Origin of the sequence: Methylorubrum salsuginis (assembly GCF_900114375.1) — a bacterium.
Lineage (GTDB): Bacteria > Pseudomonadota > Alphaproteobacteria > Rhizobiales > Beijerinckiaceae > Methylobacterium > Methylobacterium salsuginis.
Window position 1 is genome coordinate 1 of the sequence record NZ_FOSV01000002.1, and the last position, 56525, is coordinate 56525.

Here is a 56525-nt window from a genome sequence, read left to right on the forward strand (position 1 = left end):
GCTGGCAGGAGGAGCGTGCAGTCGAGTGGCACTACATCGCTCCCGGCAAGCCGCAACAGAATGGTTTTGTCGAAAGCTTGAATGGGCGTTTGCGCGACGAGTGCTTGAACGAGCATCTCTTCCGGAGCCTGCCGGCGGCCCGGACCATCATCGAGGCGTGGCGGGTCGACTATAATACCTGCCGCCCTCACACGAGCCTCGGCGGGCTCACCCCGAACGCGTTTGCAAACCGGTCCAACCAGAACCAGAACCAGAACCAGAACGGACTCTGGTTATGAGCGGGGGCAAACAGGGGGCAAGGTCAGGCCCTTTCTCGATGAAAGCCGCGAGTGCCTGCCGCTGGGCCGCGTCGAGCTTGAACCACGGCCCAGGCTTCTTGCGCTCGATCAGGCCGTCCGGCCCGGCCGTGTCGAAGGGCAGCACCCAATCGCGCACCGTCTGCAGGCCGACCGCGCCGATCCGCGCAGCCTAGCTGCGGCTCTCACCCTCGTAGATCGCGGCCAGGGCAAGCAGCAGGCGGCTTTGACCGGCATCGCGGCTCGTCCGCGCCCGACGCCGCAACGCGTCCGCATCGAAATCCTCGCGCAGGTCCACGGCCTCCGACATGGCAAACCTCTTGGCTCGCCACCTCGAATCACGCCTGCCGTTCACGCGTAAACCCAACAGTCCTCACCCGTACCGATTGGTATACCGCGACTCGGAAGGAATCCGTTTTTAGGTTTGCGAGCGTGGGTTTTGCGTGATTTCTTTCGGGGATGGCAGGGGTGATTCCGTCCCCCGCGGACCGGCCGCATTTCCTGGCGCTGATGCGGCGCCAGCTCAACAGTGCCGTGCATCGTCGGTTGAACGTGCTTTTGTTGCTCGACGACGGCTGGACGCCGGCCCGGATCGCCGCTGCGCTGTATTTCGACGAAAGCACGGTGGCTGAACACCGCACCCTCTACTCTGAGCGCGGCCGGGCCGGCGTCGAGAGCTTGGCCTACCCGGATATGAGCGCACGCTTGCCTCAGCCTGACTTCCTTAATTCCTCACTACGGCCTAGCGAAGGCGCTCTGCCAGGCCGTCAACCGAAAGCCGTTCTACTGGATCGTGCGCGTCGACAGGGCCGGCGCCACCGCGCCGTCGAGGCGCAGGCGGGCGTCGAGGATCGGGGTGTCGGCGACCTCCTGCTCCTGCGATTGGCCGGCGAGTTCGGCGATGGCCTGGTACTGGCTCATGCGCTGGTCGATCATGCCGTCGAGCCGCTCGTGGACCTCGGCCACCGTCAGGCTCCGGCGCTTGCCGCCGGCCTTGGCCGTGAAGATCGAGCGGTTGGCCCGCGCGGCGCGGCCGAACACCTTCTGGGCGACCTTGTCCGGATCCTCGGCGCTGAGCGACAGGAACTTGCCGGCGCTCGCCGTGCCGAGGAAATGGGCGAGGTAGAGCTCGGTGGTCTTGAGCGCCCGGCCGATCCGGGCCTCGATGCGGGCGCGGTCGCGCTTGATCAGCTCGCCCGCCATCAGCCCGGAGACGTAAGGGTCGTTGCGCAGGGCCAGCACCCGCTTGCGCGTTCCGGCATCGGCGATGGTGATGCCGCCGCCATGGCCCTTCACGGCCGCCGCCTCGGCCGCGAGCCCGTACCGGGCGCCGTAGGTGCGGATCATCTCCAGCCACGTCCCGGTGACGAACTGGAACAACCCCTGGGCCGAGGAGGCGGACGACTTCACCTCGGTGTCGAAGCTCGATTCCTTGTCGGCGAGCGCCATCATGTAGACGGGATCGACGCCGGTCGTCTCGGAGGCCCGCAGGATCGTCGCCACCAGGTCGCGCGGCACGCTCATGTCGCCGAAGCGCAGCACGTCCTCGTCGCCCTCGCGGGTGCCGGTCATGGCCCCCTGGCTGCGGGCGACCGGGGCGGAGACGGTGTCGTCCTGGCCGACAAGGGCGGAGCCGCCCCATTCGGGCTCGGCGTCCGCCGGACGCAGGTCGGCGCGGACCAGGGCCGGGATCGCGGTGGCGATCGCGGATTCGCGGGCCTCCGCCGCGCGCGGGGCGGAGAGCAGGACGAGGCCGGCGAGCATCGCGGCGGCGACGCCGCAAGAGGAGAGGCGGGCGGCGGAACCCGCCCGAGAGGTGGCGCGGCGCTGGAACGCGCCGGCATCGGCGAGCGACCCGCAAGGCACGAGTCGGCTCACGTCGTCGGCGCGGTGCGCCGGCTCCGGGTTAACCCCCATCGGTCTTCCTTGTTGGTGCCTCGGCGTCTTGTCGGCCGGGCTTCTTTTGACCGGCGAGTGTTTCGCCGCCGGGTGTGACCACAATGGGACCACCCCGTGATCCAAACGTGGTCGCGTTAACGGGGCGTTAAGCCACTGTGTTTACTTTATTTTAGCGATTTCGCCCGGCGCCTGCGACATCGCCCTGCGTCAAACAAGGCAGGCACATCCCCGGAACGGGCCAGCTAGGCCACAGTTGTCATGGGCCGCGCGGCGACCAGTTAGGGCTCATCCTAAGGCGCCTGCGCCGCCACAGCAGAAAGTCGGGTTCATGGGCATTCAGACCGGTCGACGCGTCGGAGTGGCGTTCGTCGGCATGGGCGGTGCGGTCGCCACGACCGCCATCGCCGGCATCGAGACCATCAAGTCCGGCTCGAACCGTCTGGACGGCCTGCCGCTCGCAGGCGTGCCCGTGCCGGGCATGGCCGACTACAAGGATCTCGTCTTCGGCGGCTGGGACCTGAACGGCGACGACCTCGCCTCCGCCGCCACCGGCCACGGCGTGCTGTCGCGCGACGACATCGAGAGCGGCGCCCAGGCGCTCAAGGGCATCACCCCCTGGCCCGCCGTCGGTTCGGCCAAGTTCTGCAAGAACATCGACGGCGCCAACCGCATCGTCGCCAAGGATCACCGCGAGGCCGTCTCGGTCATCGCCAACGACCTCAACCGCTTCCGCAAGGAGAGCAACCTCGACGACGTCGTCGTGGTGAACCTCGCCTCGACCGAGCGCTGGCCTGATCTGTCCCAGGCTGTGCTGAACTCGGCGGAGGCCTTCGAGAAGGGCCTGGATTCGAGCGACGAGTCGATCTCGCCCGCGATGCTTTACGCTTATGCGGCGATCAAGAGCGGCGTGCCCTACGCCAACTTCACCCCCTCCGTCGCCGCCGATGTGCCGGCGCTCCTCGAACTCGCCAGCGAGCTGAACGTCCCGGTCGCCGGCAAGGACGGCAAGACCGGCCAGACCATGATGAAGACGGTGCTGGCCCCGGCCCTCAAGGCCCGCTCGCTCCATGTCGACGGCTGGTTCTCGACCAACATCCTCGGCAACCGCGACGGTCTGGCGCTCAACGACAAGGACTCGCTCCAGTCGAAGCTCAACACCAAGGGCACGGTGCTCGACTCGATCCTCGGCTATCCGGTCGAGGACCATCTGGTCCACATCCACTATTACCGCCCGCGCGGCGACGACAAGGAAGCCTGGGACAACATCGACGTCACCGGCTTCATGGGCCAGCGGATGCAGATCAAGGTCAACTTCCTCTGCAAGGACTCGATCCTCGCCGCCCCGCTCGTGATCGAGATCGCCCGCGTGCTGGATCTGGCCAAGACCCGCGGCGACGGCGGCGTACAGGAGCAGCTCTCGACCTTCTTCAAGGCGCCGATGGTCAAGAACGGCCACGGCCCGGAGCACGATTTCGGCAAGCAGCAGCGGATGCTGTTCGACTGGCTGGGTGTGCACTGAGGACACCCCGCCCGTGGCGGCTTTCTCCGAGACCGGTCCCGTGGCGCCCCTGGCTCTGCGGGACCTCCTGGTCGAACTCGGCGACCTGAAGCGCGTGCGCTCGGCTGGCTGCGACGGCTCCATTGCCGAGCGGCTGTTCGCGCAGGGCTGGTCGGCCCTCGTCGGCGGCACTCGGCCGGAGACGGTCGCCCTCGACATCACCGCCAAGGCGCTCGCCGCCGCACGGCTCTGCGATCTCGACGCGGCGTTCCTCGCCGCCGTCGGCCTCGGCGAGGCTCAAGCCTCGGCCATCCTCGTGGCGGGGCTCGATGCGGTCGCCGGTGAGGTCGATCCGGCCTTGCGCGAGCGGCTGCGGGAAGCCCTGCGCCATCCGCCCGAGCTTCAGGCCGGCCCCGTGCCCGGCTTCGTCGGCGCGCTGGCGCAGCAGCCGCGGGCGGGCGTGACCTGTCCGGGCAAGCCGCGCATTCTCTTGGAGCCGCCGGAGAACCATGCCGAGCACTGTCTCGTCGTGGCGGTCTACGGCGTGCTGCTGAGCCCGTTCTACCGGGCCGACCCGACCACCGTGTTCCTCGCCGGACTCGCGCATCATTTTCACAACGCCGCGATGCCGGATGCCGGCTTCACCGGCGAGATGCTGCTCGGCGACCATCTCTGGCCGATCGTCGCGCGCTGCTCCGAATGGGCGCTCGAGGAACTGGATCAGCCGCTGCGCGAGACCGTGCGGAGCGCCCGCGCGGTGCTCCCCGACGACGCGACCGCGGAGGGCCGCGCCTTCCACGCCGCCGACTCGATCGACCGCGTCCTGCAGATCGCCCAGCACCTGCGGGCGGCCTCGCTGACCATGGACACGGTGCTCGGCGAGATGGAACTGGTCCATGCCGGGCCGGTGAAGGCTTTCCAGGATCGCGTGCTGACCGATATGCGGATTCCGTGACGCAACGCGCCCCCCGGCCGACGAAGCCATGATCCCCTTCGATCTGCTCTCCCCCGAGACCGGCCACCGGCTGAAGCCCGACGGCGCGCATGCCCTGCGCGATGTCGAGACCGGTCAGCGTTGGCCGGTGATCGACGGCATCCCCTATCTGCGCACCGGCCGCGAGCGGCTGGTCGGGATCGTGCTCGAAGCCCTCGATTCCGACCGCGCCGACGAGGCGCTGATCCTGCTGCTGGCCGATCAGGACGATTGGTGGACCGGCCCGCCCGCCGACCCGGACGACTTGCGCCGGCTGGTCGCCGAGCGCGAAACGCTGACTCTGCGCCGAGCCGTCGAGCTCCTCGGCTGGGGGCGCGTCGGCGACTACTTCGTCAACCGCTGGTCGGACCCGACCTATCTGGCGGGCCTCAGCCTGCTGGAGGCCCACTGGAACGCGCCGGCCTGCGCCTTCGAGCTCGCCTGCGGCATCGGCCATTACCTGCGCGAATTGCAGCGCCGCGGCGTCAAGGTGGCCGGCGGCGACGTGGTGTTCGCCAAGCTCTGGGTCGCCCGCCACTGGGTCGTCGGCGCCGGTGCCCAGTTCGTCTGCTTCGATGCGTCCTCGCCCTATTGGCCGATCGCCGACGCGCCGGTCGATCTCGTGATCTGCAACGACGCCTTCTACTTTCTCGACGACAAGCCCGGCGTGCTGGCCTGCCTGCGCAAGACCGCGGGCGAGGACGGCTGGCTCGCCATCAGCCACATCCACAACAGCGGCCGCCCCGGCTTCTCCGCCGGCAAGGCGATCTCGTCCGCCGAGATCGAGGAGCTGTTCCCCGATGCGCTGGTCTACGACGATGCCGAGCTGACCCGCGCGCTCGTCGAGGCCCGCGCGCCGCAGCCCCAGGAGCCCGGCCATCTCAAGACCTGCGAGGCCTTCTCCGTGGTGGCCGGCCCCGGCATGCGCCCGGCCCCGCGCGCGGTGATCGACGGCATCACCCTGCCGCCGGCCGACGCGCAACTCCATCTCAACCCGCTCTACGCAGCCCAAGACGAGGGCTTCGCCATCCGCTGGCCGTCCGAGCGCTACGAGGCCGAATACGCGACCCAAGCCACCTACCCGCTGCATTCGCAGGGCCCGGAGGCGATTGCCTGGGAGGGCAAGCCCGACGCGCCCGAGGTCGAGCGGGTGCGGCGGCGCGAATATGTCGATCTGCCGGAGCGCTGGTGATGAAACCGGTCGGGTGGGGCATCGTCGGCTATGGCTGGGTCGCCCGCGACTACATGGCGCCGGGCATCCGCGCGGCGGGTCACCGCCTCGTCGCGGTGGCCGATCCGGGCGCGGCGTCCCGCGCGGCGGCCGAAGCGGAAGGCGCGCGCGCCCACGCCGATCTCGCCGGCCTGATCGCCGAGCCGGAGGTCGAGGCGGTCTACGTCGCGACGCCGAACCATCTCCACCGCGGCGCCGTCGAGGCGCTCTGCGCCGCCGGCAAGGCGGTGCTCTGCGAGAAGCCGATGGCGGCCACCCTCGGCGACGCCGAGGCGATGGCGGCCGCCGTGCGCCAGTCCGGCGCCTTCTACGGCACCGCCTTCGACCAGCGCCATCACCCCGGCCACGCGGCTTTGCGCGCGGCGATCCGCGACGGCCGCATCGGCACCGTGACGGCGATCCGCATCGTCTACGCCTGCTGGCTCGACCGGGCCTGGACCTCGTTTCAGGGACAGCCGAACTGGCGCATCGACCCGGCCCAGGCCGGCGGCGGCGCCCTGATGGATCTGGCCCCCCACGGCCTCGATCTCGTCGACTTCCTCCTCGGCGAGCCCCTCGTCGAGATCGCCGCCATGACCCAGGCCCGCGCCCAGGACTACGCCGTCGATGACGGCGCCCTGCTGATCGGACGCACCGAGGGCGGGGCGCTGGCCCAGCTCAACGTTGCCTACAATTGCCCCGACGCCCTGCCGCGCCGTCGCCTCGAAGTGGTCGGCACGGGCGGCCTGCTGACGGCCATCGACACGATGGGCCAGACCGCGGGCGGCTCGGTGACCTTCACCGACGGCGCGACGGGCAAGAGCGAGCCGATCCCCTTCGACAGGCAAGCTTCGCCCTTCCTCGAACAAGTGCGCGCCTTCGGGCATGCCTTGCGCGAGCCGGCCCTGCGGGCCGCCTGGGACGCCGAGCGCGACCTTCACACCATGCGCCTGATCGCCCGCGCCTACGCGGCGGCCGGCACGCCCGCGGGCCGCGACGCGGCCTGAGGTTCCAGAGCATCGTCCCGAAAGGTGGCCTCCGGCTTTCGGAAAAAGACGATGCGGCACAAAAACATAGAGCATCGTCCCGAATCCGGGACGATGCTCTAGGATCGGAACGGACATGACCGAGACCCTCGACCGGGACGACCGCGCCCGCCACGCGACGCTCGCGGCACCCCGCGCCTATCGCCGCGGCGCCCCGCGCGTCATCGAGGGCCTGCCCGAGCGGCTGCCCGAGCCCGTCCGGGCCTATCTCGACGTGCTGCCCGAGGGTCGCGTCGTCGGCTTCAACCTCGCGGGGCTCGACCGCACCGGCATCCCGGTCTGGTTCGTGGCGCTCTTCCTCGACGATCCGTTCTATGTCGGCGCGATGCCGTCCGGCATCGGCTACGGCGCCACCGACGACGAGGCGCTGATCGGTGCGGTGGCCGAGATCGCCGAGAACCTGATGCCCTCGGTCGCCCTGCTGCCGCGCCTTCGCGCCCGCGGCGGCGACAACGAGGATCAGCGCTCCTACCACGACCTCGTGCGCGTCTACGGCGCGGGCGCGGTAGTCGATCCGCTGACGCTCGGCCTCCCCGCCGGCTCGCCGGTGGATCGCGATACGCCGCTCGACTGGACCCGCGCGGTGCGGGCGCGAACCGGCGAATCTGTCTGGGCGCCGCTCGATGTCGCCGCGACCGACTATTTCGAGCTGCGCCAGGGCTACCAGCCCTTCACCAACCTCATCACCAACGGACTCGGCGCCGGCCCGGACGTCGAGTTCGCGCTGGGCCACGGCCTGCTCGAAATGCTCCAGCGCGACGGCAACGGCCTGCTGTTCCGGGCGCTCGACCAGGGCGTGATGCTCGATCTCGACGGGATCGGCCCCGAGACCCGCGCCATGCTCGACCGGCTGGAAAGCCTCGGCATCCGCGCGCTGCCGAAATTCGCCACCGACCAGTTCGGCATGACCAACCTCTACGTCGTCGGCTACGACGAGGACCCGGCCCGCACGCCCGCTCCCATCGCGCTCTCGGCCTGCGGCGAGGCTTGCGACCCCGACCGCGAGCGCGCCCTGCGCAAGGCTCTCTTGGAGTTTCAGGCCGCGCGCGTGCGAAAGACCTTCGGCCACGGCCCGCTGGCGCTCGCCGACACCGTGGCGCCTCCGGGCTATGTCGAGGCCTTCATCCAGAAGGCGCTGCCGAGCCTCGATCTGGAGGAGAGCCGCGCGCTTCAGGCCATGCTCGCCTGGATCGACATGAAGCCCGCCGAACTCCGCAGGGTCTTGAGCGAAACCGTCTATTCCCAGCGCAGCACCAAGGCGTTTTCCGAGTTGCCGACGACCCCCGCGCCGGACGGCCATGCACGCGGAAAAATCGCCCGTGAGCGGCTGGAGGAGGCCGGGTTCGACGTGCTCTACGTCGATTGCTCGCCGCCCGGCGGCGGCATCGGCGTCGTCAAGGCGATCGTGCCGGGGCTCGAAGTCGAGACCATGAGCTATTACCGCATCGGCGAGCGCAACACGAAGAAGCTGATCGACCGCGACCACCCGCTGATCCGCTTCGGCACCCCCACCGACACGCTGTTGCCCGTGCGCCTGCCCCCGGAGGCCATCGAGCGCTTCGGCGGCCAGCCGCTCTTCGACACGGCGCTGGCCGAAACAATCGTCGGCTCGCATTACCCGCTCTACCGCGAGCCGGAATCGCACCACGCCCCGTTCCGCTACGAGCGCCAGGGCCGCCGCGCCGAAAGGAAGCCGGCATGACTTTGCGCTTCGCCTACAACACCAACGGCACCGCCAACCACCGCATCGAGGATGCGATCCGCCTCATCAAGGATGCCGGCTACGACGGCGTCGCGCTCACCCTCGACATCCACCATCTCGACCCCTTCGCCGACAATTGGGTGGTCGAGGCCGACCGCATCGCCAGCCTCCTCGCCCGGCTCGAACTCGGCTCGGTGATCGAGACCGGCGCCCGCTTCCTGCTCGACCCCACCGCCAAGCACGAGCCGACGCTGGTGACCGCCGACGCCGCGGGCCGCGCCCGGCGGGTCGGCTTCCTCAAGCGGGCGATCGAGATCGGCAAGATCCTCAATTCCGAGGCCGTTTCGTTCTGGGCCGGCGTGCCGAAGCCCGGCGTCGATCACGGCGAGGCCCGCGGCTGGCTGATCGAGGGCCTGAAAGAGGTCGCCGAATTCGCCGCCGAGAAGGGCGTCGTCGCCGCGCTCGAACCCGAGCCCGGCATGCTGATCGAGACGCTGGACGATTTCGCCGGCCTCGACATCCCCGGCTTGCATCTCGCCCTCGATACCGGCCACTGCCTCGTCACGCAGGAGCGCGACCCGGCTGCCGCGGTGAAGGAATTCGCCCCGCGGATCGGCACGGTGGCGATCGAGGACATGAAGCGGGGCGAGCACATCCATCTACCCTTCGGCGAGGGCGACATGGACGTGGCCTCCGTGCTCGACGCCCTCGACGCAATCGACTTCCAAAAGCTCGTCTGCGTGGAGCTGTCGCGCGACTCGCACCGGGCCGACGTGATGGTGGGCCAAGCCCTCGACTACCTGCGCACCTGCCGCCGCCCCGGCCCCGGCCTGCCCCGGCCGGACGAGACGCCCCGCGAGACCCCCGTTCCGGGACTGCCCCATTCATGAGAATCTGCTTCGTCAGCCGCCGCTACTTCCCGGCGATCTCCGGCATGAGCGTCTACGCCCAGAACCTCCTGCGCGAGGTCGCGGGGGCAGGCCACGACGTCACGATGATCTCGCAGTATCGCGGTGATGAATTCGGCACGCGGGTCTATGGCGGCGGCCCGCCGCCCGCGGTGCCGGGCGTCCACGTCATCGGACTCGAGCAGCGCGGCGAGCAGGAAAACGGCGATTTCGAGCGCGACATCGAGGAGATGATCGCCACCATCGAGGCCGAGCACGCGAAGAAGCCGTTCGACGTGCTGCACGCGCAGTACGGCTACCCGACTGGCTGGGCCGTGCTGGTCGCCGGCAAGCGCCTCGGCCTGCCGACGGTGGTGTCGATCCAGGGCGGCGACGGCCACTGGGTCGGCTCCTGCTGCGAGACCCACCGCGTCGCGATGGTCGAGGTGCTGGCCCACGCCAACGCCCTGCTGATCGGCGGCGAGTCCTTCGTGAAAGAGGTCTGCGACCGGCTGGGCTCCGATCCCGCCCGCTTCACCATCGTGCCGGGCGCCGTCGACACCGCCCGCTTCACGCCGGGCGCGCGGTTCGAGGCCGAGCGCGAGGACGAGGAGCCGGTGCGCCTGCTCTATCACGGCCGCGTCGACCGCCGGAAAGGCGTGCTCGACTTCCTCGACGCCCTTGAGCGGCTCTGGGAGGCCGGTCAGCCGTTCGACGCCACCATCTCCGGCATCGGCCCGGACGTGGACGCCGCCCGCGAACGCGCCGAGGCCATCGGCTTCACCTCGCATCAGGTCCGCTTCACCGGCTACGCCGACTACGACACCGTGCCGGACCTCTACCGGCAGGCCGACGTGTTCGTCTCGCCGACCTACGCGGAGGGCTTCTCCAACACGATTCTCGAAGCGATGGCCTCGGGCCTCGCCGTGGTCTCGACCCATTCGGTCGGCGTCTCGGACTGCCTGCGCGACGGCGAGAACGGCCTCCTCGTGAATCCCGGCGACGTGCCGGCGCTCGCCAAGGCGCTCGGCCGCATGGTGGAAGACGACGACCTGCGGGGCCGCCTCGCCCGCGACGGGCTGGAAGAGTGCCGCCGGGTCTATTCGTGGACGGCCGTGGGGCGCCAGATCATGGATGTGTACGCGCAGGTCGCCGGGCAGAAGCCGCACACCGGCTTTGCGGACGCACTGCCCACCGATCCGTCCTGCCGCTTCCGCGCCGAGCCGCACTTGCTCTGATGCCCGTCGCCCTCGCCATCTCGCCCCATCTCGACGACGCCGCCTTCTCCGCGGGCGGCACGCTGGCGCGGCTGGCGGCCGGCGGTTGGCAGGTCGTGATGGCGACGGTGTTCACCGCCTCCGTCGCCGACCCGCAGGGCTTCGCGCTCGCCTGCCAGCTCGACAAGGGGCTCGGGGCGGAGGTCGATTACATGGCCCTGCGCCGGGCCGAAGACGATGCCGCGGCCCAGGCGCTCGGCATCGAGTCTCCGGTCCATCTCCCGTTCCGCGAGGCGCCGCATCGCGGCTACGCGTCGGCCCCCGAACTGTTTTCGGAGTTGCGCCCCGACGACAAGGTCGGCCTCAACCTCGCCGACGCCTTCGAGCGGCTGATGACCGACACGCGGCCCGACCTGATCCTCGCGCCCCAAGCCGTCGGCGGCCATGTCGATCACGTTCAGGTCGTGCGTGCCTTCCGCGGCGCCCAGCCGCCGCTGCCGGTGCTGTGGTGGCGTGACTTTCCCTACACCGTGCGCGACGCCGCGCCGAAAGAGCCGCTGCGGCACCTGTTCGAGCCTTATGCCGAGCGGGCGGTCCGCCTCGGCGTCGAGGCCGAGCGGCGCAAGGCCGAGGCCTGTGCGGCCTATGCCTCGCAGATCGGGTTCCAGTTCGGCGGGGCGGAGGGGTTGAAGGCGCGGCTCGCCGCGGAGGAGGGGATCGAGCGGTTTCGGGTGCAGGGGCGGCTACCCGACGGAATTTTGGACTGATCCGGTTTGGCTCACGATGGGTTCTCCGGTTCGCGAAGCCTCTGCCGAGGAGTCTTCGACGGATCGAGCGCTTGTCCCCTCCCCACAAGGGGGAGGAGAGCGCCTGATCTGGCGACCGTGAGAGTGTGAGCACACGGCGCGGTGTGCGGGCCAGGGTCTGGACGGGCGATCAGTGGGGCACCGGACCGTGTACGACCCACCCACCACCCCCAAAACCCTCGCCGACCCGGCCATCCTCGAAGCCCGCCGTGCTCTGCTCGGCGCCCCTCACATCGCTCCCCTACGAACCCTCGCCCAACACATCGCCGCCGAGCGCGGCGCCCCCGTGCCCGATCCCGACCCGCTCGACGGCGGCGTGGCGGCGCGCCTCCTGCTTCTGCTCGAAACCCCCGGCCCGTCGATCAGCCGCACCGGCTTCGTCTCTCGCGACAACGCCACCGGCACGGCGGCCAACCTGTTCCGCTTCCTCGCCGAGGCGGGTCTCGCGCGGGGCGACACGCTGATCTGGAACGCGATCCCCTGGGTGATCCACGCGCCGGGCGCCCGCAACCGCACCCCGCGCCGTGCCGAGGCCACCGCCGCCGCGCCCTACTTCGCCCCGCTGCTCGCGCTGCTGCCGCGCCTTGCCGTCGTCGTGCCGGCCGGGCGCTTCGCCGCGCAGGCCGCTGCACCCCTGGCCGAACTGCGGCCCGATCTGCCGGTGATCCCGGTGCCGCATCCGAGCCCGACCTATGTCTGCACGGCGCCCGCGGTGCGCGAGCGCATCCTGGCGGGCTTTCGCGAAGCGGCGGCCCGGCTCGCCGCCGACGGATGACATCGCCGTCTCAGTCGCCATCGGCGCGCAGGGCGGCTGTGCATCGTCGGCGCGCTCGCTGGCCTTTGGCCGCCATTGACCCTAAATGCGCCGGGGCGGGCATGCAGGGCACCCGCTCGGGTCGCGACGCGCGCCGACGGCGCGAGGCGGGCGATCAGCGGAGGCGTGCGCCGATCTCAGATGACTTTTGCCGGAAAGCATAAGCCGGCGGCGCAGGCCGAATCGGCCGAGGCCGCCTCGGACGGCGAGGCCGCCACGCCGAAGGTGAAGCGCGGCCCCTACGCTTGGTTCGGCACGCTGGCGAGCGTCGTCCTCATCCTCGCCTCGCTGTTCGTGCTGTGGAAGCTCTCGGAAGAGATCACCTGGGCCGAGCTGCACAAGGCCTTCACCGAGGTCACCAACCGCCAGCTCGCCGAAGCCTTCGGCGCGGTCGCGATCAGCTACCTGTTCCTCACCTGCTACGATGCGCTGGCGCTTCGCCAGCTCCGGCTCAAGGTGCCCTACCGCATCACCGCGCTCGCCTCGTTCACGAGCTACGCGGTGAGTTTCACCCTCGGCTTCCCGCTCATCACCGCGGCGACGATCCGCTACTGGATCTACTCGAAGCGCGGTCTCTCGGCCGCCAAGATCGCGGCGCTCACGGTGATCGCGGGTTTCACCTTCTGGCTCGGCATGGGGGTGGTGCTGGGCCTCAGCCTCATCATCGAGGCCGGGCAGCTCGCGAGCCTCACGTTCCAGAGCATCGGCGTGAACACGACGGTGCGGCTCAACCAGATCCTCGGCTTCGGCGCGCTGGGCTCGGTGCTCGGCTACATCGCCTGGGTCTCGGTAAAGCGGCGCTACATCACCGTGCGGCAGTGGCAGTTGGAGCTTCCCGGCGCCACCGTCTCGTTCAGCCAGATGCTGGTCGGCATCGGCGATGTCTGCGCCGCGGCGGCCGTCCTCTACGTGCTCATGCCCGAGGGCATGACGCTCGGCTTCACCACTTTCCTGGCGATCTACGTGCTCGCCGCGATGCTCGGCATCGCCTCGAACGCGCCGGGCGGCCTCGGGGTGTTCGAGGCCACGATCCTGATCGCCCTGTCCTACCTGCCCCGCGACGAGGTGCTGGGGTCGCTGCTGCTGTTCCGGGTCTGCTACTACCTCGTGCCCTTCGTCCTGGCGCTGCTGATGCTCGGCACCTACGAAGGCCTGTCGCGGCTGCGGCGGCGCCGGGCGGCGAACGACCCGTGACGGAACCCTGACCTTGGTCTCGGAGCAGCCGGCCTGGATCGGCGCCGCGGTCGCGGTCGCCGTCATCCTCGGCATCGAGGCGTCGGCCGGCCATGTCGACACCGCCCTGATCGTCGCGGCGGTCCTCGCCCTGGTGGTCGGCGGCCTGCTCGGCCGCGCCCGGCGCCCTGTGGTGGCGCCCACCCGCGAGCCCGGCCTGCCCGCCCGCCATGCGGTGGCCGAGGCTTTGCTCGCCAACATTCCCGATCCGGTCATCCTGGTCGATCGCCGCATCGTGGTGATGGAGGCCAACCCCGCCGCCCGCCGCCTGCTGCCGGGGCTGAAGCTGCGCCACCCGCTCTCGTTCTTCCTGCGCGCGCCCGACATCCTCGACGGCATCGAGGAGGTGTTGCGCACCGGCACGAGCCTGACCGTCGATTACGTCGCCCGCCTGCCGACCGAACGCGCCTTCGCGGTGCAGATCGGCGCGCTGCCGATGCCCGACGTTCCGGGCGGGGGCGAGCCCAACATCGTGCTGTTCCTGCGCGACCTCACCGAGGCGCGCCGCCTGGAGACCATGCGGGTCGATTTCGTGGCCAATGCCAGCCACGAACTGCGCACGCCGCTCTCGGCGCTGCTGGGCTTCATCGAAACGCTCCAGGGCCCGGCCCGCGACGATGCCCGCGCCCGCGAGCAGTTCCTCGGCATCATGCGCACCCAGGCGCAGCGGATGACGCGGCTCATCGACGACCTGCTCTCGCTCTCGCGCATCGAGCTGCGCGAGCACGTGGCGCCGACGCAGCCCCTCGACCTGGCCCGGATCGCCCGCCAGCTCGTGGACATGCAGGCCCCGCTCGCCCGCGAGCGCGGCATCAGCCTCACCTTGGAGACGCCCGATGCGCCGATGCCGGTCCTGGGCGAGCGCGACGAGCTGCTGCGGGTGATCGAGAACCTCGTCGAGAACGCCATGAAGTACGGCGGCAGCGGCGGGATCGTCACCGTTTCGCTCCACCGCCTCACCGGTACCGACGGGCGCCCCGACCGGATCGAGCTGCGGGTCACCGATGCCGGCCCCGGCATCGCCCCCGAGCACATCCCGCGCCTGACCGAGCGCTTCTACCGCGTCGATGTCGCCTCCAGCCGCCATCAGGGCGGCACCGGGCTCGGTCTCGCCATCGTCAAGCACACCCTCAACCGCCACCGTGGCCGGCTGACCATCGAGAGCGAACTCGGTGCCGGGACGACGATGCGCGTGACGCTGCCGGAATACCGGGCGGAGGCCGGGGGAGCGCCGCCGGAAGCCGGATGATCCGCGCGGCTCGCTTCGCGCCCGCGCGGGCGTGTAGGCGTGTAGGCGTGATGCATCGACGCGGCCGTTGCCGCGGCGTTCGACGGGGAATGGAGCCGATGCGCCTCGGATCGGCCGGACTTGCGATGCTGCTGTCGTCGGCGACGACCGCGCTGGGATGCGGCGGTTTCCCGTTTCCGGAACGCGGCTCCGTCGTGACGTGGCCCGACCGCTTTCTCGTGGCGAAGGTGAAGGTACTGCGCGTCCGAAGGATCGCCGCGTTCGAGCGGTATGCGCGACTGCGGCCGCTGCGGCCGCTGCGGCCGATCCGCGGCGAACTTCCGCGCGCGTTCGGTGTCCTTTACGAGACGAGCAGCTGCGGAGCGCATGTCACCCAAGGTGAGGCCGGCGTTCGAGGGTTCACCGCGCTGAAGCCCGAGCGCTGGACGAAAGACTATCGTTTCGCGACGGGCTCATCTGTCGGCACTTGAACGCAGACGGTGTTCGTCGACGGCATCTGGACGCTGAGCGACGCGTAGCGTTCCCGCGCCGGCCCGGTCGCGAGCGGCCCCGGGCTCACGCCGCGGACACGCTGCGGCGCCCGGCCCGCTTGGCGTCGTAGAGCGCCATATCGGCCACGTGGACGAAATCCTCGAAATTCATGTTCGGCCGGTGCTGAGCGACACCGCAGGACATCGCGAGCGGCAGGGGGATGCCGTCGTCGCGCATCATCGGCGTGCGGCGCAGGGCCTCCTGCAGGCGTGCTGCGACCGCCTCGGCCTTCGCGAATTCGGTTCCGGGCAGCAGAACGAGGAACTCGTCCCCGCCCACGCGTCCGATCGCGTCCTGCTCGCGGAGGCCGGTCTGCAGCACCGAAACCAGATGGATCAGGGCCCGGTCCCCGGTCCGGTGTCCGTGGCGGTCGTTGACCTGCTTGAACAGGTCGAGGTCGAGGGCGATCAGGCTCAGGGGCGCGCCGGTCGGATCCTGCATCGCGGTCGCGGCCGTGGCACCGAACGCCGCGCGGTTGAGGACGCCGGTCAGGGCATCGGTGGATGCCAGCCGGGCGAGTTCGGCGCGCTGGGCCCGCAAGTCTTCCGCATTGCGCGACAGCGAGGTGAAGCGCGCCCCCCGCGCCGAGAGGGCCGCCGCCACGGGCAGGCAGGTCAGCAGCAGCGCGGCTAGGAAGAACTGGAACAGGACGGCCTGCTCCCGCGGGTCCGATGCCACCATGGCGATCGGTCCATGACCGTCCATGGTCGCGACGGCTCCGATCGCGGCGATGATCAGCACGGCGGGCGTCGTCCCGAGCCGTCCGAGCCGGAAGCTCACCAGCATCACCGGGCCGAACAGCACGAACAGCATCGGCCGCGCGGCGAGGTAGAACACCCCGTAGGCGACGACCGCATTCAGGAGCAGGAGCCCCGCCGCCTCCGCGTGCTGCCGCCAATCCTTGCCGGAGAAGCACCGGAAGTACTCACCCCGCAGCAGGGCCAGGAAGAAGGGCGTGAGGATCAGCAGGCCGAGGCCGTCGCTGAAGAGCCACGTCGTGAAGGAGGTCTGGAAATCCTGTCCGTAGACCAGCCAGGCGGTGGCGGCGCCGCCGACGCCGCTGAGCCCCGGGGCGACGAGGCCGCAGACCACCATGAACCGGCCGACGACGGAAGGCGCGCTCAGGAGCCCGCCCTCCCCGAGGGACGGCCGGAGCAGGCGGGCCGCGACGCCGATCTCGACGAGGTTGCAGAGCCCGTAGAGCGGGAGGCCGGCGCTCGGCCCCCGCATCGCCACGTTCGCGGCGAGGTTGGCCAGGAAGCCGGCGACGAATACGCCCGTCCCGGTGCCGGGACGGCGATCCAGCAGGGCGGCGAGGAGGATGGCGTTGGCCGGCCACACCGCCGCGATGTCGCGTCCGTCGCTCGTCAGGTAAATCGTGCCCGCGGCGAGGGCGAAGGAGAGGAGGCCGACGACGCATTCTGCCGATCTTGCCGTCATGGATCGTCCCATGGGCCCCGACGTGTTCTTGCTCGTATGGGCGGGCTGTCGCGAGCCGTATCCAATGGCGTTTCGGTTAAAATCATCATAACGTAATGAAAGATCAAGCGAAACGCTGAGTATTTTATGATTTGTTCTGTGATTATGCCGTAAGGCTTAAGTCGATCGTGTGCAATTTCTGATGATTGGCGGTGATGCTGTTCGCCAAGGCGGCAAGGCCGTCCGTCACGGGACCGCGCCGTGCCGTCCCAGCGGTCGGCACCGAGGCTTTCCGGCACCCTGTCCGCCGAGGCACCGACGGGAGCGAGGGCGGCTTCGGAGTCGGGAACGGGCCGTCCGGCTCCGGGTTGGCCTGAACGAGGGCGGGCGTCTCCCGACGCCGGCCGACAGCGCAGGATCCTCTCGTGAGCGATCATTCCGACGCGATGCAGGCCTGCCTCGATGCCTGCCTTCACTGCTACCGCACCTGCCTCGGCATGCTCTCCGGACACTGCCTGGAGACCGGCGGACGCCATGTCGAGCCCGAGCATGTCCGGTTGATGCTGGCCTGCGCCGAGGCCTGCCGGGCGAGTGCGCAGATGATGCTGATCGGCAGCCCGGTCCATCGTCACCAATGCGGCGCCTGCGCCGAGATCTGCGCCGCCTGCGCCCGTTCCTGCGAGGCCGTCGGCGGGATGGAATCCTGCGTCGCCGCCTGCCGCGCCTGCGAGCGGGAGTGCCGGGCGATGGCGGCCTGATCCGTCGTCGGCCCGCCGGCCTTGACCTTCCCATCATGGGAAGCCCCATCTGAGCCGCATGGAAGCGATTGCGGACCGTCCCGTCTCCCCCTCCCGCGCGGATCAGCCGCCCCGGCTGAGCCTCCCCGTCGAGGGCATGAGCTGCGCCTCGTGCGTCGGCCGCGTCGAGCGGGCGCTCGCCGCCCTGCCGGGCGCCCGCGACGTCTCGGTCAATCTCGCGACCGGCCGGGCGAGCTGGGCGGGCGCCCGGCCCGCCGAGGCGGTGCGGGCGATCCGCGAGGCCGGCTACGAGGTGCCCGAGACCGTCACCGCCGTCACGGTCGAGGGCATGAGCTGCGCCTCCTGCTCGGGCCGGGTCGAGCGCGCCTTGCTCGCACTTCCCGGCGCGGTCGCGGCGAGCGTCAACTTCGCCACCGGCCGGGCCGAACTGCGCCACGCCGACGGGGCCGTCTCGCTCGACGCGGTCGAGGCCGCCATCCGCGAGGCCGGCTACGAGCCGGTGACGCCGGAGCGCGCCGCGGATACGAGCCGCGCCGACCGTCAGGCGCGGGACGAGGCGGCCCTGCGGCGTGACCTCGCCGTCGCAGCCTCGCTCGCGGCGCCCGTCGTCGTGCTCGACATGGGCGGCCATGTCTTCCCTGGCTTCCACCATGCCCTCGCCGGCTGGCTCGGGGCCGGCACCGTGCCGTGGATCGAGGCGCTGCTCGCGACCCTCGTGATCGCAGGCCCCGGCCGGCGCTTTTTCCGCGTCGGCGTGCCCAACCTGCTGCGCGGCCATCCCGACATGAACGCCCTCGTCGCCCTCGGGGCGGGCGCGGCCTATCTCTATTCCCTCGTCTCTGTCGCGGCGCCGCAATGGCTCCCGGCGGGGGCGGCGCATCTCTACTTCGAGGCCAGCGTCCTCATCGTCACCCTGATCCTGCTCGGCCGGACGCTCGAAGCCCGCGCCCGCGGCCGGGCCGGGGCGGCGATCGCCCGGCTGATCGACCTCTCGCCCCCCACCGCCCGCCGCCTCGACGGCGAGGCCGAGCGCGAGGTGCCGGTGGAGCGCCTGCGCGTCGGCGACCGGGTGCGGGTGCGCCCCGGCGAGCGCGTGCCGGTCGACGGCACGGTGGCGGCGGGTGAATCCTACGTCGACGAGAGCATGATCTCCGGCGAGCCGGTGCCGGTGCGCAAGGGAGAGGGCGCCGCGGTCGTCGGCGGCACGCTCAACACCACCGGCGGCTTCGATCTCATCGTCACCCGCACCGGCTCCGACACGGTGCTGGCCCGCATCGTCCGCATGGTCGAGGAGGCGCAAGGGGGCAAGCTGCCGGTCCAGGCGCTGGTGGATCGCATCACCCTGTGGTTCGTGCCTGCCGTGATGGGCATCGCCGCGCTGACCTTCCTGGGCTGGCTCGCGCTCGGCCCGGCGCCGGCCCTCGGCCACGCCATCGTGGCGGCGATTGCCGTGCTCATCATCGCCTGTCCCTGCGCCATGGGGCTCGCCACGCCGGTCTCGATCATGGTCGGGACGGGCCGCGCCGCCGAGCGCGGCGTGCTCTTCCGCCAGGGCGCGGCCCTTCAGGCCCTCCAAGAGGCCCGCGTGATCGCCCTCGACAAGACCGGCACGCTCACCGAGGGCCGCCCCCGCCTCGTCGATTTTCTGCCGGCTCCGGGCTTCTCGCGCGACGAAGCGCTGGCCCTGGCCGGCGCGGTCGAGGCCCGCTCGGAGCATCCGATCGCCCGCGCGGTCACCGAGGCCGCACGCGCCGAGACCGGCGCCCTGCCGGAGGTGTCCGCCTTCGAGGCCATGCCCGGTCACGGCGTCACCGCGCGGGTCGGGGGCAGGGCGGCCGCGCTCGGCAGCCGCCGCCAGATGGAGCGCCTCGGCGTCGATGTCGCCCCGCTGGCCGCGGAGGCCGAACGCTTAGCCGGGGAGGGGAAGAGTCCGGTCTACCTCGCCCTCGACGGCCGGCTCGGCGCCCTCCTGGCGGTGGCCGATCCGATCAAGCCCGAGGCGCGCGAGGCGGTCGCCGCGCTGCGGGCCCGCGGCCTCACCGTGGCGATGCTGACCGGAGATGCCGACGCGACGGCGCAGGTCGTGGCCCGCTCGCTCGGCATCGAAGAGGTCCGCGCCGAACTCCTGCCCGAGGGCAAGGTCGAGGCGCTGGGGAGTCTGCGCGCCGCGCACGGCCCGGTCGCCTTCGTCGGCGACGGCATCAACGACGCGCCCGCCCTCGCGCAAGCCGATGTCGGGATCGCCATCGGCACCGGCACGGATGTGGCGGTGGAGAGCGCCGACGTGGTGCTGATGTCGGGCGCGCTCACCGGCCTGGTCGAGGCGGTGGCGCTCTCGCGCGCCACGATGGCCAACATCCGCCAGAATCTGTTCTGGGCCTTCGCCTACAACGCCGCCCTGATCCCGGTGGCGGCGGGCGCGCTCGCCGTCGTCGGTGGGCCGCAACTCTCGCCGGTCCTGGCGGCGGGGGCGATGGCGCTCTCCAGCGTCTTCGTCGTCGGCAACGCCCTGCGCCTGCGCCGCGCCGGAGGGACACGATGAGCGTCACCATCGGCGAGGCGGCCCGCGCCAGCGGCGTCTCGGCCAAGATGATCCGCTATTACGAGGAGACCGGCCTGCTCGGGCCCGCCGAGCGCACGGCGTCGGGCTACCGGGTCTACGGCGCGGCCGATCTCCACGCGCTCCGCTTCGTCCGCCGCGCCCGCGATCTGGGCTTCTCCATGGCCGAGATCGCCGATCTCTTGGCGCTCTGGCGCGACCGCGAGCGGGCGAGCGCTTCGGTGAAGGGGCTGGCGCTGGCCCATGTCGGCGACCTGCGCCGCCGCATCCGCGAACTGGAGGCCATGGCCCGCACCCTGGAGAATCTGGCCGAGCGGTGCTGCGGTGATGGGCGCCCGGATTGCCCGATCCTCGACGATCTCGCCGGGAAGGGGTGAGCGCAACGGGCGATCACCCACTCCGAAGCCCCGCCCCAAAAACAAGCTTCGCCGTTGACCCGGCCTTGGCCTTCTGCTTGCTGGGGACGATCCGGGACGTTCGGACGTCGCTCCGCAAGGGTTGGGATCCATGCCCGTCATCGACCGCATCGCCGGTTTCGCCGACGAGATCGCCGCTTGGCGGCACGATCTCCACGCGCATCCCGAGCTGCAATACGACGTGCACCGCACCGCCGGCTTCGTCGCCGACAAGCTGCGGGAATTCGGCTGCGACGAGGTCGCCACCGGCATCGGCCGCACCGGCGTCGTCGGCGTGATCCGGGGCCGGGGCCACGCCTCGAACCGAGCCATCGGCCTGCGCGCCGACATGGACGCGCTGCCGATCCAGGAGACCCGCGACCTGCCCTACCGCTCGACCGTGCCGGGCAAGATGCACGCCTGCGGACATGACGGGCACACCGCCATGCTGCTCGGCGCCGCCAAATACCTCGCCGAGACGCGCGACTTCGACGGGCGCGCCGTGCTGATCTTCCAGCCCGCCGAGGAGGGCGGCGGCGGCGGCGAGGCGATGGTGAAGGACGGGATGATGGAGCGCTTCGGCGTCGAGGCGGTCTACGGCCTGCACAACATTCCCGACCAGCCCCTCGGCACCTTCGCGATCCGGCCCGGCCCGATCATGGCCTCGACCGACCGCTTCACCATCCTGATCGAGGGCAAGGGCGGGCATGCGGCCCTGCCGCACGCGGCGGTGGATTCCGTGCTGGTGGCGAGCCACGTCGTGGTCGCCCTGCAATCGATCGTGTCGCGCAACGTGAAGGCGCTCGATTCCGCGGTGGTCTCGGTCTGCGCCGTCGAGGCGGGCCACGCCTTCAACGTGCTGCCGCAGCGGGCCGAGCTGCGCGGCACCGTGCGGGCGTTGACGCCCAAGGTGCGCGACCTCGTGCTGCGCCGGATCGAGGCGATCGTGACCGGTGTCGCCGGCGCCTTCGGGGCGGTCGCGACGGTCGATTTCGCCAGCGGCTACCCGGCCACCGAGAACCACCCGGCCGAGACCGACTTCATGGCCGACATCGCCGAGCAGGTGGTGGGGGCCGGTCACGTCGAGCGCGACGTGGCGCCGATGATGGCGGCGGAGGATTTCTCCTACATGCTGGCCCACCGGCCCGGCGCCTACATCTTCATGGGCAACGGGCCGTCCGCCGGTCTCCACCACCCGGACTACGACTTCAACGACGCGGCGATCCCCTACGGCGCCTCGCTCTGGGCCCGGATCATCGAGACGGGATTGCCGAAGGGGGCGTGAGGCCGGTTCGGGTCGATCGCCTCGGCGGAGCGCGCATCCCCTCGCCCCGCGTGCGGGGCGAGGGGGCCCGGCTGAGCCCGGAATGTCCTTCTCGAAACGAAAACGGGCCCCGCAGGGCCCGCATCGTCCGTAGTTTCGTCGAAACCCTTACCGGTAGGGGTTCATGCCGGTGCGGGAGACGTAGGAGGTCGGGTCGATCCCGTCGATGAACGAGAAATCGACGTTGCGGATCGCGGTCGAGCGGGCGCCGATGAACGGGCCGTTGGTGATCGGATCGGGCAGGATGCCGCCGCCGAAGCGGTCGTTGCGGCCGTAGACCGGGTTGAGCTGGTTCGAGGCGGCGATGAAGGCCGGGTTGGTGGCCGGGTTCGAGACCGAGCCGTTGCCCGGCTCCACCACGTTGCCGGCATCGAGCCAGGAGCGGGGACGGATGCGGATCGGCAGAGGCTGGCTCACGCGCACGTAACCGGGATTGCCGTAGGGACCCTGCGCCTCGGCCGCCGTCCCGAAGCCGATTGCCGTGAGGGTCATGGCGCCCAGGAGGGCGATCTTGGTCGAGCGCATGGCACACCTTGTTGATTGCGAGGGGACCGTATCGGGGCCTTCGTTAAGAATCCCGCCTGTTGCAGAGTAGACGTTCAGGCGTGGCCGTTGTTCCCCGATTGTGGCGGGGAGCCCATCATTTCCGCCGCCGTTTTGCCGCAATGTGTCTCACGGCACCCGCTCCCGCGGCCGGTCCGGCCATCGCGGCCATGGCGATCGATCCGGTGTGGTCGCCGGGCGCCCCGGCGACCGCTTCGGGCGCGCAGGCATCCGTCCCGCCCTTGCCCGTTTCGCCCTTGCCCGTTTCGCCTGCGCCGAGTGCCGCCGCGACCCGGCCCGAGAGGGTGATCCGCTCGATGGCGCAGGCCAGGGCCCGCTTCTCCGGCGCCTGGCCGAGGATGCCGCAGAGCCAGCCGTCGAGGCGCAGCGTGTTGAGGTCGAGGCTGCGGAAGCCCGTGCAGGTGCGGGCGCCGTCGCCGCTCAGCACCGTCTCGACCGTCTCGAAGCTGCCGTAGCGCGTCGCCACCACGCCGCGTTCGCCGGTGCGGGTGACGGACAGGCCCCGCCCGTCGGCGGCCCGGCGCACCAGGGTGACGAACAGGCTCGGGGCCGGCTCGGCGCGGGCGGTGCCGGGGTCGGTCGCGGTGACGAGGAGCCAGGGCGCCTCGATGGCGTCGAAGCTGCCCTGGCTCACGCTGTCCTCGCGCTGGCCGCGGGTGGGGTCCCAGCGGCTCGGCTCGGCCTGCGGGGGCGGGGCGGCCGGATCGGAGGCGGTGGCGATCAGGGTCAGGAGGGGCTCGGCCGAGGCGACCGCGCGCGGGGCCACGACCTCGCTGCGCGGCGGGTCGGTCCAGTCCCGCGGCTCCGGGGCGGTCATCCGGTCGCGGGCGGCGAGCGACAGGCCGCTGATGAGGGCGGCGCAGGCGGTGAGCTTCGCAGCGAGCCGGGCCCGGCGCAGCGGCCGGGGCCGGGCGAGGCCGCGCAGGTCCTGTCCGTCCGGGCTGTCGTCGCGCGCATCCGCGACGAAGGGTTCGTCGAGGCTGGGGGGCATGGCACGTCCTCGCGGCGGGAAGGGGATTGATCCCCACCTTGCCCGGCGCCCCGCACCACCCGGTTGCCGCGCCGGCGCCGTCCTCGTGATTCTCCACCCAAGGTGAATCGGCCGTTTCAACGGGGGCGCTTCGTCACCGCGCCTCACGCCGCCCCCGGCGCACCCCTTGACAGCCCGACGCGACGGTCCTCTTGCTCCGCACGCCGGAAAACCCACCTCGCTGCTTCGGGGCGGGCTCTTCCGCCTATGGATTCCCCGACGGCACGGCGTGGACGCCGCCCGAACGGGGAGCGGGCCGGTCTTTCCTCGATAAAGAGATCACGTCCGCGCAGCGGAGTTGGACAAATGGGTTACAAGGTCGCCGTCGTCGGAGCCACGGGCAATGTGGGCCGCGAGATGCTCGACATCCTGGCCGAGCGCGCCTTCCCGGCCGACGAGGTCGTGGCGCTCGCCTCGCGTCGCAGCCAGGGCCAGGAGGTCTCCTTCGGCGACAAGATTCTCAAGGTCAAAGTCCTCGACACCTACGACTTCTCCGACACGGACATCTGCCTGATGTCGGCGGGCGGCGAGGCCTCGAAGGAGTGGTCGCCCCGTATCGGGCAGGCCGGCTGCGTGGTCATCGATAACTCGTCGGCGTTCCGCTACGACGCCGACGTGCCGCTGATCGTGCCGGAAGTGAATGCCGACGCGGTCGAGGGTTTTACCAAGCGCAACATCATCGCCAACCCGAACTGCTCGACGGCGCAGCTCGTCGTGGCCCTGAAGCCCCTCCACGAGGCGGCGACGATCAAGCGCGTCGTGGTCTCGACCTACCAATCCGTCTCCGGCGCCGGCAAGGACGCCATGGACGAGCTGTTCAGCCAGACCCGCGCGGTCTTCACCGCCGGTGAGGTCGTCACGAAGAAGTTCACCAAGCGGATCGCCTTCAACGTCATCCCGCACATCGATGTGTTCATGGAGGACGGCTACACGAAGGAAGAGTGGAAGATGGTCGCCGAGACCAAGAAGATGCTCGATCCCAAGATCAAGCTCACGGCGACCGCGGTGCGGGTGCCGGTGTTCATCGGCCACGCCGAGGCCGTGAACGTCGAGTTCGAGCGCCCGCTCTCCCCCGAGCAGGCGACCGAAATTCTTCGCAATGCGCCGGGCGTCCTGGTGATCGATAAGCGCGAGAACGGCGGCTACATGACCCCGCACGAGGCCGCGGGCGAGGACGCCACCTACATCTCCCGCATCCGCGAGGACGCCACGGTCGAGAACGGCCTGAACTTCTGGTGCGTCTCGGACAACCTGCGCAAGGGCGCGGCGCTGAACGCCGTGCAGATCGCCGAGGTGCTGGTGAACCGCAAGCTGCTGAGCAAGGCGCGCCCGGCGGCCTGACGCTCACGACACCATCATCGACGTCGCGAAGCGCCGCCCCTCGGGGCGGCGTTTTCGTTTGGGTGGTGCCGGGCAGGCGACTGCCTTCTTTGGGACGAAAGTCCTGTAAAATGACTTAAGTCATAGAATGCATATCTTCCTGTTCCGGAGGCAGGAGGATCGAGGCATGAACCATCGCGGGAACCGTCGCGCCGAGGTCGCGGCCATTCGGGGTCTGCTGGCAGGGGCGGCGCTCGATCTTGAGGCGGTCCGGCTCGAACGGACCCTACGGCGCAAATTCTCCGAGGATCAGCCGCGGGCGCCCGCAGGCACAGTATGGAGCACCAGGATCGGTTCGATTGGATTTGCTGGAAAGAAGTGTACCGCAGACGGTATGCATCTATGATTACAAGACCGGCAACGCCAAGCTCACGCGGGAGCGTGCCCGTACCCTCGCAACCATGGCGAATACCTCTTTTCCCGGTACGATCCGAATCATTGTGACGCAGGTGAAACCTCGCTGATGACAACGGCTCGACAGGTCCGGCACTTGGTCCGTCCTCTCTTGGACCGGCACGCGGATCTTGCCTTGGTCACGGGTCACATGCTTTGGCTAACTCCTGTTGCACACGTCGCGAGGGAAATTTGGATTGATCGGACCCGATCAGCTCTTTATTTCAATCCAACATGGACTCTTAATCCTCTTTTCCTTCCTTTTCCGGGCCCTGTTTTGTATGCCGGCTTTTGTTGTGATTTCATCCGTCGGCCATTCAATGTTTATGAGCGAGCAAAACCCTGGTGCTGGGACGATCCGTCAATGCCGGCGGATTTTGTGGCCTGCGCCGACAAATCCTTGAAGCTCCTTCGCAGTGTAGACACGTTGCACGCTTGTCGCTCTTTGACCGAGGCGACCATGGAGCATACTTGGGGGAAAGATTTTTCCGAAAATCTTGTCTACGACATCGCGCTGGGAAATCTGAATTTGGCGCGTTGCTGGTGGCAACGGGTCGAGGCGTTGCCTGAATTGCACTATCCTCATCAAGATGCGCGATGGCGAACGTGGAGTCTGCGCATCCGCTCCCTGCGCGAGCCGCTGATGGACGACGACCGCGCGGCGCTCGCCGCGATCCTGCATCGGTGGGAGCGCGAGAACGTCGCTGGCACCAAAGCCGAAGCGATCTGGGCGCCGACCCCGTTCCCGCTGGAGGAGGTGGGCTGAGCGGGCCGGTGGTTCACCCTTCCCGCGCCACTGCCTCCAGCGCCCCCACATCCCCGCCGCCGATCAGCGCCAGATGCGCGGTGATCCGCTCCACCGGCCAGTCCCACCATGCGATCCGCTGCATCCGCGCGGCGTCTTCTTCCGAAAGGCGGCGGCGCACCACGCGGGCCGGATTGCCGGCGACGATCGCGTAGGGCGGCACGTCCTGGCTCACGACCGCATGCGCGGCCACCACCGCCCCGTCGCCGATGCGCACGCCGGGCAGGATCGTGCTCCGGAAGCCGAGCCACACGTCGTTCCCGATCACCGTGTCGCCGCGGTTGGGAAAGTTCAGCTCGCCGTCGAAGCGGCCGATCCAGTCGCCGCCGAAGATCGGGAACGGATAGGTCGAGAGACCGTCGAGGCGGTGGTTGCCGCCGTTCATCAGGAAGCGCGTGCCCGCCGCGATGGCGCAGAACGTCCCGATGGCCAGCCGGTCGCCGAGGAAGGGGAAGTGGTAGAGGATCGCGTCCAGGAAGGCCTGGGGCCCGGCCGGATCGTCGTAATAGGTATAGGCGCCAACCTCGACGTTCTTGGGGAGCGCGAGGTTGCGGACGAAGGTGACGCGGCTGTGGCCCGGCATGGGGTGCAGGGCGTCCGGGTCGGGGCCGGGGCGATGGGGCATGGCGGTCTCCTCTCGCATGAGGCGTCCATGAAAGCCGGCGATGGCAGGAGCGCGGCGCGCCTCATCGAATCGCTTGAATTCCGCGCGCGGCGGGTCTAAGTCACGGCTCAACATTTCTGGTGCAGTCGATAGGCTGCTTGCGGGAGTGGGTCCTCCGGGGCCCGCTCTTTTTTGTTTCCGCGAGCCTGTCCGCATTGGAACAGCCAAGTTCAACCCAAGTCGAGCGGGCCGGAAACGACAGCATGGCGGAGCCCACCGAGAAGCGTCTGGTCGGGGAGACGGGCGTCGCCGCGCGCGTCGCCCAGGTGGTCGAGGGTCCGATCGAGGGGCTCGGCTTCCGGCTGGTGCGGGTGAAGATCTCGAACGCCCAGGGCTGCACGGTGCAGATCATGGCCGAGCGGCCCGACGGCACCATGGGCGTGGACGAATGCGAGACCGTGAGCCGGGCGATCTCGCCGCTGCTCGATCTCGAGGACCCGGTCGGCGGCGCCTATTACCTCGAAGTCTCCTCGCCGGGCATCGACCGGCCGCTGGTGCGCGTCTCGGATTTCGAGCGCTGGGCCGGCTACGAGGCGAAGGTGGAACTGGCCGTGCCGCTGGACGGGCGCAAGCGCTTCCGCGGCATCCTCAACGTCCCGAGCCCCGATGGCGCGACCGTCGCCATCGACCTGCCCGATGTGAAGCCCGGCCTGCCGAGCCGGATCGAGCTGCCCCTGCGCGATCTGGCCGAAGCGCATCTCGTGCTGACCGACGACCTGATCCGCGAGTCGCTGCGGCGCGGTTCGGCCCCGCCCCAGGACGGCGACGACCTCGACGAAGAGGCGGAGGACGACGAGGACGGAGCCGAGGAGGCGCCGCAGTTCCGCGTCATCCCGCAGCCGAAGCGCCCGAAGCCGAAAGCCGACAAGCCGGTGAAGGCGAAGGGGCAGAAGCCGAAGGGCAAGCCCGGCCCCGGCGTCGTCACCAAGGCTGCCCGCCTGAAGAACCGCGACACGCTCCACTGAGCCTCGTCCCGAACGGTGGCTTCCGGCCATCGAACGAAGACGATGCTCCCCGAACACGGACGAAGACTCCGCCCCGAGGGGCGGGCGTTCACGAGACCGCACAAGAGGATAGACCCCATGGCCGTCGTCAGCGCCAACCGGCTCGAACTCCTGCAGATCGCCGACGCGGTGGCCCGCGAGAAGGTGATCGACCGCCAGATCGTCATCGAGGCGATGGAGGAGGCGATCGCCAAGGCCGCCCGCTCCCGCTACGGCGCCGAGACCGACGTGCACGCCGAGATCGACACCAAGAGCGGGGCGCTGCGCCTGTCGCGCCACCTGCTCGTGGTCGATCAGGTCGAGAACGACGCCCGCGAGATCACCCTCGATCAGGCCCGTCGCTACAATCCCGGCGCGCTGGTCGGCGACGTGATCTCCGACACCCTGCCGCCGTTCGATTTCGGGCGCGTGGCCGCGCAATCGGCCAAGCAGGTCATCGTCCAGAAGGTCCGCGACGCCGAGCGCGCCCGCCAGTACGACGAGTACAAGGACCGCATCGGCGAGATCCTCAACGGCGTCGTCAAGCGCGTCGAGTACGGCAACGTCATCGTCGATCTCGGCCGCGGCGAGGGCATCGTCCGGCGCGACGAGATGATCCCGCGCGAGACCTTCCGCCCCGGCGACCGCATCCGCTCCTACCTGTTCGACGTGCGCTCGGAAGTGCGCGGGCCGCAGATCTTCCTGTCGCGCTCGCATCCGCAATTCATGGCCAAGTTGTTCGGCCAGGAAGTGCCCGAGATCTACGACGGCATCGTCGAGGTGAAGGCGGTCGCCCGCGATCCGGGCTCGCGCGCCAAGATCGCCGTGATCTCCCGCGACGGCTCGATCGATCCGGTCGGCGCCTGCGTCGGCATGCGCGGCTCCCGCGTCCAGGCGGTGGTCGGCGAGCTGCAGGGCGAGAAGATCGACATCATCCCGTGGTCGCACGATCAGGCGACCTTCATCGTCAACGCGCTCCAGCCGGCGGAAGTCGTGAAGGTGGTGCTCGACGAGGAGGCCGACCGCATCGAGGTCGTGGTGCCCGACGACCAGCTCTCGCTCGCCATCGGCCGCCGCGGCCAGAACGTGCGGCTGGCCTCCCAGCTCACCGGCTGGGACATCGACATCCTCACCGAGGGCGAGGAATCGGAGCGCCGGCAGAAGGAGTTCGCCGAGCGCACGCAGGTCTTCATGGAGGCGCTCGACGTCGACGAGACCGTCGGCCAGCTGCTGGCGGCGGAAGGGTTCCGCAACGTCGAGGAGATCGCCTACGTCGACGTGGCGGAGCTCTCGAACATCCAGGGCCTCGACGAGGAGACCGGCGCCGAGATCCAGGCCCGCGCCCAGGATCACCTCGCCCGCATCGAGCAGGAGCAGGACGACCGCCGCCGCGAACTCGGCGTCGAGGACGAGCTGCGCGAGATCGACGGCGTCACCACCGCGATGATGGTGGCCTTCGGCGAGAACGAGGTGAAGTCGGTCGAGGATCTGGCCGGCTGCGCCACCGACGACCTCGTCGGCTACACCGAGGGCCGCGGCCCCGAGGCCGTGCGCCACGCGGGCTATCTCGACGGGTTCGAGCTGTCGCGGGCCGAGGCGGAGGCGCTCATCATGGCCGCCCGCCTCAAGGCCGGCTGGATCGAATCGCTGCCCGAGCCCGAGGGAGAGGCCGGTGAGGAAGGAGAGGCGGCCGAGGACGCCGAGTCCGCCGAAGGTGAGGCCGAGGCGCCCGCCGAGGGCGAGGCCCGTCCCGAGTCGCAGAACGCCTGAGGCGCGCGCGGGTGAGCGAGAGCACCGGCATGCAGGAGGCGCCCGAGGAGGCGCTTCCCCTCGACCGTGGGCCCGCCCGCGGCCGCGAGCCCCTGCGCACCTGCATCGTCACCCGCGTCACGCAAGCGCCCGAGGCGATGATTCGCTTCGTCCTCGGGCCCGACGGCACGGTGGTGCCGGACCTGCGCGCCCGGCTTCCCGGCCGCGGCGCCTGGGTCACGGCCAGCCGCGAGACGGTGGCGGCAGCGGTGAAGCGCCGCGCCTTCAACCGCGCTTTCAAGACGAGCGGCGTGAGCGTGGCGCCCGACCTGCCCGACCGCGTCGCCGAGGGCTTGCGCACGGACATGCGCCAGGCGCTGGCGCTTGCCAACAAGGCCGGCTGCGTCGTCACCGGCTTCGGCAAGGTCGAGGCGGCGATTCTCGGGGCCGAGAGTGTCGCGGCGGTGATTCACGCCTCCGACGCCATGCCGGACGGGCGTCGCAAGCTCGCAAACGCCTTGCGTCGGCGGCACGGCGAGGCCATATCGGGCATTCCCGTTATCGATGATCTGTCCAACCCCGAATTGGACATGGCCTTGGGGCGGGATCATGTGATACACGCTGCCCTCGTCGCGGGAGCCGGCACCACCGGCTATCTCGCGCGTTGGCGTCGGTTCCGGGCCTTCGAAGGGTTGGCGTCGGCGTCCGAGGTGGATGCCCCGCCCGATGCCGGCGCGACTGCCTTCGATTCGCACGACGATGTAATGACGTTGACTCGGCCGGGCTTGCCCGCCGCCGGCCGCGCTGACGATGGAAGCCCTCAGGGTTCAGACTGAATGAGCGATACGAACAATCCGGGTGACAAGACGCAGAACAGGGCCCCCTCGAAGCCGTTGACGCTGAAGCGCCCGGTCGAGCAGGGGACCGTGCGTCAGAGCTTCTCCCACGGGCGGTCGAAGTCCGTCGTGGTCGAGACGGTGAAGCGGCGCACGATCGGCGCCGCCCCCGGAACGAACGCGCCGCGCGAGCCCATCGCGGCTCCGCCGCCGCGTCCGGCATCGGTCGCGCCCGCGCCGACCCCGGCGGCCCGGCCCGCCGGCCGCTCCGCCTCGGGCGTCGTGCTGCGCACGCTCAGCGAGCAGGAGCGGGACGCCCGCGCCAGTGCGCTGGCCGATGCCCAGCGCCGCGAGGCCGAGAACCGCGCCCGCGCCGAGGCCGAGATCAAGGCCCGCCAGGAGCGCGAGGAGGCCGAGCGCCGCGAGCGCGAGGCCGCCGAGGCCCGCCGCCGCGAGGAGGAGGAGCGTCGCCGTCAGGAGGACGAGCTCCGCCGCAAGGCCGCCGAGGATTCGCGCCGCCGTGCCGAGGAGGAGGCCGCCCGCGCGGCCGCCGCTCCGGCGCCCGAGCCCGCCGCCCCGGCGGCTCAGGCCCCCGCGGCCGCCCAGGCTGCTTCGCCCGTCGCGTCCGCGACCCCCGCTCCGGCAACGGCCCGTCCGGCGGCCGCCGCTCCGGCGCGGCCTGCCGCCCCTGCGCGTCCGGCTTCTCCCGCCGCGGCCCGCCCGGCCGCGGGTGCCGCCCCGGCTCGTCCCGGTGCGCCCGCCCGTCCGGGTGCCGCGCGTCCCGTCGCTTCGGCCGCGCCGCGTCCGGCGACGCCGCAGCCGCCGGCCGAGCCGCGCCGCGTCATCACCGCGGACAACCGCAAGCCGCGCGACCTGAACTTCATGGCGAAGCCGGCCCCGGCGCCGGAGCCGGAGAAGGCGCCGACGCCGACCACCGCCGCCCGTCCCGCCGGTGCGGGCGCCGCGCGCCCGGCCGCGCGCCCCGGCGCTCCGGCGATGGAGGACGAGTCGGACACCAAGCGCGTGATCCGGCGTCCCGGCATGCCGCTCAAGATCATCACGCCGCCCAAGACGCCGAAGTCGCCGGGCGGCGACCGGAACCGTGGCCGCCTCACCATCGCCAACGCCACCGCGGGCGAGGATGAGCGCACCCGCTCCGTCGCCGCGTTCCGCCGCCGCCAGCAGCGGATGAGCGGGCACCGGCACGAGGAGCCCAAGGAGAAGATCGCCCGCGACGTGACGATCCCCGAGACGATCACCATCCAGGAACTCGCCAACCGCATGTCGGAGCGGGCCGTGGACGTCATCCGCCTGCTGATGAAGCAGGGCCAGATCCACAAGATCACCGACGTGATCGATTCGGACACGGCCCAGCTCATCGCCGAGGAGATGGGCCACACCGTGCGCCGCGTCGCCGAGTCGGACGTCGAGGAGGGCCTCAGCTCCGACGAGCCGGATCTGGAGGAGGATCTGGAGCCGCGTCCGCCGGTCGTCACGATCATGGGTCACGTCGATCACGGCAAGACCTCGCTGCTCGATGCGATCCGCAAGGCGAACGTGGTCGAGGGCGAGGCTGGCGGCATCACCCAGCATATCGGCGCCTATCAGGTGTCGGCGCCGTCGGGCGATCTCATCACCTTCATCGACACCCCCGGCCACGCGGCCTTCACCTCCATGCGTGCCCGCGGCGCCAAGGTGACGGACATCGTCGTGATCGTGGTGGCGGCCGATGACGGCGTGATGCCCCAGACCGTCGAGGCGATTCAGCACGCCAAGGCGGCGGGCGTCCCGCTCATCATCGCGATCAACAAGATCGACAAGCCGGACGCGAACCCCCAGCGGGTCCGCACGGAGCTGCTGCAGCACGACATCCAGGTCGAGTCGATGGGCGGCGAGACCCTGGAATTCGAGGTCTCGGCCAAGACCGGCGACGGTCTGCCCGACCTGCTGGAAGGCCTGCAGCTCCAGGCCGAGATCATGAACCTGCGCGCCAACGAGAAGCGCGACGGCGAAGGCACGGTGATCGAGGCCCAGCTCGACCGCGGCCGCGGCCCCGTGGCCACGGTTCTGGTCCAGCGCGGCACGCTGTTCACCGGCGACATCGTCGTGGCCGGCGCCGAGTGGGGCCGCATCCGGGCGCTGATCGACGACACCGGCAAGCACGTGCCCTATGCCGGTCCTTCGGTCCCGGTCGAGGTGCTCGGCTTCAACGGCACCCCGGATGCCGGCGACCGCGTGATCGTGGTGGCCAACGAGGCCCGCGCCCGCGAGGTCACCGAGTACCGCGCCCGCATCAAGCGCGAGCGCCTGAACGCCCGCACCGGCGGCGCCAACCGCTCGCTCGTCGACATGATGCGCGAGGCCAAGGAAGGCGCCAACCGCAAGGAACTGCCGATCATCATCAAGGGTGACGTGCAGGGTTCGGTCGAGGCGATCGTCGGCGCGCTCACGGCGCTCGGCAACGACGAGGTCGGCGTGCGCATCCTCCTGTCGGGGGTCGGCGGCATCACCGAGTCGGACATCACGCTCTCCAACGCCTCCAAGGCGGTGGTGATCGGCTTCAACGTGCGGGCCCACAAGGAAGCCCGCAACGCGGCCGAGCGTGACGGCACCGAGATCCGCTACTACAGCATCATCTACGACCTCGTGGACGACATCAAAGCCACGCTGTCGGGCATGCTGCCGCCGACGCTCCGCGAGGAGAAGCTCGGCGAGGCGCAGATCCTGCAGATCTTCGACGTGTCGAAGGTCGGCAAGATCGCCGGTTGCCGCGTCATGGAGGGCGTGGTCCAGCGCGGCGCCCATGTCCGCCTGCTGCGCAACGACGTGGTGATCCACGAGGGCCGGCTGTCGCAGCTCAAGCGCCTCAAGGACGACGCCAAGGAAGTCACGGCCGGCTACGAGTGCGGCATGTCCTTCCAGAACTACCAGGACATGCGGGTGGGCGATTTCATCGAGTGCTTCAACATCGAGGAAATCAAGCGCACGCTCTAAAGCGGCGCCCGCCTCACTGCCCTTCGGAAAGCGGGGCCGCGGCGAGAGCCGCGGCCCCTTTCCATTCACCACGAGCCTTCCGGCTCCACCAGAACGACATGGCTCAGAAACAGACCCCGTCCGGCCCCTCGCAGCGCCAGCAGCGCGTGGCCGAACTCGTGCGCCACGCGATCGCCGAGGTGCTCCAGCGCGGCGACATCCAAGACCCGGTGCTCGGCTCGCACGTCGTCACCGTGCCCGAGGTGCGCATGTCGCCCGACCTCAAGCTCGCCACCGCCTACGTCATGCCGCTCGGCGGCCAGGACGAGGCGCCGGTGATCGCCGCGCTTGAGCGGAACAAGAAGATTCTGCGCCAAGAGGTCGCCCGGCGGGTCAACCTCAAATACGCGCCGGAACTCCGCTTCCTCCGCGACGAGACCTTCGACGAGGCCGCTCGCATCGACCGGCTCCTCAGAAGCGACAAGGTTCAGCGGGACCTTGAGAGCGCGCCGCGGGACGGCGAAACGGATTCGTCCACGGACGATTGATCCGGAGCGGGCCGGCTTGGGCCGGCCCCATCTTCCGACGAAATCCGGGCCCGTGCGGGCCCGAAGACGGGACGAGTCTTCCCGAAAAACCCCCGTCGATCGAGGACAGGATGCAGGACGAAATTTCTTCCCCATCGTCGGACGAGGCGCCGCAGGCGCCGCGCGGCGAGGCCCGCCGCCATGACGGTCCGCCGCGCAACGGCCGCCGGCCCCAGCGCGGGCGCCCGCGCCACGACCGGCCGAAGAAGAACGACGTGAGCGGCTGGGTCGTGCTCGACAAGGGGGTCGGCATCACCTCGACGCAGGCCGTCGCCATCGTGAAGCGCCTGTTCAACGCCAAGAAGGCGGGCCATGCCGGCACCCTCGATCCGCTGGCCTCAGGCATCCTGCCGATCGCATTGGGCGAGGCCACCAAGACCGTCCCCTTCGTCATGGACGGCCGCAAGGCCTACCGCTTCGAGGTCAGCTGGGGCGTCGAGACCGACACCGACGACGCCGAGGGCAAACCCGTCGCCACCAGCGACGAACGCCCGACCCGCGAGGCGGTGGAAGCCGCGCTGCCGAACTTCGTCGGCGAGATCGAGCAGGTGCCGCCGCGCTTCTCCGCCATCAAGATCCAGGGCGAGCGCGCCTACGACCTCGCCCGCGACGGCGAGGTGGTGGAACTGGTCGCCCGCCGGGTGCAGATCGACCATCTCTCGGTGATCGAGCATAGCGGCGACCGCACCGTGATCGCCGCCGAATGCGGCAAGGGCACCTATGTCCGGGCGCTGGCGCGCGATCTCGGCCGGCTGCTCGGCTGCCACGGCCACGTCTCGGCCCTGCGCCGCACCCGCGTCGGCCCGTTCGAGGAGGCGAATGCCTGCAGCGTCGAGGCGCTGGAGGAAAGCACCGAGGCGCAGCTCAAGCCGGTCGAGACGGCCCTCGACGAGGTGCCCGCGGTGGCGGTGAGCCGCGACATGGGTCTGCGCCTGATGCGCGGCCAGCCGGTGATCCTGCGCGGCCAGGACGCCCCGATGGAAGGCAAGGCCTACGCGACCTGCGGCGGCGTGCTCGTGGCGGTCGGCGATGTCGAGCGCGGCGAACTGGTGCCGCACCGGGTGTTTCACTTAGGCGGAACGGCCCCGCAGCCGCGCAACTGATTCTTTTGAGATGAGCATCCCCCCTCCCCGCCTTGCGGGGAGAGGGCTTCGGCGACCCTGTCGTCGCCGAAGCGAGCCGGCAGGCGAAGGTGAGGGGGCATTTACGGATGAGCCTCTTCCGTCGAAGCCCCCTCACCGCCGCTCCGGCTTCGCCTCCGCTTCCCACAGGCACGACAAGGTGCCTGTGGGCCTCTCCCCGCGTGCGGGGGAGAGGGGTAGTCCCGCGCTCGCTCAGACCCCGCGCGCGATCTCCAATTCCCGCACGATCGCGTCGCCCATCTGCGTCGTGCTGATCGCGTCCTGACCCTCGCCGGCGATGTCGCGGGTGCGGGCGCCGGAGGCCAGCGCCTTGGTGATCGCGCCCTCCACGAGGTCGGCGGCCTCGCCCAGGCCGAACGAGTAGCGCAGGCACATGGCGAGCGAGCCGATCATCGCGATCGGGTTCGCGTAGCCCTTGCCGGCGATGTCCGGGGCCGAGCCGTGGACCGGCTCGTAGAGCGCCTTGCGGGTGCCGCGGGCATCGACCGCGCCGAGCGAGGCCGAGGGCAGCATTCCGAGCGAACCGGTCAGCATCGCGGCGACATCCGAGAGCACGTCGCCGAACAGGTTGTCGGTCACCAGCACGTCGAACTGCTTGGGCCGGCGCACCAGCTGCATGGCGCAGTTGTCGGCCAGCACGTGCTCCAGCTCGACCTCGGCGTAATGCTCGGCATGGACCTTGGTGACGACCTCCTTCCACAGGACGCCGGTCTTCATCACGTTGTTTTTCTCGGCCGAGGCGACGCGGCCCGAGCGCTTGCGGGCGAGGTCGAAGGCCACATGCGCGATCCGCTCGATCTCGGCGGTGGTGTAGACCTGGGTGTCGACGGCGCGCTTCGAGCCGTCTTCCAGCGTGGTGATCTCCTTCGGCTCGCCGAAATAGACGCCGCCGGTGAGCTCGCGCACGATCATGATGTCGAGCCCCTCGACCAGCTCGCGCTTGAGCGCCGAGGCCTCGGCGAGCGCCGGGTAGCAGATCGCCGGGCGCAGGTTGGCGAACAGGCCGAGATCCTTGCGCAGGCGCAGGAGGCCGGCTTCGGGGCGCAGGTCGTAGGCGATGCCGTTCCACTTCGGACCGCCGACGGCGCCGAGCAGGATCGCGTCCGCCGCGTCGGCCCGCGCCAGCGTCTCGTCGGAGAGCGGCTTGCCGTGGGCGTCGATGGCCGAACCGCCGACATGGCCGTGCTCGGTCTCGAACGAGGCCAGGCCCGCCTTTCCGAGCCAAGCCACCACCTTCTCGACCTCGGCCATCACCTCGGGGCCGATGCCGTCGCCGGGCAGGAGCAGGAGCTTGTAGGTGGACATGGCGGACTCGCAGGTTGGCAGGATGCCCCGCGCCTTATCGGTGCGGCGATCCTGCCGCAAGTCGCGCCTATCCGGCGAAAATCGTGGCGATCGCGTCCGGCCCCAGAATCCGGTATGCGCCCGCCGCCAGATCGTTCGGCAGCGTCAGCCCGCCGACCTTGTCGCGGTGGAGGGCATCGACGTGGTTGCCTAGGGCGGCGAACATCCGGCGGACCTGATGGTAGCGGCCCTCGTGCAGGGTCACCGTGCAGTGGGTGGCGTCCTCGGCCTCCATCTCCACCGGCAGCAGCGGCTTGTCTTCGCCCTCCAGCATCAGTTCGCCGGAAGACAGGATCGCCGCCTCGTCGCCCTGCAGCGGGCGGGCGAGGCTCACCCGGTAGCGTTTGGACACCTTGGCCTTCGGGGCGATGATCCGGTGCAGCAGGGCGCCGTCGTCGGTGAGCAGCAGCAGGCCCGAGGTCTCCTTGTCGAGGCGGCCGACGGTGGAGAGCGCCGGATCGCGGCGGCGCCAGCGCTCGGGCAGCAGGCTGTAGACCAGCGGCCCCGCCTCCTTGTGCGAGCAGGTGACGCCCAGCGGCTTGTGCAGCATCAGGCACAGGCCCGGCAGCGGATCGAGCGGCTCGCCCATCACGCTCATGCGGACCGGAAGGTCGGAGTCGAGGGGGATGCGGGCGGAGGCGTCGGTCAGCGGCTGCCCGTCGCGGAGGATGCGGCGGGCACGGGCCAAACCCTCGATCTCCCGGCGCGAGCCGTAGCCGAGATTAGCGAGCAGCCGGTCGAGGCGCAGGGCCTTCATTTGCGGGCCTCGAACAGCTTGTAGCCGCCTTCCGTCACCGTGGGCGTGACGGTCTTGAACGCGGCGCGGAGCGGCGCCTCGTAGGGCAGGTGGGCGTTGGCCACGAGGTAGAGGGTGCCGCCGTTGCGAAGCGCGGCCGCCGCGCGGGTGATGAACGCCTTGCCCAGCGCCTGATCCTCGGCGCCGCCATCGTGGAAGGGCGGGTTGGTCACGACGAAGTCGAGGCCGGTCAGCCCCGGCTCGGACCCGCGCAAGTCGGCCCAATACGCGCTCGCGCGGGCTTCGCCGACATTGCGCCGGGCCATCTCGATCGCCCGGCGGTCGATGTCGATCATCGCGAGCGCCGTGACCTTCTCCGAGTGCAGAACCGCGAGTGAGAGGATGCCGAGGCCGCAGCCGAGATCGGCGCCCTTGCCCGACAGGCTCGGCAGGTGGCGCAGCAGCAGCGCCGTGCCGGGATCGAGCCGGTCCCAGGAGAAGATGCCGGGCTGGGTGCACAGGCCGAGATTGTCGATGTGGCGCGGGCGCCCCGCCTGGATCGCCTCGTCGAGACCAGCGGGCACGGCGGGGCGCGTGGCGGCACAGATGCGATGATGGCGCTTGGCCTCCTCGGTGATCGCGCAACCGAGTCCGCGCAGCTCCTTGGCCAGGCGCGTGCCGCCCTTGTCCTTCGGCGCCAGCACCGTGAGCTGCCCGCCGGGCTTCAGCGCCCGCAGCGCCAGCGCCAGAACGTAGCGCCGCTCGACCGTGCCGGGGGGCGCCAGCAGCACCGCATGCTCCAGGCTGTCGGGGGCGATGTCTTCGAGCCGGGCGGAATCGGGGATCAGCGGCGAGACCTGCGCGGCGCCCTCGGGCACCGCGACGAGTTCGGCCGGCGGCAGGCCGTGGACGATGGCGTCAGGGGCAGGGGGCATGGACTCGCATCAACTGGCTTTCGGTTCTTGCGTTCCCGGCTTCCCCGCCTCCTCCACGTGGTCCTGACGTGCTGCGAAGCGGCCTCGAAGGCGGGCTCCCGCTCATCGCGCGATTCTGGGAGCCCTCCGTCGAGGGCGCCGCTTCGCGCCGCCACATCAGGATGAGGGGAGGGGATCGGAGGGGAAGCGAAAAAAGAGAAAGTTAACCCGTCGGGAATTCCAGCCCCATCTCCCGGTAGCGGGCGGGGTCGTCGGCCCAGTTCTCGCGAACCTTCACGTGTAGGAACAGGTGGACCTTGGCCTCGGCCGCCTCGCAAATCTCGATGCGCGCGGCCTGCCCAATCGCCTTGATGGTCTGGCCGTTCTTGCCGAGCACGATGGAGCGCTGGCTCTCGCGCTCGACGAAGATGGTCTGCTCGATCCGCACCGAGCCGTCGGGCCGGACCTGCCACTGGTCGGTCTCGACGGTGGAGCGGTAGGGCAACTCCTCGTGGAGCCGGTCGTAGATCTTCTCCCGGGTGATCTCGGCGGCCAGCATCCGCAGCGGCGCGTCGGAGACCTGATCCTCGGGGTAGAGCCAGGGGGAGGGCGGCATCCGCTGGGCCAAGGCCTCGCGCAGGCGCTCGATGCCGTCGCCCTTGAGCGCCGAGATCATGAAGGTGTCCTCGAACGGCACCTCGGCGTTCAGCTTGGCGGCGAGTTCGAGCAGGCGCTCGCGGGGGATCAGGTCGATCTTGTTGAGGATCAGGATTTTCGGCCGCTTCACCTCGGGCAGGCGGCGGATGATGGTCTCAACCTCCTCGTCCATCCCTTTTCGAGCATCGACCAGCAGGCAGACCGCGTCGGCATCGGCCGCGCCGCTCCAGGCCGAATGCACCATCGCCCGGTCGAGGCGGCGCTTGGGTGCGAAGATGCCGGGGGTGTCCACCAGGATGATCTGGGCGGCGCCCTCCATGACGATGCCGCGTACCAGCGCCCGCGTCGTCTGCACCTTGCGCGAGACGATCGAGACCTTGGCGCCGACGAGGGCGTTGAGCAGCGTCGACTTGCCCGCATTCGGCACGCCGATCAGCGCGACGAAGCCGGCGCGCGTGTCCTGCGGCTGCCTCTGTTCGGTCGGGGCGTCTGCCGCGTCGTCTTCAGCCATGGGTGTTGTCCTGATCCTGGGTGCCGCCGATGCCCTCGCGGGCCAGCACGGCGCGGGCGGCCTCCTGCTCGGCCACGCGCTTGGAATTGCCCTCGCCGTAGCCCGGTTCGATCCCATCGACCCGCACGGCGATGCGGAAGACCGGGGCGTGGTCGGGGCCGGAGCGATCCACCACCTCGTAGAGCGGAATCGCGAGGCTGCGCGCCATCGCCCATTCCTGCAACGACGATTTGGCGTCGCGCCCGCGCGGGGCGCCGGTGACCTCGCCGGGGCGGAAGGCCGCCTGCACGATGGCCTTGGTGGCCGGATAGCCGGCATCGAGGAAGACCGCGCCGAGGATCGCCTCGCAGACGTCGGCCAGGATGGTCTGGTTGCGCCGCCCGCCGGTCTGGACCTCGCCGGGGCCGAGATTGAGATGGGGGCCGACCTCCCAGGCCTCGGCCACGGCGGCGCAGGTCTCCCGCCGCACGAGGCCGGCGAGACGGCGCGACAGCTCGCCCTCCTCCGCCTCGGGGAAGGCGGTGTAGAGGCTCTCGGCAATCGCGAGCCCCAGCACGCGGTCGCCCAAGAACTCGAGGCGCTGGTAGCTGCCGACCCGGCCGGTATGGCCGGCCTTGCTGACATGGGTCAGCGCCAGCGGCAGCAGCGTGGAGTCGGTGAAGTGATGGCCGATGCGGGCCTCCAACACGTCGAGGCCCGGCCGCGGCCGCTGGGCGCGCCGGGCACGGCTGGAGCGCGGGGCGCTCTCGTCGGACGCGCTCAACGCCGCCCGCCCCTCGAGAGGGCGGGACTTCCTGCCGATTCCGTGATCACGGTGAAATGGTAGAGCGTCAGTGGATCGTCGTGAAGAGGCGGTTCCAGCGGACATCCGCGGGCCAGCGCCAGAGCTGCCAGGCAGGCGTGCGCTCGTCGATCGAGAAGAAGATCATCTCGGCCCGGCCGACGAAGTTCTCGAACGGGACGTAGCCGACGCTGGACAGGTCGCGCGAATCGGTCGAGTTGTCGCGGTTGTCGCCCATCATGAAGTAGTGCCCGTCGGGCACCGTGTAGACGGTGGTGTTGTCCCAGAAGCCGCGGTCGCCGTCGCGCTCGATCACCTTGTGGGTGACCCCGCCCGGCAGGGTCTCCATGTACTGGGCGACCTTCACGGTCTGGTCGAAGGCGTCGAGGGTTTCGTAATCGGCGATACGCTCGCGCTTGACCGGCTTGCCGTTGATGTTGAGCACGCCCTCGATCATCTGGATCTTGTCGCCGGGCAGGCCGATGACGCGCTTGATGTAGTCGGTGGCGTTGTCTTTCGGCAGCTTGAACACGGCGATGTCGCCGCGCTTCGGCTCGGCTGCCCAGACCCGCCCATGCGCCTCGAACGGCAGGTACTCCGACAGCGGCAGGGAGTATTTCGAGTAGCCGTAGGTGTACTTCGACACGAACAGATAGTCGCCGATCAGCAGCGTCGGGATCAGCGAGCCCGAAGGGATGTTGAACGGTTGGAACAGAAGCGTGCGCACGACGAGGGCGATCAGCAGCGCCTGGACGCCGACCTTCACGGTCTCGCGGATGCTTTCCCAGGTGCCGGGTTCCGCCGCCCGGATCTCCGATTTGCTGTCGCGATCCACGCGTGCGTGTTCCATGTCTTCTGTGGCCGTCGCAGCGATCCGGGGCCGACGCGCGGTCCGAGACCGACCGCCGTCCCTTCGTTCTGCTGGGCGGGGGGTCTAGACCATGCGCGGCCCGCCCGCAACGCGGGGATAAGCCGGCTCAGCCTTGTATATGCTTCAGGGCTGAGCCGCCGGGACCGCTTCGATCATCACGAAGGCTTGTGCCAGAGGCGGTTCGTCGGTGAGCGTGATGTGCAGCCGCGCTTCGTAGCCTTCCGGCACCATGCGGGCGAGGTGTTCCTGCGCACCCCCCGTCAGTCGCAGCGTCGGCTGGCCGCCGGGGAGGTTCACCACCTCCATGTCGCGCCAGAACACCCCCTGGCCGATGCCGGTGCCGAGCGCCTTGGCGCAGGCCTCCTTGGCGGCGAAGCGCCGGGCATAGGACGGGGCGCGCGCCGCCCGCCGGTCGCACTTCGCCCGCTCGCCCTCGGTGAAGACCCGATGGGTGAAGCGCTCGCCGTACTTGTCCAGCGAGTTCTCGATCCGGCGGATGTCGCAGAGATCGGTGCCGATGCCGAGGATCATGGTTTCTTCCTGGGCTCGCGAGATTTCGCGCGTTCCCCTCCCCCTTGTGGGGGGCGGGGTGGGGGGTGGTTCAGGATGAGGCGCTGCGGTGCCTTCTGCACCACCCCCACCTCCCTCCTCCCCACAAGGGGGAGGAGCGATGCCTTCGGCTACCGTCGCGCCCGGTCCATCGCCGCCCGCATGTCGTGCACCGCCTGCCGCAGCCCCACAAAAATCGCCTCGGCGATCAGCGCGTGGCCGATGTTCAACTCGCGCAGCTGCGGCACGGCCGCGACCGGGCCGACGCTGTCCAGCGTCAGGCCGTGGCCGGCATGGATTTCGAGGCCGAGCCCGGCGCCGTGGGCGGCGGCGCGCACGATCCGGTCGAGTTCGTGCGCCACGCGCGCGGAATCGCCCGCCACGGCCGCTTCGCAGTAGCTGCCGGTGTGGAGTTCGACGACAGGCGCGCCGAGGGCGTGGGCCGCCTCCATCACCGCCTCGTCGGGCTCCACGAACAGCGAGACGCGGATGCCGGCTTCCCTCAGTGTCGCGATGCGCGGCGCCAGATGCGCGCGCGCGCCGACGATGTCGAGGCCGCCCTCGGTGGTGCGCTCCTCGCGCTTCTCCGGCACGAGGCAGGCGGCGTGCGGCCGGGTGTGGAGCGCGATGCCGACCATCTCGTCGGTCGCCGCCATCTCCAGGTTCAGCGGCACCGGCAGCGCCTTCAGGGCGGCGATGTCGGCATCCCGGATGTGGCGGCGATCCTCGCGCAGATGCGCGGTGATGCCGTCGGCGCCCGCCGCCACGGCCTCCTGGGCGGCGCGCACCGGATCGGGCATGGACCCGCCGCGGGCGTTGCGGACGGTGGCGACGTGATCGATGTTCACGCCCAGGCGCAGGGACGACACGGCTGTTCTGCCCGTTCAAAAGGGTTGGGACGCCGGTTTAGCGGCTGCTGCCGGGGCTTGGAAGCGGCTCCGGCGCGGGGTTTTGGCGCGGCGGGCGCAGTTGCGCGGGCGGCGGAAGTGCCCAGATTGAGGCGCGGCCGTTCCGGCCGGTTTGCGAAACAATCGAGCGCGCATGCACGGCACGTTGTCCCGGCCGGATTCCCCGTCGCCCCGGCCGGCCGCCTCCCGGCTGCCGCTGACCCTGCGCCTCGCCTTGCGCGAACTGCGCGGCGGGCTCTCGGGCTTTCGCGTCTTCATCGCCTGCATCGCGCTGGGTGTCGCCGCGATCAGCGGCGTCACCTCCATTGCCGCCTCGCTCTCGGGTGGGCTCGGGCGTGAGGGCCGACGCATCTTAGGCGGCGACCTCACCTATTCGCTCGTCAACCGCGAGGCCTCGCCCGCCGAGCGCGCGGTGCTCGCCGAGCGGGGGCCGCTCTCCGAAGTCGCGACGCTGCGGGCCATGGCGGTGGCGGGAGACGGCGCGGCTTTGGTCGAGCTGAAGGCCGTCGATGCGTCGTACCCCGCGGTCGGCACGCTCGAGACCGATCCAGCCAAGCCCTTGCCCGAACTGCTCTCTGAGCGCGACGGGATCTACGGCGCGGTCGCCGACCCGGCGCTGATGACCCGCCTCGACCTCAAGCCCGGCGACCGGGTGACGCTCGGTGGCTTCCCCGTCCAGATCCGTGCCACGCTGGTCTCGGAGCCCGACAAGATCGCCGCCGGCGTCGGCTTCGGCCCGCGGCTGATGATTTCGCTTGCGGCCCTGCGCGCCACCGGCCTGATCCAGCCCGGCAGCCTCAACCAGTGGAGCTACCGCCTCCAGCTTCCCGGCCTCGACGACGCGCAACTGACCGCCGCGGATGCCGCGATCCAGAAGGCGCTGCCGGAGGCCGGCTTCCAGATGCGCGCGCGCACCAATGCCGATCCGCGCTTCGCCAAGGGCATCGAGCGCTTCACCCAGTTCCTGACCCTGGTCGGGCTCACCGCCCTCATCGTCGGCGGGGTCGGCGTGGCCAATGCCGTGCGGGCCTTCGTCGATGGACGGCGCGGCGCCATCGCGACGCTGAAAAGCGTCGGCGCACCGGGCTCGCAGGTGGTCGGGCTCTATCTCGTGCAGGTGATGCTGATCGCCTCGCTCAGCACCCTGCTCGGGCTCGTGCTCGGCGCCGCCCTGCCATTCCTCCTCGACTTCGCCTTGCGCGACCAGCTTCCGCTGCCGCTCGATCCCGAGATCGCGCCGGGCCGCCTCGCGCTCGCCGCCGCCTACGGGCTCTTGACCGCGCTCGCCTTCGCGATCCTGCCCTTGGGGCGCGCCCACGACGTGCCGGTGGCGAGCCTGTTTCGCGACGGGGTCGATCCCGAGCGGCGCCGGCCCCGCACCCGCTACCTCGTCGGCCTCGCCCTGGCGCTCCTGGCCTTGGCCGGTCTCGCCCTCGTCACGGCGTTCGACCGCAAGGTCGCGCTCTTTTTCATGATCGCCGCCGCCTTCGCCTTCGGGGGCCTGCGCCTCGTCGCCGCCGGCATCATGGCGCTCGCCGCCCGCCTGCCCCGGCCGCGGGCGATGGCGCCGCGGATGGCGCTCGCCAACCTCCACCGCCCCGGCGCGCTGACGCCCGCGGTGGTGCTGTCGCTCGGCCTCGGCACGACGCTGCTGGTGACGCTCGGTGCCATCGACGCCAACATCACCCGGGCCCTCGAAAGCTCTCTGCCGGGCCGCGCCCCGAGCCTGTTCTTCCTCGACGTGCCGTCGCGCGATGCGGAAGCCTTCTCGGCCTTCCTTGGGTCCCGCGCGCCCGACGCCAAGATCGAGCGGGTGCCGATGATGCGCGGCCGCATCACCGCCCTGAACGGCGTGCCCGCAGGCCAGATCAAGCCGCCGGAGGACGCGGCCTGGATCCTCGACGGCGACCGCGGCATCACCTACGCCGAGATCCTGCCCGAGGGTTCGCAGATCCTCGACGGAAAGTGGTGGAACGCGGAAGAAGCGCGCCAGCCCCTGGTCTCGTTCGAGTCGGACGCCGCCCGCGCGCTCGGCCTCAGCGTCGGCTCCAGCGTGACCGTCAACGTGCTCGGCCGCGCCATCACCGCGAAGGTCGCCAACCTCCGCAAGGTCGAGTGGCGCTCGCTCGGCATCAACTTCGTGATGGTGTTCTCCCCCGGCACGTTTCGTGGGGCGCCGCATGCCGACCTCGCGACGCTGACCCTCCCCAACGGCCCCGAGCCCAAGCTCGAGGCCGAGATCGTCCGCGACGCCGCCAAGGCCTTCCCCTCCGTCACCAGCGTGCGGGTGAAGGACGCGCTCGATGCGGTCAACGACCTCGTCCACAAGCTGACGCTGGCGATCCGCGGCGCCAGCGTGGTGGCGATCCTCACGAGCCTGCTCGTGCTCGCCGGGGCGCTCGCCGCCGGGCACCGGGCCCGGCTCTACGACGCGGTGGTGCTCAAAGTGCTCGGCGCCACGCGCAAACGGCTTCTCCTGGCCTATCTCCTCGAATACGGTGCCCTGGGCGCGGTCACCGCCGCCTTCGGGATCCTGGCCGGGACGCTGGCCGGCTGGGGCATCGTCGCCCGGGTGATGCGGCTCGACTTCCGCCCCGATCCGGCGGGCGCCCTGATTGTCGCGGGCCTCGCCGTCGCCTTCGCGGTGATCGTCGGGCTGGCCGGCACGTGGCGCATCCTCGGCCAGAAGCCGGCGCCCTATCTGCGACAGTTCTGAGACATGTTCCCCAACGTCGCAAGACGTGTCTTAATCCCGCGCGATGGTTAAAAAGTTTCGTCCCTGGAACGACTTGAAATCTTAGGCGGGAGCTTCACCGCCCTCTTGTCTGTGACTGTCCGAGCGAACATATTCGGGCATGAGGCGCGCCCGACGCGCCGGGGTTCGCGCGTGGACCTCGTATCGATCCCGCGCCGGGAGCTTCCAAGGGAAACTTTCATGGCATTCGACAACAGCCCGTTCCGCTACGGTGCCCAGCCGCAGGGATACGCCGGCTCCCAGGTCGAGGTCGACCAGGGCCTGCGCAGCTTCATGCTGGGCGTCTACAACAACATGGTCGTCGGCCTCGGGATCTCGGGTCTCGTGGCGCTCGGCCTCAACATGGCCGCCGTCGCGCAGACGGGCGCCGGCCGTGTCGCGCTCACCCCGTTCGGCCAGTTCCTCTACACCAGCCCCTTCAAGTGGGTGCTGATGCTGGCGCCGCTCGCCTTCATCTTCGTCTTCTCCTTCCGGATGGACCGGATGTCGGCGGCTTCGGCGCGGGCGACATTCTGGGCCTTCGCGGCGGTGATGGGCGCCTCCATGTCCACCCTGCTGCTGGTGTTCACCGGCGCCAGCGTGGTGCGGGTGTTCTTCATCACGGCGGCCAGCTTCGGCGCGCTCAGCCTCTACGGCTACACGACGAAGCGTAGCCTGTCGGGCATGGGTTCGTTCCTGATCATGGGCGTGATCGGCCTCGTGATCGCCTCGCTGGTGAACATCTTCCTGGCCTCGAGCGCGCTGCAGTTCGCGATCTCGGTGCTCGGCGTGCTGATCTTCGCAGGCCTCACCGCCTACGACACGCAGAAGCTCAAGGAGATGTTCCTCTACAGCGGCCTCGACGCCGAGGGCGCGGCCAAGATGTCGGTCAACGGCGCCCTGACGCTGTATCTCGACTTCATCAACATGTTCCAGTTCCTGCTCCAGCTGGTCGGCGACCGCCGCTAAGCCAGGCGCAGACCCGAACACGAAGAGCCCCGGCCGAAAGGCCGGGGCTTTTTCGTCGGTGACTCAGCCCGCCATGGCCCGCTCCAGCTCGGCAAACACCCGCGGCTCGCCGCATTGGCCGACATTGAAGCGCAGGTAATCGCCCGCGCCCTGGCTCAGCGAGAAGACGTTGCCCGGCGCCAGCACGACGCCGCGGGCCAGCGCCCGGCGGGAGATGTCGGCGGCATCCAGCCCGGCCGGCAGGCGCGCCCAGAGGAACATGCCGCCCGTCGGCACGAACGGCACGGTGAGGCCTGCCTCCGCGAGCCGCCGCACCACCCGGCCGCGCTGGTCGGCGAGCCGCGTGCGCAGCGCATCGAGGTGATGGCGGTAGCTGCCCTCGGCGAGGAAGCGGTGGATCGTGGCCGCCGCGAGATGCCCGTCGCTGAGGGCCACCGCGAGCTTGAGATCGACGAGGCGCTCGACCCAGTCGCCGCGCAACGCCACGACGCCGGCCCGCACCCCGGTCGAGAGCGTCTTCGAGAAGCCGCCGACATGGATCACCCGGTCGAGCCCGTCGAAACCGGCGAGCCGCGGCCCCGGCTCGACCTCGAAATCCGCATAGGCGTCGTCCTCGACGATCAGGGTGCCGTGCACCTCGGCGAGCCGGAGGATGCGGTGGACCACCATCGGGGTCAGCGTCGCGCCGGTCGGATTGTGCAGGCCGGAATTGGTCACGTAGAGCCGCGGCTTGTGCTCGGCGAGCACCTGTTCGAACGCGGTCAGATCGGGCCCCTCCGGCCCGAACGGCACGCCGACCATCCGCAGGCGGTGGGCGCGGGCGAGGGCCTGGAAGCTGAAATAGCAGGGATCGTCCAACAGCACCGTGTCGCCGGGCTCGGTGAGGAAGCGGAGTGTCAGGTCGAGCGCCTGCGTGGTCGAATCGGTGAGAACGAGCTGATCGGGGTGGGCGAGGATGCCGCGCTCGGTCAGGCGCCGCGCCATCAGCTGGCGCAACGGCGCGTGGCCCTGGGGGGTGTCGTAGAACAGAACCGCCTCGCTGCGCCGCGCCACCTGCCGCAGCGCCCGGCGCAGGGCCTCCTCGGGGAGCCAGTCGGGGGGGAGCCAGCCGCAGCCGGGCTTGAGATGGTCGGGCCCGGCCTCCAGCGATTGCCGGGTGATCCAGACCGGGTCCACCGCCCGGTCGAGGCGGGGGCCCAGCGCGGCCAGACTCAGCGGCTCGGCCCGGGCCGCGACGTAGAAGCCCGAGCCCGGCCGCGAGACGATGGCACCCTGCGCGGCCAGCCGATCATAGGCCTCGACCACGGTCGATTTCGACACCGCCATGCTCTCGGCGAAGGCCCGCACCGAGGGCAGCCGGGCGCCGGGCCCGAGCGCCCGGCTCTGGATGCGCGCCTCGATCGCCCGCATCACCGCCTCGACCCGGCTGAGGCCCGTCTCCCGCGGCAGCTCCGTCATGGACGTTCCTCCGAACCGTACCGCTCGATGTCCCGGACAGTTCATCGGAATTGTACTGCAATCGTCCCTGTCGGGACAGGGCGTGCGGCGGCATATCGGAGCCGCTTCCCGCAACCGACAGGAGAGACCCATGACCTTCACCGAAGACGTGTCCGCGCAGAGAGCCGGATCGCTCGCCTTCCTCGCCCGCCGCGTCCGCGATGCGGTCATCCTCGCCGCCGGTGCCGTGCTTGCCCTGCCGCTGATCGTGCCGTTCGCGTGAGCCGGCTCGGCGCCGCGGCCCTCGATGCGCCGACGGGCGCGCGCCCGAACGGCGCGCTCCTCGACGGGCTGATCGGCGTGGCGATCTTCAGTGGATCGCTCCCGGCGACGCGGCTCGCCCTCACCGGTTTCGACCCGCTGTTTGTCACCTTCGCCCGTGCGGCGCTGGCCGGCCTCGCTTCCGCGGCGCTGCTCGCCGCCGTCCGGCCGAAGCGCCCGGCGCGGGGCGAAATCGCCGCCTTCGGCGTGCTGTCCTTCTGCGTGGTGCTGGCCTTCCCGCTGCTGACGGCTTTCGCCCTGATGCGGGTCGAATCCGCCCACGCCATCGTCTTCATCGGCCTGCTGCCGCTCGCGACCGCCGGCTTCGGTGCGCTGCGGGCCGGCGAGCGGCCCACGCGCCGCTTCTGGCTGTTCGCCTGCCTCGGCAGCGCCATCGTCGCGGGGTTTGCCCTGCGCGGCGTCAGCCTGGAACCGGCCGATCTCCTGATGCTCGCCGCGATCCTGGCGGGCGGGCTCGGCTATGCCGAGGGCGGGCGTCTGTCGCGACGGCTCGGCGGCTGGCCGGTGATCGCCTGGGCGAACGTCGTGGCTCTGCCCCTGACGCTGCCGCTGGCGTGGTGGCTCGCACCGCCGGACGTGTCCGGAATACCGGCCGGCGCTTGGGCCGGGCTCGGCTACGTCGCGCTGTTTTCCATGCTGATCGGCTTCGTGTTCTGGAACCGGGGGCTCGCCCGCGGCGGCATCGCGGCGGTGGGCCAGCTCCAGCTGCTCCAGCCGTTTCTCGGTCTGGCGCTCGCCGCCCTGCTGCTCGGCGAGCGGATCGAGCCGGCCATGGTGATCGCCGCGCTCGCCGTGGTGGCCTGCGTCGCCGTCGCCCGCCGGGCGGCGTGAGGCGGCGCCTCACCCCTCGGTGCAGTTCGCCTGGTACAGGGTTTGCGCCCGCTGCATCGCCTTGAAGTCGGCGGGGCTCGCCGGGCTTCGCAGCTCCGGTCCCTCGGGCAGGCGCCCGAGGACGTTTTCGGCGAGGTAGGCGACGAAGGGGCGGGGCCCGGTATGAGTGCCCATGCGGTTGCGCAGATCGACGGTACCGCACACCGCCCCGGCCCGGCCCTTCCGCAGGCCGGCGATGCGGGCCTCCGGGTCGCGGAACTGGCGGCCGACCAGAGCGAGGATCGTGCCGGACGCGGCAGGCCCGACGACGGCGTCCGAGCCGTCGACGACGGATTGCGCCCGCGCCGCCGGGGGAGCGGCGAGGAGCAGGAGCGCCGCGAGGGCGGACAATCGGCGCATCTCAGCCTGCCTTGGCCAGAACTTCGATATCGCGGTCCATGCCGCTCTCGACCTTGAACTCGCGGGTGTAGACCTGCCCGTCATGGCGGGCGATCAGCACGTAATCGCCCTCCGCCAGGGTCACGGACGGGAACGCGCCGATCGCCTCGCGGATCGTGTCGCCGCCCGGCGTCAGCACGCTGAAGGCGGTGCCGGCGAAGGCCTCGGTGCCGGGGGCGGCGACGAGCTTCAGGGTCACGGTCGCGGCGCGGTGGTTCAGGGTCGCGTCGGTGACCTTGCCGGTCTCGACCTTGAGGTCGGCCCGCTGGATCGCGTTCGACTCGCCGTAATTCGAGACCACGTGGTAGACGCCCTCGGGCAGGCGCACGATCTCGCCGGCCTTGATGCCGCTGCGCACGAGGCGCCCTTCCGAGTTGGTGCCCGCCGGCACGAAGACCGAGAAGGCGAGCTGGTTGGGGGCGATCTTCTGGTCGCCGATGGCGCCCGACAGTTTCAGCGCGCCCGCCGCCACCTTCAGCTGCTCGCTCACCGGCTGGCCGGACAGCGTCACCCGCTTCGAGGCGCTGGCATAGCCGTAGGTCACGGTGGCGACGTAGGAGCCCGCCGGCAGCTTCAGGGTCGGGGCCGCCTCGTTCGAGCGGGCGACGATGACGGGCCGCCCGGTCTCGCCCTTGTCCTCGAAGATGCGCCAGTTCAGGCCCGAGCGCATCGGCTGATTGGCGCCGACGAAGCTCGCCGAGAGCGAGAGGTCCGACTCGGCCTCCGCGGCCGGCGGCGGCAGCATCGGCGCGGTGATGCCGGGGGAGGGCAGGCCGGGGCCGAACGGGTCCTGGGCCTGGGCGGCGAGCGGCATCGCGCCGAGAAGCGCGGTCGCGATCGCGATCCGGCACCCGCGTCCCATCGTCCTGTTCTCCCGCACGTGACCCTCGAACACGCCTCGGCTCTTGAAACCCGACCGTGGCGGCGGCAAGGCCAAATCACCTTCGGCCCGAGCCTGCGGATTGTCCATGACCTCCCTCGTGACCCATGAGATGCTGCGCACCCGCCGTTCGGTGCCGCCGATCAACCTCGACGGGCCCGGTCCCTCGGCGGAGGAACTCGACGCCTGGCTCGCCATCGCGGCCCGCGTGCCCGATCACGGCAAGCTCGCGCCCTGGCGCTTCCTCGTGATCGAGGGCGAGGCGCGCCACCGCCTCGGCGCGATCATCGCGAACGTCCACGCGGCGGATTTCCCCGAGGCGGATGCCAAGCGCCTCGACCTGGAGCGCCAGCGCCTCGCCCACGCGCCCTTGGTCGTGGCGGTGGTCTCCCGCGCCGGCCCCCATGTGAAAATTCCGGAATGGGAGCAGGTGCTGTCGGCGGGCGCCGTCTGCATGAACTTCGTCGTGGCGGCCAACGCCGCGGGCTACGCCACCGCGTGGCTGACCGAGTGGTTCGCCTACGACCGGCGCGTGCTCGACGCCCTCGGGCTCGATCCCGCCGAGCGGATCGCCGGCTTCATCCATGTCGGTCGTGCCCGCGAGGTGCCCGCCGACCGGCCGCGGCCGGACCTCGCCCAGATCGTCACCCGCGTATGAGCCCCGTCGCCGATCATCCCGATGATCGGCGAGAGCCTCCGCGACGGCGGAGCGGCGGATGTCCGCGTTCGAGCCACGCCAGATGAGGGCGCCCCGATGTATTACGAGGCCGATGCTCCGAGCCTGCCGCACAACCCGTTCAAGGCCATCGTCGCCCCGCGGCCGATCGGCTGGATCAGCGCCATGGACCGGGCGGGCCGGGTGAACCTCTCGCCCTACTCGTTCTTCAACGCGGTCGGGGGCGAGCCCGACATGGTGATGTTCTCCTCCGTCGGCCGCAAGGACGCGATCGCCTTCGCGGAGGAGGGCGGGGAGTTCGTGTGCAGCCTCGCGACGTTCGACCTCCGCGAGGCGGTCAACGCCACCTCGGCGCCGCTGCCGCGGGGCGAGAGCGAGTTCGGCTTCGCCGGCCTCACCCCGGCGCCATCGCGAAAAGTGCGCCCGCCGCGGGTGGCGGAATCCCCCGCGGCGATCGAATGCAAGTGGCTCCAGACCGTGCCGCTGGTGCCGCTGGACGGCTCGGCGCCCAACAACTTCCTCGTGATCGGGCAGGTGGTCTCGCTCTACGTCGATGACCGATATGTGAAGGACGGGCGGGTCGATACGGGGGCGATGCGCCCGATCCTGCGCGGCGGCTCTTTCGACTATTTCACCGCCGAACCGGAGACCCGGTTCGAGCTGCGGCGGCCCAAAGGCGGCGGCGGGTAAGGGCGGAGGCGGCCGAGCCCCCGCCCCGGCGGGCCCGGCGCGAAGCGCCGCGGATCCCAATGGCGCCTACTCGGCGCCCTTCTTGGCGTTGTTTTCCTTGCTCTTCTGCATGTGGGCGCGGCGGTTCTCCTCGAACTCGTCGACGGCGGCCGAACCCTTGTTTGAGGCGCCCGAGCCCGACTTGGCGGTCGCGGCCTCCGGCTTCGCGCTCTGGGCCTGCGACGGCACGGCGAGGGTGGAGGCGCCGGCCACGGTCGCGACGGCGAGCAACAGCTTGAAGGGATGCATCATCGTTCTTTCCTCCCTGTTGGGAGAAAATATAATGCAGTTTTCGCGAAGCATTGCAATGAAGTGTGTTGAACAATAATTCTTCGAAAACAATATTAATAAGTGCGTTATGTTGTAATTGCGCTGGCGATTGCCGCTTTGCCGAGGCGGATCTGCGTAAAATCCTGCCGTGATCGGCATTCCGGGTGTCCTGGAGCATCGGCCCGAAAGGTGGATACCGGCTTTCGGAAAGGCCGAGGCGGCGCAAAACATGGAGCATCGCCGCGGCGCGCCCGCGCAGGGAAGCGACCGGCGCGGACGATCTCACGCCACCGAGAGGCGTGCGCGGGCGGCGCTGGAAGAGGCCGGCCGCGCCTGGGTCTTGCGCCGGTACATCGCCGCGTCCGCCGCTTCCAGCAGGGCTTCGGCCGACGTGCCGTCGAGGGAGCTCCAGGCGGTGCCGACGCTGGCCCCGATCCGGGCCTCGTCGCGTTCCGTCAGGCGGATGGTGCCGAGAGCCGATTCGACGCGGGCGGCGAGGGCGCCGAGGAGGCGCGGGCTCGTGCACGCCTCGACCAGAACCACGAACTCGTCGCCGCCGAGGCGCGCGACGGCGTCGAGAGGGCGCAAGGTTCCTTCGAGGCGGCGGGCGACCTCGACCAGCAGGCGGTCCCCGACGGCGTGGCCGAGATCGTCGTTGATCGCCTTGAACCCGTTCAGGTCGAGATAGAGCAGCCCGACCTCCTGCGGTCGGCGGGCCAGCGCCTCGTCCAGACGGGCCAGCAGGGCCCGCCGGTTGAGGATTCCCGTGAGGGCATCGTGGCTCGATGCGTGGGCGAGGCGTGCGCCCTCGCGCCGCCCCTGCCGCACCTCGCGGTAGGCGAGGATCAGGCAGCATCCGGCCGGCAGCAGCATCACCGCCGCCGCCACGGCCCAGAGATGGACGGTGTGGCGCGCGGCGGCGCTCTGGCGCAGGGCGCTCCGGTCGATCGTCGCCTGCTCGACCTCCAGCAGCTGATTGATGTCGGCCCGGATCCTGTCCATCAGCCGCTTTCCCGTATCCTGAAGGACGACCGGCAACGCGGCCTCCAGCCCGAGGCGGCGGCGCAGCTCGATGGTCTGCCGCAACTCGGCGAACTTGGCGTGCGCCCCCTGATCGATGGCGGCGGTGACGGAGCGCGCGGCGTCGGCGTCGGCATAGTCCCGCTGCAGGGTGGCGAGGCCCTGATCGATCCGGCTCAGGGCCTCAAGGTAGGGCTGCAGGTACGCGTCGCGGCCGGTGAGGAGGAAGCCGCGCTGCCCGGTTTCCGCGTCCTGAATCAGCATCAGGGCCTGGATCAGATGGCGGGCGCGCAGGTTGCTGGCGATCTGCGCCTCCGTGTCGGCCTGCACCGCGGACAGATGGCGATAGATGCCGTAGCCGGTCCCGACGCAGAGTCCCGCGACCAGGATCGCCACGAGGACGATCTTGGTTTCGACATATCGGATGAACTTGCGTTTCATCGCCGCCGCCTTCCTCAGCGAATCCGGCATAACGCTCAAACGTAAATCGCTCCTATCCACCCAGCATCCGGCAAGACGATGCCGTCTGTCGCCGCGATTCAAGTCGAGCCGTCGGTCAAGGAGGTTCGGATAGATCTTGGGCCAATAGCGGTCTGGGCTTAGCGGTACGGTGTGTATTGATACGCTTCGTGCCAAATTCAGGCCGCTTCGTCAGCGCGAGAATGGCGTGAGCGCCCCCGGATCGCGGGCGATCAGCAGGTCGAAGCTGTCCCGCCCGGCCGCCGCGCCCGCGAGCCCGCCCGGTTCGAGGGTGGCGAAGGCCGTAACCCCCGCCGCCGCGGCCGCGAGGCGGACCAGGGCGCGCGCCTGGGCGACCGTCTCCCCGGCCGGATCCGTTCCGAGGCTCGCCGCCAGCGCTGCACCGTCGAACCCGAGCCCGTCGAGCCGCGGGCTCGCGCCGACGAAACCCCGCGCCTCCAGCACGCCGAGGGGATCGGCGATCGCCGCCAGGATGCGCAGCCGCCCGTCCGGCCAGCCGTGCTCGGCCTCGTGCACCGCGAGCCGGGCGCCCAGCGCCGCCACGTCGCGGCCGGAGCGGGCAGCGAGCAGAACCGCGTCGGGCGCCTCGGCGGGCAGCGGCGCGTCGGGACGATCGAGGGCGAGGATGAGCCGCTTGGGCCCGATCCGCCCGCGCAGCCCCGGCGGAAGCGGGCCCTCGACCACCAGCGCGTCCACCGCGCCCGCAACGCGCACCGCGTCCTCGGCCGGGCCGCGGAAGGCGAGGTGGGGTGTGCGGGATCGGGAACGGCAAGGTGCGGGGATCATTCAACGTTTCTTTACCATGCCGAGCGGAAAGTCCGATTTCGAGGGGCCGATCGCCGGCTCCCGCGGACCGCGTCATGTTCCTGTTCACCAATGCCCCCGTCGGCACGCGCGAGACCGGCCCCGCCGCCGTGTCGGCGCGCCCGGCGAATGCGGCGAGCGGCGAGGTGATCGCGGCCATCCGCGACGGGGCGCAGTCGAGCGGCGTCGGCTTCGATTACCTGCTCGCCACGGCGCAGCGCGAATCGAGCCTGAACCCGACCGCCAAGGCCGGCACCTCGACGGCGACCGGCCTGTTCCAGTTCATCGAGCAGACCTGGCTCGGGGTGATGAAGAACGCGGGCGCCAAGCTCGGGCTCGGCACCTACGCCGATGCCATCACGGCGCGCCCCGACGGCACCTACACCGTCGCCGACCCGGCGACGCGCCAAGCGATCCTCGACCTGCGCCGCGACCCGAAGGTGTCGGCGACGATGGCCGGCGCCCTGACCCAGCGCAACCGCGACGCGCTGGGCACCGCGCTCGGGCGCGAGCCCACCTCCGGCGATCTCTACGCCGCCCATGTGCTGGGCGCGCGCGGCGCCACGACGCTGATCAACTCGGCCCAGGGCAGCCCGGCGCGGGCCGCCGCCCTCGACCTGCCGGAGGCGGCGGCCGCCAACCGCAGCCTGTTCTACGACAAGGCCGGGCGCCCGCGCTCCTCCTCCGAACTCTACGCGCTGCTCTCGACCGCGACCTCGGGGGCGCCGACTCCGGTGGCGACCGCCGCGGGCACCGCCGAACCGCCGATGGCCTATGCCTCGCTGGACGGCGGCCTGCGCTCGCTGTTCCAGACCGACCGGCGCCAGGGCGCGATCTCGGAGGGCGTCGCCAAGATCTGGCAGGGCCGAAACGCGGGCGCCGCGGCGGCCCGGCCCGCGCCGACCTACTTCCCTCGCTCGGACGCGGCCGAGGACGTCGTGCAGACGGCCGCGATCCCGGACGCGGCCGATCCGGTCGTCTCGAGCCCGATCCTGGTGCCGCTGCCGCCGCGCCGCCCCGCCGGGCTCGGCCAAGCGGCGACGACGACCGCGAGCGCGGAGCCGAACCCCGCGGCGCTCCCGTCCAAGACAGTCTTCTTCGACCTGTCCTCCTACAACCTTCGGAACGGCCCATGATCCTCCGCCAGTTCCTCACCCTGACGCAGCACGCCTCCGCCGAGCGGCGGGCCGAGGCCGCGGGCACCCTGGCGCAAGCCTATCTCGACGGCAGCCTCGGCCCGGACGCGGCCTGGGAGGCCAAGACGGCGTTGCTGGCCCTCCTCGACGATCCGGCGCTGGCCGTGCGCCGGGCGCTGGCCGTAGCCTGCGCCGATGCGGCGGGCGCGCCGCGGCCCCTCGTGGTGGCGCTCGCCTCCGACCATCCCGAGATCGCCTGCTGCGTGCTCGCGCGCTCGCCCGTGCTGATGGATGCCGACCTCGTGGATTGCGTCGCCATCGGCTGCGAGACGACGCGTTCCGCGGTCGCTTCCCGGCCCGACCTGTCCAAGCCCGTCGCCGCCGCTCTCGCCGAGGTGGCGGGCCTGCCCTCCCTCACGGCGCTGGCCAAGAACCCGCTCGCCTCCATCGGCACCGCCGCCTTCCTGCGCATGGTCGAACGCCACGGCGAGGATGCGGAGTTGCGCCGCGCCCTGCTCGCCCGGCACGACCTCGCCATCGAGGTGCGCCACGCCGTGGTCGCCCTGCTGGCCGAGCAGCTCGCCCGCGCCGGCCAGGACGAGGGCTGGATGAATTCCGAGCGGGGCGCCCGCGTCGCCCGCGAGGCCCGCGATTCGGCCGCCCTCGCGCTGGGCGACGAAGCCGGCGAGACCGGTCTCGCCCGCCTCGTGGCGCATCTGCGGGTGCAGGAGCAACTCACCGCCGGGCTGATCCTGCGGGCGATCCTGTCGCTGCGCCTGCCCTTCGCGGAAGCCGCGCTGTCCGAACTCAGCGGGCTCAGCCGCGCCCGCGTCGCCGGGTTGATGTTCGAGCCCTACAGCGCCGGCTTCATCGCGCTCCATCGCCGGGCGGGCCTGCCGGCCCTGCTGCTGCCGGGCATCCAGGCGGCGCTGACCGTGTGGCGCGAGGCCGCCGACGGGCGCGGCGGCCCGAGCGGCCCGCGGCTCGCCCGCTCGATGATCGAGGCGGCGCTGACGGCCTGCGAGACCCTGCCCGTCGCCGAGGCCCGCGGGCTGGTGGCTTTGCTGTCCCGCTTCGAGGCCGAAGCCGCCCGCGACGAAGCCCGCCTCTTCGCGCAGGAGCAGATCGAGGCGCATGCCCGTGACGAGGCCGCCCGCCTGCTCGCCGCGCCCGAAGCCCTGCCCGTGACCGATACCTGGCCTGAGACGATGGCCGACGTTTGGGACTTGGCTGGGGGATCGACGCTGCCGGAGGTGATCGAACTGCCCGCGCCGGCGTTCGAGCCCGCGCCGGAGGTGGCCGATTCCGTCGTCGCCGTGGGAGAGATGTCCGAGCCGGAGCCGAGCGTGTCCGAGCCGGCTTTGCCGGATGCCGGCGCCGCCTGGCCGCTGGCGCCGCGGCCGGAGGAGCGACTCGGTGCGCCGGTCGTCGTCCAGGCGCCTTCCCGGACCACCGCCGAGGTCCCCTCCACGCTCACCGCCGAGGCGACCGAGACGCTGCTGGCCGGCCTCTCGGAGGCCCTGATGGCGAGCGTCCTCTCCGTTCGCTCGGGCCTCGCCGGACCCGAGGCGGCCCCCGAGGTTCG

Annotated in this window: 52 protein-coding genes and 1 pseudogene (1 of these 53 running past the window's edge); 33 read left to right on the forward strand and 20 right to left on the reverse strand. The window is 70.7% G+C overall.

The window, feature by feature from the left end; all coding sequences use genetic code 11:
- A partial coding sequence (locus BM140_RS02720) for an integrase core domain-containing protein (protein WP_131803728.1) occupies positions 1–278 on the forward strand: 278 nt, incomplete at its 5' end.
- Between the two features lie 19 nt (positions 279–297).
- On the opposite strand, the pseudogene BM140_RS25065 reads toward BM140_RS02720, so the two are convergent.
- Both BM140_RS25065 and BM140_RS02725 read right to left on the reverse strand, forming a co-directional pair.
- A pseudogene (locus BM140_RS25065) lies at positions 298–606 on the reverse strand (helix-turn-helix domain-containing protein); the annotation flags it as partial.
- A gap of 473 nt (positions 607–1079) precedes the next feature.
- Entirely contained in the window at positions 1080–2213 is a 1134-nt protein-coding gene (locus BM140_RS02725; protein WP_091941768.1) for a transglycosylase SLT domain-containing protein, read from the reverse strand.
- 310 nt (positions 2214–2523) lie between these two features.
- Here BM140_RS02725 and BM140_RS02730 point away from each other — a divergent pair, with 310 nt between their 5' ends.
- The 12 genes from BM140_RS02730 to BM140_RS02785 all read left to right on the forward strand — a co-directional run bounded on the left by BM140_RS02730 (position 2524) and on the right by BM140_RS02785 (position 15300).
- Entirely contained in the window at positions 2524–3714 is a 1191-nt protein-coding gene (locus BM140_RS02730; protein ID WP_091941770.1) for an inositol-3-phosphate synthase, read from the forward strand.
- 13 nt (positions 3715–3727) lie between these two features.
- Entirely contained in the window at positions 3728–4648 is a 921-nt protein-coding gene (locus tag BM140_RS02735; protein ID WP_207549421.1) for an HD domain-containing protein, read from the forward strand.
- A 28-nt stretch (positions 4649–4676) separates the two neighbouring features.
- Complete coding sequence (locus BM140_RS02740) at positions 4677–5858, forward strand: class I SAM-dependent methyltransferase (protein WP_091941772.1); 1182 nt, start codon at positions 4677–4679, stop codon at positions 5856–5858.
- Positions 5858–6883 (forward strand): Gfo/Idh/MocA family protein, encoded by a 1026-nt coding sequence (locus BM140_RS02745; RefSeq protein ID WP_091941774.1) that lies wholly within the window; start codon positions 5858–5860, stop codon positions 6881–6883. The genes BM140_RS02740 and BM140_RS02745 overlap by 1 nt, the downstream gene beginning before the upstream one ends.
- Before the next feature lie 115 nt (positions 6884–6998).
- Positions 6999–8624 (forward strand): YcaO-like family protein, encoded by a 1626-nt coding sequence (locus BM140_RS02750; RefSeq protein ID WP_091941776.1) that lies wholly within the window; start codon positions 6999–7001, stop codon positions 8622–8624.
- Positions 8621–9514 (forward strand): sugar phosphate isomerase/epimerase family protein, encoded by an 894-nt coding sequence (locus tag BM140_RS02755; RefSeq protein WP_091941778.1) that lies wholly within the window; start codon positions 8621–8623, stop codon positions 9512–9514. The genes BM140_RS02750 and BM140_RS02755 overlap by 4 nt, the downstream gene beginning before the upstream one ends.
- Entirely contained in the window at positions 9511–10749 is a 1239-nt protein-coding gene (locus BM140_RS02760) for a glycosyltransferase family 4 protein (RefSeq protein WP_091941780.1), read from the forward strand. The genes BM140_RS02755 and BM140_RS02760 overlap by 4 nt, the downstream gene beginning before the upstream one ends.
- Entirely contained in the window at positions 10746–11495 is a 750-nt protein-coding gene (locus BM140_RS02765; RefSeq protein WP_091942645.1) for a PIG-L deacetylase family protein, read from the forward strand. Before BM140_RS02760 ends, BM140_RS02765 begins: the two co-directional genes overlap by 4 nt.
- Before the next feature lie 187 nt (positions 11496–11682).
- A complete protein-coding gene (locus BM140_RS02770; RefSeq protein WP_091941782.1) occupies positions 11683–12309 on the forward strand; it encodes a uracil-DNA glycosylase in 627 nt (208 codons plus the stop codon).
- A 180-nt stretch (positions 12310–12489) separates the two neighbouring features.
- On the forward strand, positions 12490–13542 hold the full coding sequence (locus tag BM140_RS02775) for a lysylphosphatidylglycerol synthase domain-containing protein (protein WP_091941784.1): 1053 nt from the start codon (positions 12490–12492) through the stop codon (positions 13540–13542).
- Positions 13543–13555: 13 nt separating this feature from the next.
- A complete protein-coding gene (locus BM140_RS02780) occupies positions 13556–14830 on the forward strand; it encodes an ATP-binding protein (protein WP_091941786.1) in 1275 nt (424 codons plus the stop codon).
- A 98-nt stretch (positions 14831–14928) separates the two neighbouring features.
- Positions 14929–15300: a hypothetical protein gene (locus BM140_RS02785; RefSeq protein ID WP_131803730.1), complete on the forward strand. Its 372-nt coding sequence runs from the start codon at positions 14929–14931 to the stop codon at positions 15298–15300.
- Positions 15301–15385: 85 nt separating this feature from the next.
- Here the strand turns inward: BM140_RS02785 and BM140_RS02790 are convergent, their stop codons facing one another.
- Positions 15386–16801, reverse strand: a complete 1416-nt coding sequence (locus tag BM140_RS02790) for a GGDEF domain-containing protein (RefSeq protein ID WP_165616381.1) — start codon at positions 16799–16801, stop codon at positions 15386–15388.
- 425 nt (positions 16802–17226) lie between these two features.
- Here BM140_RS02790 and BM140_RS02795 point away from each other — a divergent pair, with 425 nt between their 5' ends.
- From BM140_RS02795 to BM140_RS02810, 4 genes are all read left to right on the forward strand, one after another.
- A complete protein-coding gene (locus BM140_RS02795; RefSeq protein ID WP_091942647.1) occupies positions 17227–17538 on the forward strand; it encodes a four-helix bundle copper-binding protein in 312 nt (103 codons plus the stop codon).
- A 58-nt stretch (positions 17539–17596) separates the two neighbouring features.
- On the forward strand, positions 17597–20080 hold the full coding sequence (locus BM140_RS02800; protein ID WP_091941792.1) for a heavy metal translocating P-type ATPase: 2484 nt from the start codon (positions 17597–17599) through the stop codon (positions 20078–20080).
- The gene (gene cueR / locus BM140_RS02805) at positions 20077–20475 is read left to right on the forward strand and encodes a Cu(I)-responsive transcriptional regulator (RefSeq protein WP_091941794.1); all 399 of its coding nucleotides are present in this window, start codon (positions 20077–20079) and stop codon (positions 20473–20475) included. The genes BM140_RS02800 and cueR overlap by 4 nt, the downstream gene beginning before the upstream one ends.
- 130 nt (positions 20476–20605) lie before the next feature.
- The gene (locus BM140_RS02810) at positions 20606–21778 is read left to right on the forward strand and encodes a M20 aminoacylase family protein (protein ID WP_091941796.1); all 1173 of its coding nucleotides are present in this window, start codon (positions 20606–20608) and stop codon (positions 21776–21778) included.
- A gap of 147 nt (positions 21779–21925) precedes the next feature.
- Here BM140_RS02810 and BM140_RS02815 read toward each other — a convergent pair whose 3' ends face one another.
- Together BM140_RS02815 and BM140_RS02820 are read right to left on the reverse strand one after the other, a co-directional pair.
- Positions 21926–22342, reverse strand: a complete 417-nt coding sequence (locus tag BM140_RS02815) for a hypothetical protein (protein WP_091941798.1) — start codon at positions 22340–22342, stop codon at positions 21926–21928.
- Between the two features lie 115 nt (positions 22343–22457).
- Positions 22458–23372, reverse strand: coding sequence for a hypothetical protein (locus BM140_RS02820; protein ID WP_244535266.1), 915 nt, complete (start codon positions 23370–23372; stop codon positions 22458–22460).
- 345 nt (positions 23373–23717) lie between these two features.
- Here BM140_RS02820 and BM140_RS02825 point away from each other — a divergent pair, with 345 nt between their 5' ends.
- Both BM140_RS02825 and BM140_RS25325 read left to right on the forward strand, forming a co-directional pair.
- The gene (locus tag BM140_RS02825; protein ID WP_091941800.1) at positions 23718–24752 is read left to right on the forward strand and encodes an aspartate-semialdehyde dehydrogenase; all 1035 of its coding nucleotides are present in this window, start codon (positions 23718–23720) and stop codon (positions 24750–24752) included.
- Between the two features lie 568 nt (positions 24753–25320).
- The gene (locus BM140_RS25325) at positions 25321–25950 is read left to right on the forward strand and encodes a hypothetical protein (protein WP_131803731.1); all 630 of its coding nucleotides are present in this window, start codon (positions 25321–25323) and stop codon (positions 25948–25950) included.
- A 13-nt stretch (positions 25951–25963) separates the two neighbouring features.
- On the opposite strand, the gene BM140_RS02830 is transcribed toward BM140_RS25325, so the two are convergent.
- Positions 25964–26614 (reverse strand): CatB-related O-acetyltransferase, encoded by a 651-nt coding sequence (locus tag BM140_RS02830; RefSeq protein ID WP_091941802.1) that lies wholly within the window; start codon positions 26612–26614, stop codon positions 25964–25966.
- A 242-nt stretch (positions 26615–26856) separates the two neighbouring features.
- Here BM140_RS02830 and rimP point away from each other — a divergent pair, with 242 nt between their 5' ends.
- From rimP to truB, 6 genes are all read left to right on the forward strand, one after another.
- Positions 26857–27618, forward strand: a complete 762-nt coding sequence (gene rimP, locus BM140_RS02835; RefSeq protein WP_091941804.1) for a ribosome maturation factor RimP — start codon at positions 26857–26859, stop codon at positions 27616–27618.
- A gap of 117 nt (positions 27619–27735) precedes the next feature.
- A complete protein-coding gene (gene nusA / locus BM140_RS02840) occupies positions 27736–29406 on the forward strand; it encodes a transcription termination factor NusA (protein ID WP_091941806.1) in 1671 nt (556 codons plus the stop codon).
- Between the two features lie 29 nt (positions 29407–29435).
- Positions 29436–30221, forward strand: a complete 786-nt coding sequence (locus BM140_RS02845) for an RNA-binding protein (RefSeq protein WP_091941808.1) — start codon at positions 29436–29438, stop codon at positions 30219–30221.
- The gene (gene infB, locus BM140_RS02850) at positions 30222–33215 is read left to right on the forward strand and encodes a translation initiation factor IF-2 (protein ID WP_091941810.1); all 2994 of its coding nucleotides are present in this window, start codon (positions 30222–30224) and stop codon (positions 33213–33215) included.
- Between the two features lie 98 nt (positions 33216–33313).
- Positions 33314–33742 (forward strand): 30S ribosome-binding factor RbfA, encoded by a 429-nt coding sequence (gene rbfA / locus BM140_RS02855; RefSeq protein ID WP_091941812.1) that lies wholly within the window; start codon positions 33314–33316, stop codon positions 33740–33742.
- Positions 33743–33852: 110 nt separating this feature from the next.
- Complete coding sequence (gene truB / locus BM140_RS02860; RefSeq protein ID WP_091941814.1) at positions 33853–34884, forward strand: tRNA pseudouridine(55) synthase TruB; 1032 nt, start codon at positions 33853–33855, stop codon at positions 34882–34884.
- A gap of 231 nt (positions 34885–35115) precedes the next feature.
- On the opposite strand, the gene leuB is transcribed toward truB, so the two are convergent.
- The 8 genes from leuB to BM140_RS02905 form a co-directional block, all read right to left on the reverse strand.
- Positions 35116–36228, reverse strand: coding sequence for a 3-isopropylmalate dehydrogenase (gene leuB / locus BM140_RS02870; RefSeq protein ID WP_091942649.1), 1113 nt, complete (start codon positions 36226–36228; stop codon positions 35116–35118).
- Between the two features lie 67 nt (positions 36229–36295).
- Positions 36296–37024, reverse strand: coding sequence for a pseudouridine synthase (locus BM140_RS02875; RefSeq protein ID WP_091941818.1), 729 nt, complete (start codon positions 37022–37024; stop codon positions 36296–36298).
- The gene (locus BM140_RS02880) at positions 37021–37938 is read right to left on the reverse strand and encodes a class I SAM-dependent methyltransferase (protein ID WP_091941820.1); all 918 of its coding nucleotides are present in this window, start codon (positions 37936–37938) and stop codon (positions 37021–37023) included. Before BM140_RS02880 ends, BM140_RS02875 begins: the two co-directional genes overlap by 4 nt.
- A 202-nt stretch (positions 37939–38140) precedes the next feature.
- Complete coding sequence (gene era / locus BM140_RS02885; RefSeq protein ID WP_091941822.1) at positions 38141–39085, reverse strand: GTPase Era; 945 nt, start codon at positions 39083–39085, stop codon at positions 38141–38143.
- Complete coding sequence (gene rnc / locus BM140_RS02890; RefSeq protein WP_091941824.1) at positions 39078–39848, reverse strand: ribonuclease III; 771 nt, start codon at positions 39846–39848, stop codon at positions 39078–39080. Before rnc ends, era begins: the two co-directional genes overlap by 8 nt.
- 67 nt (positions 39849–39915) lie before the next feature.
- Positions 39916–40716 (reverse strand): signal peptidase I, encoded by an 801-nt coding sequence (gene lepB / locus BM140_RS02895; protein WP_091941826.1) that lies wholly within the window; start codon positions 40714–40716, stop codon positions 39916–39918.
- Positions 40717–40860: 144 nt separating this feature from the next.
- Complete coding sequence (gene acpS, locus BM140_RS02900) at positions 40861–41268, reverse strand: holo-ACP synthase (protein WP_091941829.1); 408 nt, start codon at positions 41266–41268, stop codon at positions 40861–40863.
- A gap of 149 nt (positions 41269–41417) precedes the next feature.
- Positions 41418–42155, reverse strand: a complete 738-nt coding sequence (locus BM140_RS02905) for a pyridoxine 5'-phosphate synthase (protein ID WP_091941831.1) — start codon at positions 42153–42155, stop codon at positions 41418–41420.
- Between the two features lie 172 nt (positions 42156–42327).
- Here BM140_RS02905 and BM140_RS02910 point away from each other — a divergent pair, with 172 nt between their 5' ends.
- Both BM140_RS02910 and BM140_RS02915 read left to right on the forward strand, forming a co-directional pair.
- On the forward strand, positions 42328–44910 hold the full coding sequence (locus tag BM140_RS02910) for an ABC transporter permease (protein WP_091941833.1): 2583 nt from the start codon (positions 42328–42330) through the stop codon (positions 44908–44910).
- A gap of 219 nt (positions 44911–45129) precedes the next feature.
- Positions 45130–45897, forward strand: coding sequence for a Bax inhibitor-1/YccA family protein (locus BM140_RS02915; RefSeq protein ID WP_091941835.1), 768 nt, complete (start codon positions 45130–45132; stop codon positions 45895–45897).
- Positions 45898–45960: 63 nt separating this feature from the next.
- Here the strand turns inward: BM140_RS02915 and BM140_RS02920 are convergent, their stop codons facing one another.
- Positions 45961–47355: an aminotransferase-like domain-containing protein gene (locus BM140_RS02920; RefSeq protein WP_091941837.1), complete on the reverse strand. Its 1395-nt coding sequence runs from the start codon at positions 47353–47355 to the stop codon at positions 45961–45963.
- 130 nt (positions 47356–47485) lie between these two features.
- On the opposite strand from BM140_RS02920, the gene BM140_RS26535 reads away from it, so the two are divergent.
- Together BM140_RS26535 and BM140_RS02925 are read left to right on the forward strand one after the other, a co-directional pair.
- Positions 47486–47617 carry a hypothetical protein gene (locus BM140_RS26535; RefSeq protein ID WP_280142577.1) on the forward strand — a complete coding sequence of 44 codons (132 nt, stop codon included), beginning with the start codon at positions 47486–47488 and terminating at the stop codon, positions 47615–47617.
- Positions 47618–47685: 68 nt separating this feature from the next.
- Positions 47686–48507 (forward strand): DMT family transporter, encoded by an 822-nt coding sequence (locus BM140_RS02925; RefSeq protein ID WP_244535298.1) that lies wholly within the window; start codon positions 47686–47688, stop codon positions 48505–48507.
- A gap of 9 nt (positions 48508–48516) precedes the next feature.
- Here BM140_RS02925 and BM140_RS02930 read toward each other — a convergent pair whose 3' ends face one another.
- On the reverse strand, positions 48517–48906 hold the full coding sequence (locus tag BM140_RS02930) for a hypothetical protein (protein WP_091941839.1): 390 nt from the start codon (positions 48904–48906) through the stop codon (positions 48517–48519).
- Position 48907: 1 nt separating this feature from the next.
- Positions 48908–49807: a hypothetical protein gene (locus BM140_RS02935; RefSeq protein WP_091941841.1), complete on the reverse strand. Its 900-nt coding sequence runs from the start codon at positions 49805–49807 to the stop codon at positions 48908–48910.
- 106 nt (positions 49808–49913) lie between these two features.
- On the opposite strand from BM140_RS02935, the gene BM140_RS02940 reads away from it, so the two are divergent.
- Positions 49914–50483 (forward strand): nitroreductase family protein, encoded by a 570-nt coding sequence (locus BM140_RS02940; protein WP_091941843.1) that lies wholly within the window; start codon positions 49914–49916, stop codon positions 50481–50483.
- A 96-nt stretch (positions 50484–50579) separates the two neighbouring features.
- Positions 50580–51191 (forward strand): flavin reductase family protein, encoded by a 612-nt coding sequence (locus tag BM140_RS02945; protein WP_091942651.1) that lies wholly within the window; start codon positions 50580–50582, stop codon positions 51189–51191.
- A gap of 66 nt (positions 51192–51257) precedes the next feature.
- Here the strand turns inward: BM140_RS02945 and BM140_RS02950 are convergent, their stop codons facing one another.
- From BM140_RS02950 to BM140_RS02960, 3 genes are all read right to left on the reverse strand, one after another.
- Positions 51258–51482 carry a hypothetical protein gene (locus tag BM140_RS02950; protein ID WP_091941845.1) on the reverse strand — a complete coding sequence of 75 codons (225 nt, stop codon included), beginning with the start codon at positions 51480–51482 and terminating at the stop codon, positions 51258–51260.
- A gap of 300 nt (positions 51483–51782) precedes the next feature.
- Positions 51783–52961, reverse strand: a complete 1179-nt coding sequence (locus BM140_RS02955; RefSeq protein WP_165616383.1) for a diguanylate cyclase domain-containing protein — start codon at positions 52959–52961, stop codon at positions 51783–51785.
- 210 nt (positions 52962–53171) lie between these two features.
- Positions 53172–53786: an aldolase/citrate lyase family protein gene (locus BM140_RS02960; protein ID WP_091941849.1), complete on the reverse strand. Its 615-nt coding sequence runs from the start codon at positions 53784–53786 to the stop codon at positions 53172–53174.
- 74 nt (positions 53787–53860) lie between these two features.
- Here BM140_RS02960 and BM140_RS02965 point away from each other — a divergent pair, with 74 nt between their 5' ends.
- Together BM140_RS02965 and BM140_RS02970 are read left to right on the forward strand one after the other, a co-directional pair.
- The gene (locus tag BM140_RS02965) at positions 53861–54940 is read left to right on the forward strand and encodes a transglycosylase SLT domain-containing protein (RefSeq protein ID WP_091941851.1); all 1080 of its coding nucleotides are present in this window, start codon (positions 53861–53863) and stop codon (positions 54938–54940) included.
- Positions 54937–56525: the 5' portion of a DUF2336 domain-containing protein gene (locus tag BM140_RS02970; RefSeq protein WP_091941853.1), read on the forward strand. Its footprint extends 124 nt past the window's final position; only the first 1589 of its 1713 coding nucleotides appear in the window; the start codon lies at positions 54937–54939; its stop codon lies beyond the right edge, outside the window. The genes BM140_RS02965 and BM140_RS02970 overlap by 4 nt, the downstream gene beginning before the upstream one ends.

What these genes read in the sequence shown, in the direction of transcription:
- BM140_RS02725 (WP_091941768.1), bottom strand. Translation starts at nt 2,213, where the DNA reads ATGGGGGTTAACCCGGAGCCGGCGCACCGCGCCGACGACGTGAGCCGA.
- BM140_RS02730 (WP_091941770.1), top strand. Translation starts at nt 2,524, where the DNA reads ATGGGCATTCAGACCGGTCGACGCGTCGGAGTGGCGTTCGTCGGCATG.
- BM140_RS02740 (WP_091941772.1), top strand. Translation starts at nt 4,677, where the DNA reads ATGATCCCCTTCGATCTGCTCTCCCCCGAGACCGGCCACCGGCTGAAG.
- BM140_RS02745 (WP_091941774.1), top strand. Translation starts at nt 5,858, where the DNA reads ATGAAACCGGTCGGGTGGGGCATCGTCGGCTATGGCTGGGTCGCCCGC.
- BM140_RS02750 (WP_091941776.1), top strand. Translation starts at nt 6,999, where the DNA reads ATGACCGAGACCCTCGACCGGGACGACCGCGCCCGCCACGCGACGCTC.
- BM140_RS02755 (WP_091941778.1), top strand. Translation starts at nt 8,621, where the DNA reads ATGACTTTGCGCTTCGCCTACAACACCAACGGCACCGCCAACCACCGC.
- BM140_RS02760 (WP_091941780.1), top strand. Translation starts at nt 9,511, where the DNA reads ATGAGAATCTGCTTCGTCAGCCGCCGCTACTTCCCGGCGATCTCCGGC.
- BM140_RS02775 (WP_091941784.1), top strand. Translation starts at nt 12,490, where the DNA reads ATGACTTTTGCCGGAAAGCATAAGCCGGCGGCGCAGGCCGAATCGGCC.
- BM140_RS02785 (WP_131803730.1), top strand. Translation starts at nt 14,929, where the DNA reads ATGCGCCTCGGATCGGCCGGACTTGCGATGCTGCTGTCGTCGGCGACG.
- BM140_RS02790 (WP_165616381.1), bottom strand. Translation starts at nt 16,801, where the DNA reads ATGACGGCAAGATCGGCAGAATGCGTCGTCGGCCTCCTCTCCTTCGCC.
- BM140_RS02795 (WP_091942647.1), top strand. Translation starts at nt 17,227, where the DNA reads ATGCAGGCCTGCCTCGATGCCTGCCTTCACTGCTACCGCACCTGCCTC.
- BM140_RS02800 (WP_091941792.1), top strand. Translation starts at nt 17,597, where the DNA reads ATGGAAGCGATTGCGGACCGTCCCGTCTCCCCCTCCCGCGCGGATCAG.
- cueR (WP_091941794.1), top strand. Translation starts at nt 20,077, where the DNA reads ATGAGCGTCACCATCGGCGAGGCGGCCCGCGCCAGCGGCGTCTCGGCC.
- BM140_RS02810 (WP_091941796.1), top strand. Translation starts at nt 20,606, where the DNA reads ATGCCCGTCATCGACCGCATCGCCGGTTTCGCCGACGAGATCGCCGCT.
- BM140_RS02815 (WP_091941798.1), bottom strand. Translation starts at nt 22,342, where the DNA reads ATGCGCTCGACCAAGATCGCCCTCCTGGGCGCCATGACCCTCACGGCA.
- BM140_RS02820 (WP_244535266.1), bottom strand. Translation starts at nt 23,372, where the DNA reads ATGCCCCCCAGCCTCGACGAACCCTTCGTCGCGGATGCGCGCGACGAC.
- BM140_RS02825 (WP_091941800.1), top strand. Translation starts at nt 23,718, where the DNA reads ATGGGTTACAAGGTCGCCGTCGTCGGAGCCACGGGCAATGTGGGCCGC.
- BM140_RS02830 (WP_091941802.1), bottom strand. Translation starts at nt 26,614, where the DNA reads ATGCCCCATCGCCCCGGCCCCGACCCGGACGCCCTGCACCCCATGCCG.
- rimP (WP_091941804.1), top strand. Translation starts at nt 26,857, where the DNA reads ATGGCGGAGCCCACCGAGAAGCGTCTGGTCGGGGAGACGGGCGTCGCC.
- nusA (WP_091941806.1), top strand. Translation starts at nt 27,736, where the DNA reads ATGGCCGTCGTCAGCGCCAACCGGCTCGAACTCCTGCAGATCGCCGAC.
- BM140_RS02845 (WP_091941808.1), top strand. Translation starts at nt 29,436, where the DNA reads ATGCAGGAGGCGCCCGAGGAGGCGCTTCCCCTCGACCGTGGGCCCGCC.
- infB (WP_091941810.1), top strand. Translation starts at nt 30,222, where the DNA reads ATGAGCGATACGAACAATCCGGGTGACAAGACGCAGAACAGGGCCCCC.
- rbfA (WP_091941812.1), top strand. Translation starts at nt 33,314, where the DNA reads ATGGCTCAGAAACAGACCCCGTCCGGCCCCTCGCAGCGCCAGCAGCGC.
- truB (WP_091941814.1), top strand. Translation starts at nt 33,853, where the DNA reads ATGCAGGACGAAATTTCTTCCCCATCGTCGGACGAGGCGCCGCAGGCG.
- leuB (WP_091942649.1), bottom strand. Translation starts at nt 36,228, where the DNA reads ATGTCCACCTACAAGCTCCTGCTCCTGCCCGGCGACGGCATCGGCCCC.
- BM140_RS02875 (WP_091941818.1), bottom strand. Translation starts at nt 37,024, where the DNA reads ATGAAGGCCCTGCGCCTCGACCGGCTGCTCGCTAATCTCGGCTACGGC.
- BM140_RS02880 (WP_091941820.1), bottom strand. Translation starts at nt 37,938, where the DNA reads ATGCCCCCTGCCCCTGACGCCATCGTCCACGGCCTGCCGCCGGCCGAA.
- era (WP_091941822.1), bottom strand. Translation starts at nt 39,085, where the DNA reads ATGGCTGAAGACGACGCGGCAGACGCCCCGACCGAACAGAGGCAGCCG.
- lepB (WP_091941826.1), bottom strand. Translation starts at nt 40,716, where the DNA reads ATGGAACACGCACGCGTGGATCGCGACAGCAAATCGGAGATCCGGGCG.
- acpS (WP_091941829.1), bottom strand. Translation starts at nt 41,268, where the DNA reads ATGATCCTCGGCATCGGCACCGATCTCTGCGACATCCGCCGGATCGAG.
- BM140_RS02910 (WP_091941833.1), top strand. Translation starts at nt 42,328, where the DNA reads ATGCACGGCACGTTGTCCCGGCCGGATTCCCCGTCGCCCCGGCCGGCC.
- BM140_RS02915 (WP_091941835.1), top strand. Translation starts at nt 45,130, where the DNA reads ATGGCATTCGACAACAGCCCGTTCCGCTACGGTGCCCAGCCGCAGGGA.
- BM140_RS02920 (WP_091941837.1), bottom strand. Translation starts at nt 47,355, where the DNA reads ATGACGGAGCTGCCGCGGGAGACGGGCCTCAGCCGGGTCGAGGCGGTG.
- BM140_RS26535 (WP_280142577.1), top strand. Translation starts at nt 47,486, where the DNA reads ATGACCTTCACCGAAGACGTGTCCGCGCAGAGAGCCGGATCGCTCGCC.
- BM140_RS02930 (WP_091941839.1), bottom strand. Translation starts at nt 48,906, where the DNA reads ATGCGCCGATTGTCCGCCCTCGCGGCGCTCCTGCTCCTCGCCGCTCCC.
- BM140_RS02935 (WP_091941841.1), bottom strand. Translation starts at nt 49,807, where the DNA reads ATGGGACGCGGGTGCCGGATCGCGATCGCGACCGCGCTTCTCGGCGCG.
- BM140_RS02940 (WP_091941843.1), top strand. Translation starts at nt 49,914, where the DNA reads ATGACCTCCCTCGTGACCCATGAGATGCTGCGCACCCGCCGTTCGGTG.
- BM140_RS02945 (WP_091942651.1), top strand. Translation starts at nt 50,580, where the DNA reads ATGTATTACGAGGCCGATGCTCCGAGCCTGCCGCACAACCCGTTCAAG.
- BM140_RS02950 (WP_091941845.1), bottom strand. Translation starts at nt 51,482, where the DNA reads ATGATGCATCCCTTCAAGCTGTTGCTCGCCGTCGCGACCGTGGCCGGC.
- BM140_RS02955 (WP_165616383.1), bottom strand. Translation starts at nt 52,961, where the DNA reads ATGAAACGCAAGTTCATCCGATATGTCGAAACCAAGATCGTCCTCGTG.
- BM140_RS02960 (WP_091941849.1), bottom strand. Translation starts at nt 53,786, where the DNA reads ATGATCCCCGCACCTTGCCGTTCCCGATCCCGCACACCCCACCTCGCC.
- BM140_RS02965 (WP_091941851.1), top strand. Translation starts at nt 53,861, where the DNA reads ATGTTCCTGTTCACCAATGCCCCCGTCGGCACGCGCGAGACCGGCCCC.